Below are 56,763 nucleotides of genomic sequence, written 5' to 3'. Positions count from 1 at the left end.
CCCTGCTGAATCTGGAAGCGGTGGCGAGTTACCGCCAGGGTTTGGCGCGCGCCAACTCCAGCCAGTCCAAGTTTGAAGGTGATGCGGACAGGCTGATCGTGCGGTTGGCCGAGGTTTATTTCGAGGCACTCCTGGCGAAAGAGCGGCTGGCTTTGGCACAGGCAGAACGTGATGCTTTAGCTGAGCTGCAGCAGGTAAATGAAAACATGTTCAAGCACGGGGAAGGTACCCGTACCGATGTGCTGGAAACTCAGTCCCGTTTTGCCCTGGCACAGGCACAATTGATTGAATCCCAGGATACCTGGGATGCTGCTCGCCTGGCCCTGTCCGCATTGGTTGGAGAACCGGTCGAACGCCTGACCACCTTGAGAAAAGCTTTTCCGATTCAGCCACTCACCCCCGCCGACTTTGAGAGTTGGCATGAAATGGCACAGGCTAGAAATGCGGAGCTGGTAACGCAGCGTTATCTGGTAGAGACTAGTAAACAGGAGGTTACGCGCAGTCGCTCGGGGCATGCGCCCAGAGTGGATCTGGTTGCCAGCCTCAGCCGTAATAACTCGGCTTCATTCATCACGGCGGATCGTGATGCCCGGATAGCCAGTGTCGGTGTGGAAGTCAATGTTCCAATTTTTGCGGGAGGTCGTGTCAATGCGGTTACCGACCAAGCGCGCGCAAATCTGGCGCGCGCCGAAGCAGAACTTGATGCCATGACCGATCAGGCCATGCTGGAATTACGAAAACAGTATCAACTGCTGCAAAGCAGTATTTTGCGCATTCAATCACTGGAAATCGCCGTTGACTCAGCTCACCTGCTGGTGGAAGCTACCGAGAAAAGTATCCGCGGCGGAATCCGTATCAATCTCGATCTGCTGGATGCGCAAAGCCAGTTTTATGCTGCTCAAGTTAATCTGGCCGAAGCACGCTATAACTATCTACTTGCCTATTTGCGTCTGCGTTTTCTCGCTGGAACGCTGGAACGGGATGATTTGAGAAAAGTGGCAACCTATTTCTCTGCAGCAGAGTGAAGGCATTGCCTCTTCATTCTTTTTTACAGCATAACGCAGGGTCTTTATTCTAGGACCGGTATCGTTTTGCTAGCACTGGGCACACATCAGGAACGGCTCGCTTCCAGCGAATTATATGCCCGGTTCGCAGCGTTACAGTTTCAGAATGCTGATCAATGGTAGTACTGGTTTACATAGGGGCGCATACTTGTCTTACCGACTTTCGGTACTCGCTGGGCTACATGCCTGCTCGCGCTTTCAGCCAATCAGAGAATTCAGGGCCGAGTTCCGGATGTATCGATGCAAGATCCACACTGGCTTGCAATAAACCCAATTTGCTGCCGCAATCATAACGCTTACCACGGTATCGATAGGCTAGCACCTGTTCCGAATCAAGCAGTGCCGCAATACCATCGGTAAGCTGAATTTCGCCCCCTGCGCCACGCTGTTGTGTGCGGATTTGATCGAACACCGATGAAGTCAGAATATAGCGACCGGCAACTGCCAAATTGCTGGGGGCGATGCTGGGATGTGGCTTTTCTACCAGACCCGTCAGCCTGACAAGGTCGGAGGTCAGAATGTCTCCCTTGACGATGCCGTAACGTCTGGTCTGATTCTGTGGAACCTCCTGCACCGCCAGGAGGCTGCATTGATGTTGAAGATGAAGTTCCGTCATCTGCTGCAGGATAGGTGGTTCGCCAACCATCAGGTCATCAGCCAGCAACACAGCAAAAGGTTCACCACGAACCAGCCGTTCGGCGCACAATATGGCATGGCCCAGACCAAGCGGCATGGACTGGCGGATGTATACGCATTCCATGTCATCCGGTTTGACAGCATTGACAATTGCGATGAGGTCGTCTCTGCCATTAGCGGCCAGTTCTGCCTCCAGTTCATATGCTGTGTCAAAATGATCCTCGATGGCGCGTTTGTGACGGCCTGTCACAAAAATCATCTCACGTATGCCTGCAGCGTAAGCTTCCTCTACCGCGTATTGAATCAGGGGCTTATCAACTACGACCAGCATTTCTTTGGGAGATGCCTTGGTGGCGGGCAGAAAACGGGTTCCCAAGCCGGCAACCGGGAAAATTGCCTTGGTGACTATTTGCGGAGTGTCCGTATGCATAATGATGCGATCCTGAAATATATATAGGTATGGTCGTTGATTATATTCCGTATGGTGCCTTATGGCGACGGATAGCAGTAAGGATATACAATCAAAAACGATCGCATTCCGGCGATTGTTGACCATGACAATGATGATTTCGCGGTGTTTGAATCTGGCGCCATCCTGATCTACCTAGCAGAAAATATCGGACATTTTTTACCACTAAGCACATTGAAAAATTCAAAAAATCGCTTGCTGGTGCCCAACAAGAATACCTAGGCCTATATTAGCCTGATCCAGGCTCGCCAGTTTCTGGATTGCTACAGTTTCTCGGCAAAGGGGCTATATCGAGCAATATTTTAATTGCTGCCAGTCTGACTTTCCATGATGGGCTTGTCGCAGGGTCCGTCGATAGCCCTGCTACCAATTGTTCCACCCCGTCGATCTTTGCAGAATCGCAGCTGGCTAGAAAATGGCGCAGTTCATCACTACTTGCAATACCAGTGCGCCGGACAAAGTCCGGATAATCTTCCCGCAAGTGAGCTGCAAGCCATGCCTGATCTATCCATTGCTTCAGCTGGCCGTAGCTGAAACAGGTGCGTATCGCCAGATCCACAGCATCGGCATTGCTCAGATTTTCAATATTATCGAAACCTTCTCTTTCCAGCCTCAGTTCATGTGCATAGCTCATTCCCGCAAGCATAGAAAGTGGAAGCGTACGATAGCTATCGTCGGAAACGATACCCTTCATTATCCTGAGTGCAATACGTTCGATTGCCAAGGTCGCCCGTTTCGGATAAAAGCCAAAGAAAAAGGCGATGACTGGAAGCAGGCTCAGGCCTGCCGGAAGTGCTGCCCAGTCGGAATTGTCCTGTTGACCGCCATGCGCGCCATCTTGTACAACCTCACCAGTAGTCGAGGCGGCAGCGGGAGGCAAAGACTCGGCAGCAGTCGTGGAAACACTGTCACGTGCAACGACTGAGGTAGAGGGTAATTTAAGCTCGGTAGGGAAAGCAAAGTCGAAGGCGAAGGAAAGCACCAATGCCAGTATGCTCGCGACGATCATGCGGATGGCACCATCGACGAAAGTGAGAGAAGTTAGATCCATGGTGAAATATGCACGGACCACGGAGCCGATGAAATAAACATATGCCCCTAGAAAACCGAACTGGAACGCGATCTGGTTTCGGATAAGATGAGAATAATAGGCGTCCGGATCCCTTTCGTATAATTCTGCGAAAGGCCCCATCGTCAACATGTTTGCGCCAAGACTGAAATCTACGCCCGTTCCGCCTGCTGAGGAAATGGGCTTGAACAGCAGCAGGATCGAGGTACCTAGCAGCACGATAGTCGTGGTTAGCCAGACACTTCCCCGAAAGGTGCTAAAGGAAACGCGCTGCCCCATCCGCCTGCGGATTTCGCTGCGGTGCTCAGCTGGAACCTCGCGTTGCAAACGCTGTGCCTTCTGGTCCGACATGGTTTGTATATAGCTTAAAGCAAGCGATGGAACGACCAGCACCGTCAGCAACGTCATAATAAGATTGTACTGAAAAAATACCGGATCAAACCAGTGTGCTATAGCCCGGAAATCACGGTGTGCGAGCCCATCAGGGCCTGTGGGGGAGCCAAAGGCAGACTCGAGTCCAAGACTGAGAATAAATATCCCCGGTATAAAAAATATCGACCAGTCATACCAGGGCATGTGCCATTTCTTTCCCTCATTTTGATCCATGCTCATCTACGCCTCGTTTATCATGTTTTTTCTTCTGCCGCTGCGATAGCTTCGACAGCTGCCTGTCTCCAAAAACGAAGGTGGTCGAAAGGCCTTCTGAATCGAATGTTGGACAGGCTCAAGCTCCACCCGAGTAATTCCACGTGATCGGCGCGCATGATGCCACGAAATTTCCCCCATTGCGCGGAGCTAATCGGAACCATTCCATCGTTTTCCTCAGAAATAATGCGCCCATAGGGTTTGAGCCAGAACGGAAGCTCATCGACAGGGCGGCAGCCCGCATAGGAAGCGTAGTCCACATCCTCGCGGTCTGGGATAGACATGGCTGCGCATGCCTTTGGGGTTAACTCATCCAGCGCCGGGCGGCCAATATACCGAAACCAGGCCGGAATCGGCCCGCGCGATTCAAGCATCCATGCCGCCAATGGGCTGCCGCGGTGCGGGGTGGAAACAGTAAGCAAACTTTTTATGCGGTGATCCGGATCTAGATAGGTAATCAGATATCTAGCATCCAGCCCACCCATGCTATGCGCCACCAAAGCAAAAGTAGATGTGTTGCCGCGAAAAAGTTCTGAGGCAAGCGTTTCCGCGCGCTCGGCTATGGTACCGGCGACGGGAACTTCGGGGGTGAGTGGCGCAATATGCATATCGCGCAACGCTCCCTTTACACCGCGAAAATATTCAATGGGCCCTCTATGCGAGAAACCGAGAAAACCATGCAACAGAACCAGCGTAGTGCGTGCCATAAAAATGCTCTCTCTTATAAGAAAGCCCGGCGAGCCACATCCCAATCCTCGGCAAATGCTGTGGCATACCTACGGCCGGGCTGCGTGTTATCGTCGTCCTTTTATTCATGCTAGACAATATTCCGGATTCAGGCACCATTAGGGATTATGGCACTAATATCACTGAAGTTTCACGCTTTTGGTTTTGTGGCAATATTAATCGTATGCTATATCTAATTGAAAATTTAATGTTTTCTAATGAAGTGTATGCCTGCGCTCAGAAGTAATTTTGATGGGGTCTGTGTTATTTATAGCAAACCCTATCAAAATTAACCTCGACCTATAACCACAGCGAACCTTGATAACTGATAACCGTAAAACGGTGAAACTTCAGTGGTCGTGAGAAAATGATCTCTTTGCTGGACTCCCAATGATAGACTCATTCCTTTCCTCTTGCTTCACCGAATACAGGCATGTCTGCGACTAGGTACAGGAAAACTGGTTCTGTCGCATTAAGCGAGATCATCGATTCATTCGTGTAGCGTGTTGATCGTTAAAGAGATGGTGACGCTACATGCTTATTGTAAAAAGGATGCGATTTCCGATTGAGGTAATTCTGGTTTGTATCCGTTGGTACATGGCGTACCCGTTAAGTTGCCGACACCTGGAAGAAATGATGGAGGAGCGTGGTGTATCTGTAGATCATTCTACAGCGAGCCGTTGGGCGATCCGGTTTCTACCAAAATTGGAGAATATTTTCAGAAGAAAGTATAAACGCTCGGTTGGTAGAAGCTGGCGTATGGACGAGACTTATATCAAAGTCAAAAGTGCCTGGGAATACTTTTATCGTGCTGTCGACAAAGAAGAAAACACCATTAATTTCCTATTGACGGTCAAGCGTGATAAAGCAGCCGTCATGCTTTTTTTCAAGAAACAGTAATATATGTCTGAAAAAGTAGCGATGGACAAGCGTGGTGCCAATCAAGCAGCTATTGAGCGACAATTGAAACGCATTTTTTCACTCGTCCAGGCTACCTTTTTTATGAGGCAATGCGCTCCAAGATGGCGCGCATCAATCATGTATATACCAGTTGCAGTGCGAACAGTGTTCGATGCCGATAGAAAAGTACCCCTATAATCCATCATTTAGTGCTTCAAGGTACTAAATGATGGATTATAGGGGTACTTGCGCTAAATATAAATACTAATTTTTTATTTTACATGCACTGTAATGCTTTGCCGCATAGCGTAGCCATACGATTGATGCGCGCCATCTGCAAATTGCAGCGTCAAGATGTGTTTTCCTGGTGTTAGTGTTAGTGTGGTCTCAGTTTGACCTTTACCAAAATGCAAATGCGCAGGAGAATTTGGAATGACTTCGCCTGTTCTAATTGGATCTTCATCAATCAGAAGGTGATGATGGCCAGTGTTGGGTGTCATGTCCCCGGCAGGTTTGATCGCCATGCCTGTGATACCCATTTTAACAGTGAATTCCTGGTCAACAGTGGCATTGTTTTTGGGCTCAATAAAATGCACGGCTTGCTTGGGTTCCGCTGCATAGTTTGGGTCCATTGAATAACCACTACTCCCATATGGTAGTGCATCTGCACTAGCTATAAGAAGGACTGATGTGGATGCATAGATGAATAAATGCCTGATAGATAATCTGGCTGCATGCGAGCTCATGATATTTTCTCCATATTGATTTCGGTCAGTTGATGTCAAATTTGACCGTACTAGAGTGCGGCAAATTAATTTTATATGCCTCTGTTATTTTGAGTTGAGTGCTTTTTGGTGATAATTAAAACAATAAAGATGTGACTAGTATTATGTAAATTCCGGCGAATTCCTCTGTGCGCCGTTCCTCCCACTAAAAATAGTATAGAAGCATATAAATTTATGACTACTCAAATTGGGTTTTGTTCCATTTAACAACCTGGCGCGAGGTCAGTGGTAGCTCAGTCAAAAATTGCTTTGCGCGTAAAGCCAGGTGCCAGTGCCATTTAATATACAGGAGACGGCTTTCGGCACCGAGAGAAATGGTCGCCACAAAAGATACCTTGTTCTCGGAGTCCCAGCCTGCCTTGCCGCCAGGCCGATCCTGACATGGCTGATCAGATAAATTGCCAGGAACCAGTCGCTTAGCGACAAGTGGGTGCATTGGAACAGTGTGCCTGCGGTCAGAGATGTCTGCAACCAGCAGCACTTATATTGGAAGTTCTTGTGTTTTCCCGCCTTAAACAAATAGTAATTCGTGTTGCCGTAGCCTGGGCAGCTAATCCTTGCGGCCAATGGGACGCTCCCAATGCATCCGTGCATTGCTCATCTGTGCCAAAATTCGCCAGAAGTGCAGGTAAAGGACAAGCCTGTCTGGAATTGGATACGGATCATGGCCATGTCAGTTCCTCTTTGAGGAGTTTGTTTGGGCCAGTATGCCCTTGCTTATTTGATGTGTATTCCGCATTCGCGCTTCTCGTTAGCTTTTGCTGGATCGAAGTAATCCCATTCGTTGGGCAGATTGTGCTGCTTGAGATAGGCTTCCATGTTGGTATCCGTCCAGTAGAAAATCGGACTGATTTTAATGACATCAGATAGCTCATCCCTGGAGAGAATATCCAGTTTGGCCCGATGCGGATTTTGCACTTTTCGTAATGCAGTGAACCAGATTGCAGGCGCTAATTCCTTCATGCCGCGCTGAAAGGGCTCCAGTTTCATCATCGCGCTGAATTTTTTCAGTTCCTCTTCATCATCGATACTTGGAATGGGGCCATAAATGGCATCACGATGAGCAGCGGATAGCCTCGGTAGATAGATCTTAAGGTTAAGATGAAGCATATCGCAAAGTTTCTTGGCGTACCGGTAGGTTGCGGGTCGATTGTAACCGTGATCAACCCAAAGTACCGGAATATCCGGTTGTACCTGAACGCAAAGGTGAAGAATAACAGCTTCGTAAGGGCGGAAATTGGTTGATACGATGGCGCGGCCGTTGGCTTGTGCAATGCCCCAGCGAACTATTTCCGGTGCAGATTTATCTCGTAATGTCGCATTGTGCTCTGAAATTTGATTTATTGTCATTCAGTATTACCCTGCTGGATTGGAAAAATAATTCCATGCTTCCGATTGCAAAATACTAAAAATGTAATGAAGTGTCGCACTTGCCGGCAAGCGAGCGGGTGAAAACAGACCATTTCTAGTGGCGGCGGTAAATTTCGGCAATCCATGGATATACTTTGATTGCTATTTTTTGATTGAACGTATACCTTCTGAAGATCCGGATAATACTGCTCTTCCAGATCTTTTATGTAAAAGGTTTGTCAAACTTTTACGTGATACCTGGATCGATTCAATAATTCCTTAATCAATCAGAAAGGAGAAACAATGTCTATACTCGTTACTCATCCTGCTCCCGATTTTACTAAGCCCGCTGTTTTACCTGATGGCAGTTTCGACGAAAATTTTAATTTTCATACGCATATTCGCGACAAATATGCAGTATTGTTTTTTTATCCACTGGATTTTACTTTCGTTTGCCCGTCGGAAATCATTGCCCACTCTCACCGGGCGAAAGATTTTCAGCGCCGTAACGTCGAAGTCATCGGCGTGTCGGTGGACTCTCATTTCACGCATTATGCCTGGCGTAATACACCGATAACCCAGGGCGGTATCGGCCCGATCAATATCGCCCTGGTATCGGATCTGGGTGGGGAAGTGATGAATGCGTATGGGGTAAGCCATCCAGATCATGTTGCGCTGAGAGGTTCTTTCCTGATCGACAGGAAAGGTATCGTGCGTCATCAAGTAGTTAATGATTTACCGCTTGGGCGCGATGTCGATGAGATGTTGCGTATGGTCGATGCGCTGCAATTCTTTGAGGAGCGCGGTGAACTTTGCCCTGCGGGCTGGAAGAGCGGGGAGGCCGGTATGAAAGCCAGTCCTGAAGGGGTTGCGGAATATCTCAGTCAGCACGCGGATAAATTATAGATCTCAAACAATGGTTTCACTGCAGGGCGCTTCTGAAAATTGACAATTTTAAATTGAGTGGTGTTCGGTAGCTTATCCACATAACAGAAGGAGAAACACATGAATCTGGATAAAGATAAAGCGGTTGCCTTACTAAATCAGATCATGGAACTTGAACTCGCCGGCGTGGTGCGTTATACACACTATGCCCTGATGGTCTATGGCTATGGCCGCATTCCTATTGTCGAATGGCTGAACAAGCAAGCTGAGGAAGGATTGCTGCATGCCCGCAAGGCAGGTGAGCTGGTTACTCTGCTGGAAGGACATCCTTCGCTCGCCATCGGCCCGTTACTGGAGACGCACCAGCATGATAACAGTTTGGCTTGTTCAATCCCGGTTGGTGATATTCTGCGCGAATCGCTTGCACATGAGGATGCAGCACTGAAATCTTATTATCAGCTACTGGAATTGGCTCAAGGCAAATCGGTGGTGTTGGAGGAATATGCCCGCACTTTGATCGCGGAAGAGGAGCTGCATGCCGATGCCATTAGGAAAATGCTGCGGCAGCCTTGTGCTACTCCTACTGAGAAATAAATACGATTCCACACGGTTTTCTTGTTGAGTAGCCCATTTTAAGGGGCGGCATCCGGAATGCGTTTAATGTGCTCAAACCACACAGTGGCTTCACTGTCGCGCGGCGAAAGTGAGCCGCCAGAGCCCACTTTGGGTGAATTGGGAGTACAACTGTGTTTGAATTGACTGGCCTGAAAGAACCGGTAGGCGAAAATCTGCAGCTAATGCTTGGTTTCACCAATTGTGTACTGATGCCGCCCATGTTCCGATTTACTCGGCCAGCGATTTTGTATCCGATCATGCCAGCTGCAATAGGTAAGGAAGGCTATTTTCTCCGGCAGATAGCCGAACCGGGTTGTGTAATACAAGTTGAAATCCTGTAATTCGTAGGGACCGATAATGGCTTCTGTCCGTTGTGCAGGTTGATCGCTGGCTGTTTTTCCGGGAATCAATTCGGAATTAGATTCCCGTATTCAAGATGGCATGCAGAACATCGTTTGTCGCATCGCTGAGTTGCTGCATATCGGCCACCCAGCGAATGAGAAACTGGATCAGCGTCTTCGGTACACTGGCATTGATGGCATAGTGCGACATCTGATCGCCAACACCGTAAGTGCACCAGCCCAAAGCCAGTTCGCTCAGATCACCAGTGCTGAGTACCAAGGCGTGATGGTAGTTTACAAGACGGCAAAGATGATTGGTCCGCTCACCTGCCTGCACATTCTCGAATGTAACGTCGTAAACCGGTTCGCCTTGCATGACCGGATGGTTAAGATTCCGCAGCATTTCTTCCCGGAAATGCTCACACTTTAGCTAAAACTGTTTTGCCGCATGTGCTCCTGTGTCAAACGATCCAAATCAAGATCGGCGAGTAATAGCTGAGAGCCGTAATGAAAACGTTTGGATTCCGTTATTAACGTGCCATTCTCATAAACCATCGCATGCCCATCCCAGGCAAGATCCGTAGTTGATTTTCCTGTGCCGAAACCCTACAACTGTTACCAGATCAAGCGACTGTGAAGCTGTGAGCACACGATGGAGCGCGTCAATGGCGTGCTTCCTGCTGACAGTGTCACCCGCAATCCTGGACCGCTACGCAGTTTGGGGGAGGTGAATATCGAGGACTTCCGGTTGAGACCCTTCCTGAAAGCAAGTTCGGTAGATTCCATTCGTAGCCACTGCGCCACCATACCGCCGGTCAATGGTTGCTTGTCGCGCCACGGTGCTACTATATCGATAGGGAAAGATTTTTCTGCAACCAAGCGCGTATAGCTGAGCCAGTGCCCGCGACGTCGAGCGAATCCCGGAAGCCGTTTCAGACATGGTGCTTTCGTAGATAACGCAATGAATGTGCAGACTGCACACGTAGTGCAGTCTGCACATTCAATTATAACTGGTCTTTACCCGTCAAGGACCCCAGGAATGCTTTGATATCTCTAACCATCCCATGGCCGACATGATCTAGACCCAGTTGATGTTTTGCCATTAATTGAATTGCTTCATCTAAAGTTTCAACTGAACCATCATGAAAATATGGTCCTGTTTTAGTAATATTTCGTAGACTCGGCACTTTAAATACCTTCTTGTCGCTTTCAAGACCAGTCACTTCAAAGCGACCCATATCTGATGTTTCATATGGTTCAACAAGTCCGATTTTTTTGTATGAGTTGCCACCCAATGCAACACCATTGTGACAATTGGTACAGCCCATATGCATAAACTTTTTCAGGCCTCTTTTCTCACTCTTATTCAACGCATCTTCGTCGCCATTAAGAAAATCATCAAAGCGTGAAGGGGTTAATAGTGTGCGCTCAAAAGCGCCAATCGCTTTACCAATATTATTGTAATTAAATGGATATTTTTCTTGACTAAATGCTTCTGCAAATAGTGTCTGATATTCATCAATGGCTTGTATTTTCTTTACAACAGCACTTTTATTTGGCATGCCCATTTCAACAGGATTCAAAATTGGGCCTAAAGCTTGTTCTTCCACATCTCTGGCGCGTCCATCCCAAAATTGAGCAATATGAAGTGCCGCATTCATGGTGGTGGGAGAATTTCTACCACCACGCTTACCTTCATGGCCTGGAGATGTGGGTTCATTATCCACGCCAAAATTGTTGAGTCCGTGACAGGAATTACAGGAAATTTTGTCATTGACTGATAACCTTGGATCCATATACAGCATTTTGCCAAGCTTAATCAGGGCTGCATTCTCTTCTTCATCAATAATTGATGCAGGTAATGGTTCAAAAAATTGCTTAACGTTGTTCATGTCATGATGCCCGTGACCACCCCCATGCTTGCCTTCCTCATGCTCATCCCCATGACCACCACCATGCTTACCGCCTTTGTGACCATGCTCACCGCCTTGCATCATGCCACCTTTATGCCCGTGGTCGTCTCCATGTTTGCTTCCTTCATGCTTATTCCCATGATCGTGACCACTGCCATGCTTGCCTTCTTCCTGCTCATGGTTTTCCTGGTGTTCTTTGGAAGCACCGAGGTTTTTATTGTCATCTTGAGCGTATGCCTGGGCACTTAAAATTAGTGCGAGAAATAAAATAAGTTTCATGTCACCTCCATAATTTATATCAACAGCTTTTTATTGGTAAATTCCCTCGCTCTTTGAAACGAGGGAATTTAATTAATGATGATTATGTTCACTATCTTGATCACAATGTTGCATTTTCATTGTTTTGAGTTTGTTGATTTGATCAGTGGTTAAAACAGCATGAATCTCATGACGCTCCGTAATGTGATGTTCGACCATTGCATTGAAAGCATTCGTTTGATCCTTACCGATTTCGCGTAAACGGGCATCACTGGTACTGGGTTTCATACTTTCCTTTTTGAAGGTCTTCATGCTTTTTTTCAATTCTGCTTTGAGTTTTTTATGTTCCTGCTCGTGTTTCAAGTGCAGGCGTACGATTTTCCCCAATTGCTCATTACTGAGCTTTAATGTGTCTGAATGAGATATGACCATATGGGCATAATCAGGCCTATCCTTCTTCATGCTGCCATGTTTTTTGGCGCCGTGCTTGCTATCCCCCTCTTTACTCTTGTCGTGACTACCATGTGCACTTTCCTTATCTTGTTCATGCTGAGGGACCTGCGCTAGCATCAAACTCTTATTCAAAGATTGAGCACTTTCAGCTAATGAGATAGTTGGTACAGTAGAGATAGCAATAACGAATACAGTACTAACAACAGTAGAAATTATGGATTTTGAATCAATCATGGTCATTTCTCCTAAATAGTTAAAAACAATCTTAATTTAATAGCTTCCGCTATATTCCCAACCTAATGGTTCTGTTGCTCCCTTTCTAACTTTTATGCAAAGAATATTATGCATAGACGATTTTGGTGAGACATACTCATTTACCGGACTTTGCCCAAGTAACACATTATGCGATGGTATTTGCGGGATGGCTACAGTACGACGCTGGCTAGTACCTCCCGTGACTCCCAGGCAAACAGCATTCCATGTTGAGGCTATGGAAGGGGCTTTACTATCGAGTGCGTCAAGAATGTCATGCGCTGTAGTAGTGGTCATTGATTCAATCATGTAACCACTCTTTGGCACACCTGACTGGTTATTCATTATCAGTTTCACAGTAGATGTCATATAGGACTTCCAGCACACGGCGTACACTGTCATCTTTCAAGGAATAATAAACGTTTTGCCCCTCACGTCTATATTCCACAATACCCTCATAGCGTAAGCGTGACAAATGTTGCGATAACGCCGATTGACTCAAACCAATCAATTTTTCCAACTCGCTAACTGTGTGTTCCTGCTTAACAATGTTACATAACACCATCAAACGACTGGTATTTGCCATCGTCTTTAGTAATTTCGATGCCGCTTGAACATTTTTTTGCATATCGCGCATACTTATATTATCTTATTATCTTATACTAATATTAGTATAGCAGCTTATGCTACGTAAGCGTCAGTGCTTTTTTATTATCCAGACTGAACAAATTGCTAAGCTTTGACATAAGATAAATGGATAGAATTAAAATTTCTTAATTTTTAACAATCGGTTAACTAACTCTAAGGGGTCATGATGCAAAAACTAAGATTTATGAGTACTATTTTTTTATTAGTTGCTTTTATTTTTTCGGCTCAAGCGCAAGAGGCCAGCCAGGTAGGAAAGCTGGATAGCAAAATGCAGAAAGCCTTAAATGAGCAGATTAATGCAGAATTACATGCTGCATACTTATATCTTTCCATGGCTGCTTATTTTGAATCAAAAAGCTTGGTCGGAGCCGCCCATTGGATGCGCTTGCAAGCAAAGGAAGAAACTGAGCACGCCATAAAATTCTTTGATTATATTCATGATCGTGACGGTCGCGTTGTCCTAACAGGCATCAAGGCGCCCCCTAGTAATTGGGAGTCCCCTTTGGCTGCATTTCAAGATGCTTACCTACATGAGCAGAAGGTTACGGAAATGATTAATCGCTTGATAAAATTAACGGGCCAGGTAGAAGATGCTGCAACGCATAATTATCTACAATTTTTTGTGGCAGAGCAGGTCGAGGAGTTGATGTCGACTAAATTAGTTGTCGATCAACTGAATATGATAGGAGATTCTGCTCCTGGATTGCTGATGATTGATAGGCAACTGGGTGAACGGGAAGATTAGTAAAGAGTTTATTTATTTTTCACAGAATAGTGAGGAAGTCGACCCATTAACACTGACCTAAAAAGATGCTAGATCAAATCTAGTTTATAAAATCTGCAGGTGGGTATAGTCGCTAAATATGTGTGACAGCTTATCCTGCGTTCCTTACTGGGATAAACCCACCTGCTCCAGTTTTCAACCGCTCAAACACTAACTAGATTTAGTTATAACTCAGTTTGTGCAGTGTACCTACTTTTTCCCTGGTAATGCGTGTGTTGAGCTTACCTCGGTAAGTGACAATTTCACCGCTAGCCGAGCATTTTACATGCCGATGATTTGTAATACTCTCGGTGTTTTCACCCAGCCTGGGTTGGAAACAGATATTGCCAATATGTCAACTAACTTAATTTATTAAAAAATATGTCTGCTTAAGTCTTATTTTTATCTGGTTCCAATGACCGCCTGGCTATGTCCCGTCCTTGGCTTTGTGAATGAGCGCGGCAAGTTCCGGATCAATCGGCATTTTCTTAAATGGGTTGACATTGCTGCCACCAGTATTGCCCAATGGGATCAATCCCAGTACAGTTACCGTCGCGGCACCAATAGTACGTACAACCTGCCCGAGCGATTCTTTAATGGCATGGTTACGAACAGCCCACGCCAACATTAATACATGCACTTTGACGTGCCAATAAGTTGATTCTTGTCCGAGAACATGCGCTCGTTCCAGGTGGGAAAACTCCTCGTCATAGTAACTTGCCGATCTGGCCGAGGCCGCTTTGTTAAGCTCTGCCTCAATATAGGGCTTTATCTGTTTGGAAAAGCTAGTTCGCATGGTGATCTCCTGACGCGCCGCATGAATGTCTAGAAATGGAGCGTAGTGAAAGGCTCTTTCGCGTTAGGTGTTTTTCATTCAAATCGCTCATTAATTTCATTTAAGAAAAATTGCCTGATGAACTCAAAAATAGTCAACTACGATTTATTTTGAAAAAATTACTTGGAAATAGTAATAGGTAAACCGAGAGATTTTGCGTCAGTGATCGTCAATCTGAATAGGATGTAGAGTAATTGGAATGCATTAAGATTCCAGTGGGAATGCGACCCTGTTGTATCCACTGCGTAATATTTTCCATGTAAATAAGTGGACAGATTAACATCGGGCGGGAGTTTATCTGCGATGATAAGCCCTAAGGTATGGCTGGGATTCTCATCTCTGGCAATGGGTGGTGTGCGCGGATCTTTCTCAACGTAATATTCTGCTTCTTCACTCAGAGAATGAGAGATAAAGTTGAGAATTGTATGGAAACTTCTGAGTCGGAAAGAGCCTCTTATTGGCCATTCACCGCCAGGATAGCCTGGTCTGATATCGAAAGCGACATCATTTTCTATCCAGGGATTGATCAAGTCGTATAACTCTGCGCGCTCTTCACAACAGAGTATATCTGGATCATAGTTTGTGATGAGAATAGGGCCCAACAATTGTTTGCTAAGCGTATACGTGCCTTTTTGCTGGTCGTAATTCACACTAAAATCGTTTTCTATGGCCTGAAACAGTCCTTCCGTCGAAACCGCACCAGCAGGTATAGTCCAGTTGCGCTCAAGTGTCAACGGTTCAGCATACAGTTTTTTCTGATCTTGAATGGCTGAGAGATGGAGCGCGACACGACGAAACATCTCGTAACCATCTTGATCTGATGGGCTATTATGATAGGTGATTTGTTGCAAATGTGCGCGCTGCCGGTTGCGTTGGCGATGCTTCTGCTCTTGGGTCAATTGAATGCCGGGAAGTTGATAATAGATATCCTGGTTTTTTGTATCCAAGATATTTGGAGAAACAGGTCTCTGTTTTGAGCCATGGCGCAAGCGCCGCTGGTGACCTCGCTCCCCAGATCCTGGATTATTGCGAATAGCAGTTTTTTGTTCCGTGTGATACAAGCGCAGTTCCTGCGCCATCATCCGCAACATAAGGTCAACATCAAAGTGCTGACGAAGTAACAAGGTCAACTTATGTTGACTGAATGGGGTCAGGAGTCGTTTCGTAAATTCTTCTCCTGAAATTGGATCAATGCTGAAAGTAGGATTTTCTGAAACGCCCCCTCCAAATATTGGTGCCAACAGACTACCACTATCTCCTGTCAGCGCAGGAGTTGCCCCTGCATTCGCACTAAAACTGAAAGTGGCTGCAATATTTGAAACCCTTGTGAAATGCAACGGCTCATGATGCCGGGCGCGAACAATATTAATCAAAAGTTGCTTAGATTCTGCACGGATAGCAGCGTCGTCATAAACTTCGACTGCCCGGTTTAACACAATAGGCGACAAGCAACCCGAGAGTGTTGAAATAACAAATAAAACAAGCAATATACGTGCTAATTTTCTCATTAATAATAGGCCTGTAAATTTATTGGTTCTGTCGCATTAAGTGCAAAAGTGCCATTTAACGGTACACGATGCCAAGCAAACGTTGGAGACGGGCCGCCTGCGCTCACAGTTTTATAGTCAGCTGGCGACCCAAAGTAAGCAAACTGGGTAAATCGGCAGAGGCGTCGTCATAAACAACACGGCTATCGGTCAAACCAATGGTCCGCGGGCAGCGTGCACTCAAGCGCGGATCATGCGTCACAATCTCAATCGCACATTGATGTTCAACGTTAAAACGCTCAAATAAACTAAACACCTCATTCGCCGTGTGCGTATCCAGATTACCGGTAGGCTCATCGGTAAACACCAACGCAGGGCCGCGTCACCAAAGCCCGCGCAATCGCTACCCGTTGCTGCTGGCCGCCAGACAAACGATTCGTTTATTGACGCGCAAAACTGGCAACACATTAAAACAACCAATCCAGTCGAATCCGTCTTTGCAACTGTCCGGCCGAGAACAGCCAGAACCAAAAACTGTGGAAACCGGACGACTACTTTGACAATGGCGTTCAAACTGATGGAAGTGGCGCAGAAGAAATGGTACGACTAAGGCGCTATAAATTTGTTAGCAGATGTTGTGCAGAGTATCAAATTCGTTAACGGTATTAAACAAAATGGAGGTCAAAAACAGGTGGCCACTTGATTCTCTATACACTAGATTTGACAATAACTCCTTTCTCTGGTGTGGCGTCACTCTTTCAAGCTTTGCCGTTGATAGCTGGAATTCTTTAGTTTTCATTGCAGACTCTATCTTATTGACTCATATAAGAACAGTGTAGATTACTACTTAACGATGACTTAGCCAATAAAATTAAAGTCTTGCATAAAATGACCTATCAATTCAGTAGTATTGAGCTCATCGATCATAAAAATAATGGCGCTGCATGAGACCCAGTATGCTCTCGTCGGCTAAGGCCATAATCACGCTCTTTTCATATGAGCCCTGTCTTTCTTATCCATTGAGTGAATTCAGCAAGAAACGGGTCGATCTATGCAGCGCTGTTCAATAAAGTGTTCTCTGGTTCAGCGTAAATGCGGGCGCAGCAACTGGAATGTTAAATGACAAGATTGCTACCGTTACCGACACGAGCGCGCTAAAGTGATTGCGGTGACACGCCAAAAAATGGTATTCGAGTGAACGCCTTGTTACCCGGTGCTATGGATATAGCCATGACCAAGGAATTTGGTGATTCTACCAAAGTACGGATATTTATTAAGCATATGCATGCGCTAAAACGTATCGCGACACCTGAAAAGATCACACTACCAGCGGTATATCGATCTGTAAAATCTGATTTTTAGAATTAGGGTGAGTCTATTATGACAACTCAAGATGAAGTTATTCAGGATAGTAAGACATACTATCGAATGGCGAATGCAATTGACTATCTTCAGCGGCACTTCAAAGAGCAGCCGTCGTTGGATCAGGTGGCTGCCGAAGTAAATATGAGTCCCTTTCATTTCCAACGGCTGTTCTCGGATTGGGCAGGAATCAGTCCCAAGAAATTTGTCCAATACCTAAGTCTTGGCTATGCCAAGCAGCTAATAAGTAATGAGCAGTCGACATTGCTTGATACTGCGTACGCAACCGGGTTATCCGGCACTGGTCGCCTGCACGATCTGTTTGTCTCGATTGAGGGAATGACGCCGGGAGAATTTAAAAATGGCGGAGAGCAGCTGAATATTAACTACTCTTTTGCCAACAGTCCTTTCGGCAAGTTGATTGTGGCATCAACCACAAAGGGCATCTGTCATCTGTTTTTTGAGGAGAATGAAGAACAAGCGTTATCTGATTTAAAATCACGCTTCCCGAACGCAATATACCGTCAAGTCATGGACCGGTTGCAGCAGGACGCGTTGCTTATTTTTCAAAAGGACTGGCGCCAGATGAACCAAATTAAACTGCATCTTAGTGGCACATCTTTTCAGCTGAAGGTTTGGGAAAGTTTGCTAACTATTCCCGAAGGTGGATTAACTACGTACGGCAATCTGGCTGGAAAAATCAATAAGCCGAAAGCGTTTAGAGCCGTTGGCAGCGCTATTGGCAGTAATCCGGTCGCTTTTCTTATTCCCTGTCACCGAGTTATACAATCCAGTGGGCGTCTGGGCGGATACCGCTGGGGTACCACGCGGAAATCGGTTTTGATTGGTTGGGAAGCCGCCAGGTTGGAAGCAGTAAGGGCGAGTGAATAACACATGCTCGATGTGCAAAATAAACTGGAATCCATTGACTGGGTAAGGGTTAGCGAGGCGATGCATAACAAGGGTTATGCCATTGTGCCCGGCGTTTTTTCCAAAGGCCATTGTCAACATTTTATCGATCAATATGACAATTCAACGGCATACCGTAAAACGGTTGTAATGGAGCGATATCGTTTTGGGCGAGGTGAATATAAATACTTTGCTTATCTACTGCCAGACATTATTCAGCGAATACGAGAAACGGTGTACCCAAAGTTGGTTCCGATTGCCAATCTATGGATGAACCAACTGGAAATCGACAAACAATTTCCATTGACATATCAGGGCTTGCTTGCCGAGTGCAAAGCTAACCAGCAACTGAAACCAACGCCATTAATTCTTAAATACGGACGGGGTGATTTTAATACCTTGCATCAGGATTTGTACGGCGAAGTTTACTTTCCCATGCAAGCGGTATTTTTACTGAATGACCCGACGACAGATTTCAGCGGCGGCGAGCTTGTTTTAACGCAGCAAACACCACGGGCTCAGTCGAAAGCCATAGTGGTAAATTTAAAGCTGGGAGACATGGTGATTTTTACCACGTACTTCAGGCCAGTGAAGGGAACCAGGGGATATTATCGGGCACCCATGAAGCATGGCGTGAGTGAAGTACACAGCGGTCAACGGCATACATTAGGTGTCATTTTTCATGATGCAACCAGTTAACGGTGTATTGAATCATCGTGATATTAGCGACCAGAAGCTAAGGTCATTTATCAGCAGAGCGAGATTTGTTCGACGAACTTCTAAAAAATCCCATTAGCGTATTGACACAGGATGGCGATGTTTCCTACTACGGCACGTTGATGTCCTGGCGGGAGGCAGACTTTTATCTGGCACAGCTGTTGGACACTGTTGCGTGGCAGCACGATGAGGCCGTTATTTTTGGCAAGCACATTATTACTAAACGGAAAGTGGCCTGGTATGGCGATAAACCTTATAGCTACACCTATTCCAACACCACTAAATCTGCCTTGCCATGGACACCTCAGCTAGTGGATTTGAAGACGCAAGTGGAACTAACAACTGGTGAAAAATTTAATTCTTGCCTGCTTAACCTGTATCACGATGGCTCGGAAGGAATGGCCTGGCACAGCGATGGCGAAACCGATTTAAAGAAAAACGGCGCAATTGCCTCCCTGAGTTTTGGTGCTGCACGAAAGTTCAGCTTTAAGCATAAACGCACTAAAGACATTGTATCCATAACGTTACAACATGGCAGCCTGTTGGTCATGAAAGGAACTACTCAGGCTAACTGGTTGCACCGTTTACCGCTAACGAAAAGGGTACAGGAACCAAGAGTAAACTTAACGTTTAGAACGATCGTTAATCGTTGATTACCAAAAACATGAGAACTCACAAACATAGTTACGGGGTCTAAAGTCCTGCAGTACGGAAGCATACGCTAAGGAAAATCAAACCGTTATCCGAGTATAAATAATTGATTATTAGATATTAATAAAAATTAAACAATACTAGACTCAAAACATTACCTGATTACCAAGAAGTTTCAACCAGTCTTAGCAGCCGACCCGGCGGGGGTGGCGTCCGGACTGACGCATGAACCAATCTGGTTACAATTGCATCGAGCGTAAACCGCTGATTAAATAGATATTCAAATTCCGCCAGATAGCGTGGCAGATGTTTTGATTGAATCGTATGATAAGTTCCTTGCATCCCAGATTTAACATTGCCCAACAGGGTATTGATCCAGTGAAACGCCAGTAGCCCGAACTCCCGTTACAATGGCTTCATGCTTGATACCGTGACCCTGCAATACCGGTGTAAGCAGATGCAGATGGGCAGCCAACAGGTAACGCAGCGAAATCAGCAATGAAATCACCCATTGACACACCAAGGACGGAGACCCTGCGACATTTCGGTAAGCTCTGCTGGTGACGCCGTATGTATATAAGAAAGGGTGGCGCCCCCTTTCCCTTTTCTATTGAATACTCTGCTTACGCCAGTTATCAACGGCAGTTGACAAGCGATTATCCTTGATAGGCTTCTGCCATTCATCCCAAAAATCGACCGTACCGCTATTTGGTTTGTTTTTGGGCTCGTCGATTCTGATCCGGCTTGGTAGCAGACTGGCATCACCGACAACAAGCGCTTCGCCTGTATCGAGAGTCGGCAAGATGTCACTGAACCCGCCAAGACTATCCGGAAGTAGACGCTTGATAACGCCCTGATCTTCAGCGTTGGTCAATCTCATGGATACGAAGTTGCTACACTGGCTGAGCATCGTCTTATTTACTTCGGACGGACGTTGACTTATTACCACAAGGCTGACGCCGTATTTACGACCTTCCTTAGCAATGCGCTCGAAAATATCGAGCGAGATGTCGTCGGCAGAGTCGGCCATGTTGCGCTGAGGCATGTAGAGATGCGCCTCATCACACAAGAGCGCAATAGGATGACGTAGCTCCGATGGTGTCCACTGTTGGACGGAGAACGAGACCCTCGCAACTAGAGATACGATCAATGGCAGTACGTCAGAAGGCACTTCCGAGAAGTTAATGATCTTAATCCCGGCCTTGCTATTCTCACTGGTGCTCCCGAGCACCGCAGTGGTGAATTTCTCAAGCCAGGTGAAATCCAATAGCTCTCTACCGCCGTTGAACATAAAGCCAAGGCGTCTATCAGAGATTTTGTTCTCAAGGCGTGAAATCATTCGGGCGAGTTTTCCGAAGAAATCGCCTTGCTTCTCTTTGCCACCCGCCCCAGGAACCATCTGGACGTTGATGTCATTCAACCGCCTCATAAGGCCATCGAGAGCAAACGGAACTGGACTATCGACGGTGAAATGCTTCAACACATCTTGCTGACCGTTTTCCTCCAGATACTTTTGCTTCGCCTGGTTGATTTCGCGCGCCATAATCATGGCCTGGTTGGGGGCATTCTGGTCGCTGCGGTCGACGAACATGGACACGAGCGCTTCATACGAAAGCAGCCAGTACGGCAGGTAGATCACACCGTCGCCAATAGTTTTCTTGGCCTCAACGTCTGCTGGTCCGGCGACCTTAAAGTGTTGAATGCCCCGTCCTACAAGTGGTGAGTATTCACCATGGAGGTCGAAGACGATGGCGTTGGCTGTAGAAAGCTCCGACATTTGCTCGATGATCTTGGCTGTCGTCCAGGACTTACCTGAACCGGTGCTGCCGCCAATGAATGCGTGGCGCTGGAAAAATTTGTTACCGTTGAGGTAGGCAACAGCGTGCTCGTCCAGCGTGTATTTGCCGAGAGTGAGGGAATTTCCGTCGGCTGAGACGCTGGAAAGGGTGCGCATGAACGCTGTGAGGTTTTCGCCTTCGAGCGAGAAGCAGTTCGCGTCAATTTCGGGAACGCTTTCGAGAGTGCGGCGGAACACGTTTTCCTTTTCGCCATCACGATCCAGCATGGTGCCGATCAGGGCGATACGGCACAGATTTAACTCTGAAGCGTGGTCGTTGATGCCGTTATTGATAATCTCTTCGATGCCACGCTTTCGAGTCACCTGCGTAATGAGACCGATGAGGTGTTGTCCCGGCCTGCTGCTTTGTAGTACAGCGAGATGGTTAACCTGCAATCTTTTGAGTTGGTCGACGTTCTCCACCTCTACGATCACATTTGTAGTGTCGACGGAGGCAACCTTCCCCAGTGCTTCTTTGTCCTTAAAGTTAAAAATCGGCATCTTTTCTTCCTACATGATGAGTGACAGGTAACCTTCAAGACTCCAGATATTTTTTTCCACTTTCAGCGGATTCTTATCCAGAGAGGAATAAACGATCGATTGGTCGTCGTTTTCGCCCCGTTCTATTGCCAGGTAGTTCTGTGCGCCTCGCTCAAGAATAAGCTTTCTGGCTAAGCCAGAAAGCGCGTAGGTGATAACCGTCATTGGTGTTTTCTGCCGAAGGCACTTCTCCATCAGTTTCGGCTGTATATGTTCGTCGTTAAAACCATAACCAATGCAAAGGTACGAACCGGCATCATTGAGAGCCTGATCAGCGCGACTGATAATGGAACGGAACGGCTCAAGATGAGTTGTTTGGTATTTTTGCGTTCCAGGTGTCACGACCTGCGGCTGGTAGTTATCCGGTATGTCTTGGATATTTGGGAGGGCGACAGTATCTTCCAGAGGGGACTGGAACCAATCCAGAGACCCATGGACCTTCCAAATATTAGCCTTGCGCTCAGAGGTAATTTCTGAAGGGTCTGCGAGCTGGCGGAAGAAGCCGTGGGTGAACCCAGTATAATGGTGGATTCGCCCCTGATCGCATGCATACTCCGCTAGGCGATCATAGTTTGTAGTGACAATGTTGATTGTTTTGAGACTGCTTTTGAACATATGCTCAAGAAGGCGGCTCAATGGAAACAACGCATTATCTTGGAGGCTCATCTGAAAGATCTTGCTATCTTCAGAGCTAATCAGCCCCCAAGTGGATTTGACAATTCTGGATGTCAAATCTTCGGAAGCTGTTACTTGGTGCAGAGCGTCTTCTAGGTTAACTTTATCCTTCAACAGCTGGCAGAATTTCTCCCATGCTTCGATTTCGGCAGCATTTAGCCCAGAAACGTCAGCATTTTCAACCAGATGGTCCGCTAGCGCCTGGATTCCAGGCATGCCGTGCGCAGCCGAGGCACCGCTGCCTAAAATGATGACAGGTGCCTTCCCGTAAAAGTTCTGTGCTTGCTTGTGGTAGTTCACATCGGGCATACTATTCCCGCCATTATTTTCTCTGCATCGTTCTTGTTGGATGTATGGCGCGTCCATAGTATCAGTCCACTCTAACGTAATATATATGACATTTCCTGTCTGATAAAGTCGGTAAAAAGTTTTATAATCATATAGGGGCTATCTATATAGTTGTTAAATCAAGGCTATGTCACCGTTAATTGTTGAATCTGCCTGTGCTTGACTTGGAAATGTATTTGATATTCGGCAAGTCTTCGAAGTCGTTATCTTGAGTCCAGATTACAGCAGAATACTTTTGAGCAGTGGCGAAAATAATGCTATCGGCCAGCGGCAATTTATGGAGAACACCAAATTTTGCAGCATCCTTGGCAAGCTCCGAATTTAGCGGAATTACCTTACCCTGTTCCATATGGGCAGTGACGATCAGGGCTGCTTCTTCTCCTCGTTGACGTAATACATTTTTGAAAACCTCCGTGATTGTGATGCTGGGGACCAGTAACTTTGATAGTTTTTCAATGGGCTCGGCAAATACCGCAGAGCTGCCATCGCTGGCGAAATAGGACAACCAGGCTGATGAATCTACGACATTCATATCCGATCTTTTTCCCTGAGAACGGTGGTATCGATTCCTTTCAGAAAGCCTCTCATCTCCCTCATGGGTTTGAGAGGAACCACCTCAATTCGCCCCTGGTATGATGTGATCTGGACTTTCTGGCCAGACACAATCCCCATCGATTCACGAATTTCTTTAGGAATGACAATCTGATACTTAGGAGAAACGGTTACTGTAGTCATGGCAACACCTATCGATAGAAGAATGGTATTACGATACCTTTATCGATCAGGGTGGTCAAGATAGGTTAGGCACAGGGGGGGGTGCGAATTGCGGATACAGCCGGTGAATCAGGTATAGCTTTATTTAGCGGCCTGGTTGTGATGTGTACGTAATCTGCATCAGATTCGTTATTTGGTTCATGGCGCGCTAGCTGCGGGAGCGTATCCCATAAGCACCATAGACGAACTGGTTGCCTGAACAGAACCAGTTTTACCATCCATGCATTATTAACATTTAATGTTAATAATGCATGGTTATAATTTAATTGCTGATTTCAAACACCCGCTTGAGCAAACGTGGCCAGCCTTTGCATGGATTCCCGTGGCGATAGAACGATATGGGCCATGCTATCCCGATAAGGTGAATTTAACTTCAACTTTGCAGGATACCGCGCATATTTTTGGCACAATTCACCATTTTTTCCAGGGCCGCGCTGGTTTCAGGCCAGTTGCGGGTTTTCAGGCCGCAGTCAGGATTGACCCACAAATGCCGCGGATCGATGGTTGCAGCGGCTTTCTGCAGTAAAGCAAGCATTTCCGCTGCGTCCGGGATCCTCGGCGAGTGAATATCATAGACACCGGGGCCGATTTCATTCGGGTAGGAAAACTTCGCAAATGCATCCAGTAATTCCATGCGCGAGCGCGATGTTTCGATGGTAATCACATCGGCATCGAGTGCAGCGATGGCGGGCAGGATGTCGTGAAACTCGGAATAACACATGTGCGTGTGTATTTGCGTTTCATCTTGAACGTTTGCGCTGGCTACACGAAATGCTTTCACAGCCCAATCCAGATAGTCCTGCCATTCTGCTTTCCGCAACGGCAAGCCTTCTCGGAAGGCCGGTTCATCAATCTGGATCATGCCAATACCGGCTTTTTCCAGATCGCGAACCTCGTCACGGATTGCCAATGCCAGCTGCAACGCGGTTTGTGCATGTGGTTGATCATCACGCACGAATGACCACATCAGCATCGTGACCGGGCCGGTCAGCATGCCTTTGACCGGCTTTTTGGTTAGGCTTTGCGCATAAGCGAGCCATTCCACGGTCATCGCTTCCGGGCGGTGAACGTCACCATAGAGAATTGGCGGTTTAACACAACGTGAACCGTAGCTTTGTACCCAGCCGTGCTCGGTAAATGCATATCCCCACAGCTGTTCGCCAAAATATTCCACCATATCGCCGCGCTCGGGTTCGCCGTGTACCAGCACATCGAGCTCAAGCGCTTCCTGTTTACGAATGACATCTCCGATTTCGGCACGCATAGCCGCGAGATAGTCGAGATGACTGATATCACCTTTCTTGAAGGCGGCGCGAGTCTGGCGAATGGCAGATGTTTGCGGAAAGGAGCCGATAGTGGTCGTTGGTAGCAGCGGCAGGCTGAAACGTTGGCGTTGCGCTTTTTGCCGTTCGGTAAAAGAATGGCTGCGCGCATAATCAGATGCGCCGAGCGCCGCCACTCTTTGACGGACGACCGGGTTATGGATGCGGGTTGATTCGCGCCGTGATTGAATTGCTTGATCTGCACTGGCCAATTCAGCACTGATCGAGGCTTGTCCCTGGTTCAGGCCTCGTGCAAGTGTCGAGATTTCCTGGAGTTTCTGCACGGAAAATGCCAGCCAGTTTCTGATTTCTGCATCAAGCTGGCTTTCCTGCGTCAGATCGACCGGGCAATGTAACAATGAGCAGCTGGGTGCAATCCACACAGGACTTTTCCTTGCGGACAAGGTGTGGAGCAGAGTTTTTAGTTTGGCAGACAGATCGGCACGCCAGATATTGCGACCATCGATGATACCGAGCGACAGCACCTTATCCGTAAAATCACTGCCTGAAAAGTGATCGAGCTGTTCAGGCGCGCGGCACAGATCGAGGTGTAATCCAGCGACTGGCAATGTTGCAAGTGTGGCGGCATGGTGTGTGACTGAGCCGAAGTAAGTTGCCAGCATCAATTTGCAGCCAGTTGTGGCAAGTGTCTGGTAAGCAGGCAGGAAGCTTTCTGCCCAGCCATGGTCGAGATCCAGGGTTAGTATTGGTTCATCGATCTGTACCCAGGTCACACCAAGAGATGCCATTTCCTGCAAAATTTGCTGATAGACCGGCAGCAAACGTGGCAAGAGCTGCAAGCGATCGAACCCGGCAATGGTTTCCTTGCCCAGATAGAGATAGGATAAGGGGCCGACCAGAACCGGTTTAGGGGTGATGCCACAGGCCTGCGCGGCTTTTATTTCTTCGAAAAGCTTCGTGGATGCGAGCTTGAACTCGGTATCTGCATCAAACTCCGGTACGATGTAATGGTAATTGGTGTTGAACCATTTAGTCATTTCCATTGCAGGCTGTTTAGCATTGCCGCGCGCCATGGCAAAATACAGATCGAGCGGCTTAGGGTAATCCGCATCAAAGCGGCGCGGGATTGCGCCGAGCAGCATCGTCATGTCGAGCACGTGGTCGTACAGCGAAAAATCTCCGACTGGAATCAGATCGATCCCGGCTTGCTGCTGTATTTTCCAGTTGGCAGCCTGAATACTATTGGCTGCTGCCAATAGTTGCTCTGCAGTAGATTTTTCGTTCCAGTATGCTTCCAGCGCCTTTTTCAGCTCCCGCTGCGCGCCGATTCGGGGAAACCCGAGATTATGGGTAAGTATCATGATTGCACCTTGTTGCGCTGATTGAGAAACAGACATTGTCAAGGATGCACTATAATGAATCAAATGATAGTTTTTGTGATTAACAATGAATAATATTCATATATGTTGGAATTGCGCCATCTTCGTACTCTGAATGCATTACACGAAACCGGCAGTGTTTCGCTGGCGGCAGAGCGCCTGCATTTAACTCAGTCCGCCTTGTCTCATCAAATCAGGGTGTTGCAGGATTATTACCAGTTGTCCATCATTCAGCGCAGCGGGCACTCGGTGCAGTTGACCGATGCGGGCAAGCGCCTCGTGCTGCTGGCAGAAAAAATACTGGAGGATATCCGGGTAGCGGAGCGTGATCTGGCAAGGATTACCCAGCAGGCGGCAGGAAGCCTGCGCATTGTGCTGGAATGTCACACCTGTTTCGATTGGTTGATGCCGATCATGGATACTTTTCGTTCGGACTGGCCTGCGGTCGAGCTGGATTTGGTTTCTGGATTCCACAGCGACCCTGTTTCCCTACTTAAAAAAGGGGTTGCCGATGTCGTCATTGGTTCCGAAAGCCAGCCTCAGTCGGGTATTGTGCATTTTCCGCTATTTTGTTTCGAGATTCTGGCGGTGCTGGCGCCGGGACATGTACTCGGCAAGAAACGCGTACTCGATGCCATGGATTTTTCCCAGGATATGCTGATTACCTATCCTGTGCCAGAAACACGCATTGATCTGATTCGGCAAGTGTTGATGCCTGCGGGGGTGACCTGGCAAAGACGAACTGCCGAGCTTACGGTGGCCATTTTGCAACTGGTGGCAAGCAGGCGAGGCATCGCCGCGCTGCCAGGCTGGGGAATCAGGAACTATCTGGATTACAACTACGTCATTGCCCGGCGCATTGGTGCAAATGGTCTGTGGAGTGATCTGTATTTATCGGTGCGGGAAGATACCGCCTCGCTTCGTTACCTGCAGGATTTTCTGCAAACGATCAATCGGGTTTGCTTCGCCACGCTGGATGGCATTAAACCATTGAAAGAGATGCGCTGAAATTGAAGATATTTAAAATTTGTACAGAAAATACCAGGCAACTACTTTAGCTAATCAACAGACCTAATTTTTATCCGAACCGGAGTGCTTCGTATGATTGATCCATCAATAAGATTTAATCCTCATGCTGCTCGCCCAACTTCCCTGCTGGCATTGGGCAAGAGCCTGTGGCATAACCGTCAGCTTATCGCGCAGATGATCAGACGCGAAGTGGTGGGACGTTATAAAGGTTCCTTCATGGGGCTTACCTGGTCGTTTTTCAATCCCGTGCTCATGCTTACCGTATATACCTTTGTCTTTTCCGTGGTGTTCAAGGCGCGCTGGGGGATGGGTGAAGAAGAAAGCAAAACCCAGTTTGCCGTGGTGTTGTTTGTCGGCTTGATCGTGCATAGCCTGTTTGCTGAAGTGCTCAACCGCGCGCCAGGGTTAATTCTTTCCAACGTCAACTATGTCAAAAAAGTAGTATTTCCGCTGGAGATTCTGCCGGCTATCAGTATGGGGGCCGCGCTGTTTCATAGCTTGGTCAGTTTAGGCGTGCTGCTGATTGCTTTCGTGCTGTTCAATGGCTACCTGCACTGGACAGCTGTTTTTACGCCGCTGGTATTGCTGCCGTTGATCATTCTCACTCTGGGCATTGCCTGGATGCTGGCCTCACTCGGTGTTTTCCTGAGGGATGTCGGGCAAACTATTGGCATTGTCACTACCGTTATGCTGTTTCTTGCTCCTGTTTTTTATCCCGTAACCGCATTGCCGGAGGAAATTCAGCCGTGGCTTATGGCCAACCCGCTTACCTTCATCATCGAGCAAGCGAGGGCCGTGCTTATCTGGGGGAGATTGCCTGACTGGATAGGGCTTAGTATTTATACCGCTATCGCCACTGTAGTCGCGTGGGCAGGTTACGCCTGGTTCCAGAAAACCCGTAAGGGGTTTGCCGATGTGCTTTGAATGCCGGTAAGGCTGACGGTTGATCATGTTTCACAGATGTGGCCTGAATTTGTTTGTTCTCTACAGTCTCTACACAAGCGGTATTGACCAAATCAGCTTAACAGGCTAATATCGCACCTCGTTCAAATTGCTTTCCTCCTATTCCCCGATAGCTCAGTTGGTAGAGCGACGGACTGTTAATCCGCAGGTCCCAGGTTCGAGCCCTGGTCGGGGAGCCATGCTTTTCTTGGATTGACCACCGATCCTGCTGATCACCGGTCTTACAGGCTTTGGGTCGGCCTAAGGCACGCAAAATAGATTTTTCACTGTAGTTGCTATCAGTACATGATGATTATTGATAGATCATACTATTATGAAAAAGCCAGTCATTTACATGAATCTTCTCAGGATCATGATGCGTCCAGTGAATAACGCCGTCTTTATCATTCCATTCATATTCACCAAAAAATTTGATCTGGTCATTCACTGCCAAGGTATCTATTCTTTGCGCGCTCGCAAATGGCTGGATTAATAATTCATCGCTATCGACTTCTAATTCAATGAAATCGGTAATTTCCCCCACTTTTAACAAGCCACCGTCCTCCGATGAGCTGAAGAAGGCAAGCTTACTGCGTTACCCCCTCGGGTGCCAAGCTCGGTGGTCAGGCTGGACGCGAAGGAACGACTCTCAAGCATGTGCGGGAACCGGACGAGGTGCTGCGCTTTGTGACGGACCTTCGTGTTCTTTTCATAAATAATCTGGGTGAACGTGTGATTCGAATGCCTAAAGTAAAATAAAAAATCTCCGGTTGCTTCCGCACTCTCAATGGGGCGGAGAACTTCTGCATCATCCGTTCTTACCTCGATACATGCATAAGCAGAGCCACAACAAATTTTAATTGCTGCACCGCACCTTCATGGGTAATCCACTTCAGCCTGCTTCATGCTGAGCTGTCACGTGGTATTAATCAATAAGATTCGATTTTTCACTTATTTGGTATAGAAAGAGACTTGATCTTGTACTGAAACCACAAGCTAGGGTATAGTGGCAGCCTGCTAAAACATCATCCTGGCAGGAGAGTGCGCTATAGTAGAATATAGCGCCGCCGAAGGCGTAACCCCCCGGAATCGCTCAGGCCTGGCCGGTAAACCGGTTTGAACAACTGCTAGTGACAGGCAATCTGGAGAGCGCTGAGTGAATGTATCAGCCACCGAAGGGGCACTCGGGAAGTGATTTCCGATAAAACTCTCAGGTAAATGGACAGAGGGGAATGGTCAAACCTGAAAATTGCTAATCCCTTTTATTTCATGGGGTAGGACCATTAATTCAGGTGTATTTCTGGCGAATTTTTGAGAAACCGACTTCCTTTTTACTATTTTTTGAGAGAATCATGCTGAAAACAACTCCTCTTAACGAAACTCATCGTGTCATGCAGGCCAAGATGGTGGATTTCGGTGGCTGGGATATGCCCCTGCATTATGGTTCCCAGCTGGATGAGCATCATCAGGTACGGCGTGATGCCGGCATGTTTGATGTTTCCCACATGCTGGTGGTGGATATCCGTGGTGAAAACGTCCGCGACTTCCTGCGCGGCTTGCTGGCTAATAACGTTGATAAGCTGACGCTGACTGGCAAAGCGCTCTATTCTTGCATGCTGACACCTGAAGGTGGTGTTATCGACGATCTAATTGTCTATTTTATGACCGAATCCTGGTTCCGTCTGGTGGTTAATGCCGGCACAGCGGACAAGGATATCGCCTGGATTACCCGACAGGCAGGGCAAAGCGCGCCTCAGCTGGAAATTACCCCTCGTCGCGATCTTGCCATGATCGCCGTGCAAGGTCCCAATGCACGCAGCAAGGTGTGGGCTACCATTCCTGGAACGCAAGCGGTTACCGAATTTTTGAAGCCTTTTCAGTCGGTGGTGTTTGAATCTTATTTTATTGCCCGTACCGGCTATACCGGTGAAGATGGTTTTGAAATCATCCTGCCGGCAGATGATGCCCCCGCTTTCTGGCAGAAGCTACACGCAGCGGGTGTTGCGCCAATCGGCCTGGGAGCGCGCGATACATTACGCCTGGAAGCAGGCATGAATCTTTACGGTCAGGACATGGATGAAACGACCAATCCGCTTGAATCAGGGCTTGCCTGGACGGTAGATTTAAAAAGTGATCGTGATTTCATTGGTAAATTCTCGCTGCAGCAAAAACCGGTCAGACAGAAACTGACGGGGTTGCTGCTCCTCGATAAAGGAATATTGCGTAGTCACCAGAAAGTCATCATTAAGGGCGGAGAATTATCTGGACAGGGAGAAATCACCAGCGGTGGGTTTTCACCGACACTCAATCAGTCAATCGCATTGGCGCGTGTACCGGTCGAGCTGGCTGTCGGGGATGAAGTCAGTGTATTAATACGTGACAGGCAGCTTGCAGCCAGGGTCGTTAACTACCCATTTGTACGCAATGGCAAGGCACTTGTTTGAAATATATAAATCAGTTATTAATTATCTTTTGGAGAATAAATGATGAGCATTCCGGCAGCGCTGAAATATGCAAAATCACATGAATGGGTTAAGGCCGAAGAGGATGGAACAGTTACTGTGGGTATATCGCACCATGCACAAGAACTACTGGGGGACATGGTGTTCGTCGAACTGCCAAAAGTCGGGCGAAGTCTTGCAAAGAGTGAAGAATGTGCGGTAGTGGAATCCGTCAAATCTGCGTCCGATGTTTATTCGCCTATCAGTGGTGAAGTCGTTGCGGTTAACACGGAGCTGGAATCCGCTCCGGAAAAAATAAATCAGGATGCTTATACAGCATGGCTTTTCAGGCTGAAACCGACCAACCTCGGCGAAATGGATGCCCTTCTCGATGCTGCCGGTTATGAGAAGCTGATTGCGGAAGAAGCTCACTAATCCAGCCATATTGCCAGGGATTGTAGGATATTTCTCCCGTTTCGAGCACAAAGCAATGAAAACAAACCGAATGAAATTATAACTATGCCATTTATTCCACACACTGAAGAAGATGTTAGCGCAATGCTTGCCAGCATTGGAGCTAATTCGATAGAAGAACTGTTTGACGAAATCCCCGCTGAATTGCGAACGGGCACATTGAAAAATGTGCCCCCGAGAATGAGCGAGATGGAAATCGCGCGGCTGATGCTGGAACGTGCGCAGCAGGATGGGTTTTATCTTAACTTCATTGGTGCAGGCGCTTATGAGCACCATATTCCGGCAGCCGTCTGGCAAATTACAACGCGTGGAGAGTTTTATTCATCGTATACGCCATATCAAGCAGAAGCCAGTCAGGGAACACTGCAACTGCTGTATGAGTACCAAACGATGATGGCCTCATTGACTGGCATGGATGTCTCCAATGCTAGTCTGTACGATGGTGCATCTGCGCTTGCCGAAGCGGTACTGATGGCGGTACGCCAGCACCGTACTTCAAGCAGAATTTTGATTCCGCAAACAGTACATCCGATATACCGTAAGGTCGTGCGTACCATTGTCAGAAACCAGTCGATCGAAATGGTTGAAATTCCATACGATCCAGTATCGGGGCAAACTATGCTGGCTCAACTTGAGGAGGCTGGCCAGACCGAGTTTGCTGCACTTGTCATTCCGCAACCCAATTTCTTTGGTGTATTTGAATCAGTCGATGCTCTGACGGACTGGGCACATAGCAAGAACGCACTGGCCATTGCCGTCGTCAACCCCATCTCACTTGCCATGCTGACACCGCCAGGAGAATGGGGTGAAAAAGGTGCAGATATTGCCGTGGGAGAGGGCCAGCCACTGGGCATACCCTTATCCAGCGGTGGGCCTTACTTTGGTTTCATGACCTGCAAACAGCCTCTGGTCAGACAGATGCCGGGCAGAATCATTGGCCGTACCACTGATATAGAAGGTAAGGAAGGATTTGTCCTGACATTGCAGGCGAGGGAGCAGCATATCCGCCGTTCCAAGGCAACGTCCAACATCTGTACCAATCAGGGGCTGATGGTGACGGCAGCAACCATTCATATGTCACTGCTCGGGCCGGAAGGACTTTATCGCGTGGCCGCTCAGTCACATGCCAATACGTTGACACTAATTGAAGCATTGACCCGTATACCCGGCGTGAAAAAAGCTTTTGACAGTCCATTTTTTCATGAAGCTGTGCTCTCCCTGCCGAAGCCCGCATCAGTCGTGCTGGACAACCTCAAATCCCACGGAGTGCTGGCAGGTTATACGTTTGATGATAATTATCGCGAGCTGGATAATTGCCTGATGGTTTGCGCAACGGAGACTAAGGTACCGGCAGATCTGGATAAATATGTAGAACTGTTTCGGCAGGCACTTGCCTGTTAGCTCGCCGATGATGTATTAGTAATTTCACAGTCAATCAAACTATCAAGGAGATTCAACATGGTCACAATCGGTGGTACACCAATCAAAATTGAAGGCACTTTCCCTCAAGTAGGCACCAAGGCGCCTGCTTTTTCGCTGGTCAATCGGGATTTGAAGGATGTCACACTGGCTGATTTTGCCGGCAAGAAAAAGGTGCTCAATATCGTTCCGAGCCTCGACACGCCGGTCTGCGCATTATCAACCCGTAAATTTAACCAGCGTGCCAGTGAAATGAATAATACGGTCGTGTTGATCATTGCCGCCGATCTGCCGTTTGCCATGAGCCGTTTTTGCGATCTTGAGGGATTGGACAAGGTGGTGCCATTATCTACCATGCGCGGTGCACAGTTCATGCGTGATTATGGCGTTGCCATCGCTGATGGGCCTTTTGCCGGCATTACCGCGCGCGCGGTCATCGTGCTCGATGAGAATGACAAGATCATCCATGCCGAGCTGGTACCTGAAATCAAGGATGAACCCAATTACGATGCTGCCTTGGCTGCATTGAACTAAAATTTATTTCAAATTCATATCATGCTGATATTCGAACATTCGCGTCCCGGGCGATATAACTATTCTCAATCGCCAGCAACCCGTGCTACCAAGCACAACATACCCGATAAGCTGTTACGTCAATCGAAGCCTTTGTTACCGGAAGTTTCGGAAATGGACACAGTGCGGCATTACACAAGGCTTTCGCAGAAAAATTTCTCGATCGATACCCAATTTTATCCATTGGGCTCGTGCACGATGAAATACAACCCGCGCGCCTGTAACTCATTGGCAATGTTGCCGCAGTTTTTGTCCCGTCATCCACTGGCGCCGGAAGATACCGGGCAGGGGTTTCTGGCCTGCATGTACGAGTTGCAGGAAATCCTGAAAGGTGTGACCGGTATGGCAGCGGTCAGCCTGACATCGATGGCGGGTGCGCAGGGCGAGCTGATTGGCGTTACCATGATCCGTGCCTATCATGAGGCACGGGGGGATACCGCGCGCACCGAAATTATCATTCCTGATGCGGCGCATGGTACCAATCCGGCAACAGCCGTGATGAGTGGCTACAAGGTAGTTGAAATTCCAACCGATGAAGAAGGCGATGTCGATATGGCAGCGCTGAAAGCAGCCGTTGGACCAAAGACTGCCGGGTTAATGCTGACCAATCCTTCAACACTGGGTGTTTTTGAGAAAAAAGTAGCTGAAATGAGCCGGATTGTACACGCTGCCGGTGGACTGCTGTATTACGATGGCGCCAATCTGAATGCGGTGCTGGGAAAAGTCAAACCCGGCGATATGGGATTTGATGTTATCCACATGAATCTGCACAAAACCTTCTCCACGCCACATGGTGGCGGCGGGCCTGGTTCTGCGCCGGTTGGTGTTGCCGAGCGTTTGCTGCCTTATTTGCCAGTGCCGATCGTGGCTTACGAGAATGGAGCTTATCGCTGGCTGACTGAAAAGGATCGGCCACAATCCATCGGCCGTTTGTCTGCCCACATGGGAAATGCCGGTGTGCTGCTACGTGCTTATATTTATGTACGCTTACTGGGTGCGGAAGGCATGCATCGTATTTCTGAGTACGCCACGCTCAATGCCAATTATTTGCTGGCCGAGTTGCGCAAGGCAGGTTTTGAAATTGCTTATCCTACTCGACGTGCCAGCCACGAGTTTATCGTCACGACAAAAGGTATCAAGGATAAAACTGGAGTGACCGCGATGAATCTGGCAAAAAGATTATTGGATAAAAATTTTCATGCACCCACCACATATTTTCCGATGTTGGTACCCGAGTGCTTGCTGATTGAACCCGCAGAGACAGAATCCAAAGAAACCCTGGATAGTTTTGTCAATGCGATGAAGGAAATTCTGGTCGAAATCGAGACTCAGCCAGATATGGTCAAGGGTGCGCCACATCTCATGCCATTGCGTAAACTCGACGAGGTCAAGGCTGCACGTGAACCGGACCTTACCTGGACACCTACCTGAGCGCCTTGGTCAACACTTCCTCAGTTTTTCATGAGCAGCCAATACTGCTATCATCAGTATTGGCTGTGTTTATTGTACTTTTAATATATTTGTAAATAATCAATCGATGCAAACACTAATTTGCGGCTCTGTTGCCTATGACACTATCATGGTGTTTGAGGATCGTTTCAAAAATCACATTCTCCCGGACAAGATTCATGTGCTAAATGTTGCGTTCCTCGTCCCGGAAATACGCCGCGAATTTGGCGGCTGTGCGGCCAATATTGCCTATAATCTGCGGTTGCTTGATGATGATCCATTGGTCATGGCCACGGTCGGTAATGATTTTCAACCGTACCGCTATCGCTTGGAAAAGCTGCGACTGGCGCAAACCTATATTCGTCAGATTGAGGATGCCTTTACTGCGCAGGCTTTTATTACTACCGATCTGGATGATAATCAGATTACTGCTTTTCATCCGGGAGCGATGAATTTTTCTCATAAAAACAGCGTTCAAGCAGCTACGAATGTCGGGCTCGGCGTCATTGCTCCCGATGGTCGGGATGGCATGATTACCCATGCACGCGAATTCCATGAGGCCGGTATTCCCTTTTTATTTGATCCTGGGCAGGGACTGCCGATGTTCAATGGCGAAGAATTGTTGAACTTCATCGACAGGGCGGATTATGTCGCCGTAAACGATTATGAGTCACAGCTGCTGCAATCACGGACCGGTCTTGATCTTGAAGCTCTGGCGGCCAAAGTCAATGCATTCATCGAAACCAAAGGAGCGGAGGGGTCGGTCATTTATGCGGATGGAAAAAAATATGCTATCCCAGCTGTCAAGCCCCGGAAAATCGTCGATCCGACCGGCTGCGGTGATGCCTACCGCGCAGGTCTGTTATACGGTATAGCACGTGGACTGGGTTGGCAAACCACAGGGCAGCTCGCTTCCCTGATGGGATCACTTAAGATTGCGTATCGCGGTGGCCAGAATCACGAATACTCGCGTACCGAAATCGAGACGCTTTATCAGTCGGCTTTCGGCAGCCCCCTTCCCTGAAGTAAAAAGCAATATAACTGCTTCAGGATTGTTAATGCCGGATAAAAATCACCATTAAATTGATTGGTTACGTTCGGTTAGGCAGATTATTTCTGCATTTGGCAACCGGATTGCTGAAATCATTTGTTTATCCGAATCTCGGCAAAATCCAGCAGAAACGGATGGCTGCAAAGTGGGCGCAACAGTTCTTGTGTATTCTGCATGTCAATCTGTGTGTGCGCGGTGCGGTGCCATCAGATAATCAGGCGGTTGGCTTGCTGGCGGCCAATCATACGTCGTGGTTGGATATTCTAGTGATGCTGGCAGTTCTGCCGGTACGTTTTGTCGCCAAGGATGAGATTCGTGGCTGGCCACTGGTTGGCGGGCTTTGTGAGCGAGCCGGCACATTGTTTATTCACCGGGAAAAGCGCAGCGATGCGTTGCGTGTCAACCGGCAAATCTTTGATTTGCTGCAATCCAGGAGATATGTTGCTGTTTTCCCAGAAGGGATGACCGGTGATGGTTCGGTTCTCCACCATTTTCATGCGTCCTTGCTGCAACCGGTAATCAGCACCCAAACCCGTTTGTACCCTGTGGCAATCCGGTATTCACTGGCAGATGACGGGGTAAGCCGTCATACGGCTTATGTGAATATTTCAATCTTTCAGTCGCTGCTGCAAATTCTTCGGCAACCACGAACCCAGGCGGAGCTGATTTTTTGTGAACCGATTACCTGTCACAACTTGAACCGGCGGGAACTCGCGCGCCTGGCAGAGCAGGCAATTGCGCGCGTTCTGGCAGTCGAGATCAGGCACATGGAACCTGAAAAACCGTGCGGTCTTCCAGGCGCACTGCGGTAAGTCTGCCGCCCCACAAACAGCCGGTATCAAGCGCAATCAGATTACGTTCCATACGCAATCCCAGAGCTGACCAGTGACCGAACAGGATGGTGTGTGTTTTGCTGGCACGATTTGGTACATTAAACCATGGCACATATCCCGCAGGAATGTCGGTCGGATTAGCCTTGAAAGCAAAATTCATTTTCCCCTCGCGGGTACAGACTCTCAGACGTGTCATGGCGTTAATGATGACACGCCAGCGATGTTCTCCCTGCAGGCTGTCTTGCCAGTGGTCAGGATCGTTACCATACATGCTGGGAGCAAATTCCTGGAAGGATTGATCATTACATAGTATGACTTCGACTTCCTGTGCCAAATACTCTGCTTGATCAACACTCCAGCCAGGGAGCAGGCCGGCGTGAACCAGCGCGTACTCGTCCTCGTGGTAAAACAGGCGCTGGTGCCGTAGCCAGCTCAACAGTTTTTCCCGGTCTGGTGCCTGCAAAATCGATTTCAGGGTGTCATGTGGTTGTTCGGTGGTGACCCCCGCAGCAACCATCAAAAGATGCAGGTCATGATTGCCAAGCACCATAATCACAGCATCACCCAGCTGCATCAATGTGTGCAATACTGCCAACGAATTCGGTCCACGGTTGACGACATCCCCTACCAGCCAAAGTTTGTCACGGCTGGGATTAAAACCGATTATCTCCAGCAGTTGCTGAAAATGTTGATGGCAGCCCTGTATATCGCCTATTGCATAGGTTGACACTTTAAAGGATGTTTTCTGAAGTTAACGTAACCCTAAGACGTCCTGCATATCAAACAGACCATATTTGTGAGCGCTTAGGAAGCGGGCCGCGCGCAGCGCACCGGTAGCAAATGTTTTGCGGCTGTTGGCCTTGTGTGTAATTTCGATACGCTCGCCGATACCGGCAAATAGCGCGGTATGGTCGCCGACAATATCGCCGCCACGAATAGTGGAAAAGCCGATCGTATCAGATGCTCGTTCACCAGTTTGACCATGCCTGCCGTAAATTGCCACCTGATCGAGCTGCCGGTTTGCCACCTGCGCGATGACCTCCCCCATGCGTAACGCCGTTCCGGATGGTGCGTCAACCTTATGGCGGTGGTGCGCCTCGATGATCTCAATGTCATAGTCATCCTGCAAGGCGACTGTCGCGACTTCAAGGAGTTTGAACAGCACATTGACGCCAATACTCATGTTTGGAGCGAATACAATGGCAATCTCGTTCGCGGCATCCTGAATGATCATTTTTTCGGCAGCAGTAAAACCAGTGGTGCCGATAACCATCTTTATGTTCAGCTCGCGACAGGCGGCCAGGTAGGCTAGCGTGCCGGCCGGGCGAGTGAAATCAATCAGGACGTCACTGGTTTTCAGGGAATCGATATGGTTGGAGCTGATCGGAATTCCGCAAGGCGTACCCAGCAATGCGCCAGCATCCTGGGATAACGCCTGGCTGCCTGGCTGTTCTAGCGCGGCTGACAGTCTCAAATCTTCTGCTTCTGTGATAGCTTCTATCAATGTTCTACCCATACGACCGGTACTGCCGGCTACTGCGATATTCAATAACGTCATTCCCTGCCTTTATAAAAATCATCCTGATTTTGCTTCAAAAAATCAATCTCTGGATTATCGTTTATTTCTTTTTGAAGTAGGTTGTCACGATTCTCGATTGAATCAAATGGCTGATCAGATGCAGGTATAATTTCATCAGGCTCACTGAAGGTGCTAGGCACAGGAAAATCCCCGCTAATCTTCATCAGACGGTCATTTTCGAAGAAAACGGTCAGCTTCTTTTCTTCTGCAACGCGCCCGCTAGGGGCGAAGTAATAAATATAATCCCAGCGGTTATGGTGAAAGGCATCGGTTATCAGTGGCGAACCCAGTACAAAACGGACTTGTGAGTGGGTCATGCCAGTTTTTAACTTAGCGATCATCTCCTCCGTTACCACATTGCCCTGCTGGATATCAATTCGGTACGGAAAGCCTGGGAGGTTAGAGCAGCCGGTTAAGATGGCAGGACTGAGCAACAGTAGAAGTAACCGCAGTGAAGATAGGGGCATACCGAGTAACTTTTTTCTGAATCTTGCCGGAGTAGAGCCAGGTAAATGACGCAATAAAATTGATTGTCCAAACTAACTGGCCCGGGCAACAACCATGAAATATTGTGTTTCTGAGTATCTATATGATACAGCAAATCTCTTTTTTTGAAGGATGAAACCTATGAATAAGCCGCAAAATTTGAAGAGCATTGAGCTTAAGAATATTGGCCTTAAAACTACACTACCTCGATTGAAGATATTAAATTTATTTGAAAATAGCCAAATTCGTCATCTGTCAGCGGAAGATATTTACAAGGAGTTGCTTGCCGAAGGTGACGATATTGGCTTGGCAACCGTTTATCGCGTACTCACACAATTTGAACAAGCTGGATTGCTGGAGCGCCACCACTTTGAAAGCGGCAAAGCGGTATTTGAACTTGCCAGCGCTAATCATCATGATCATCTCGTCTGCCTGCAATGCGGTCGAGTGGAGGAATTCTTCGACGCTGAGATCGAAAGACGCCAAACCAAAATTGCGAAAGATCGAGGGTTCACTCTTCAGGAACATTCCTTATCCTTGTATGCTGATTGCACCAAAGTGAATTGTCCTCACCGAAAATAACCCGGGCTTATAAGCGGTTCTGCCATGAAAATTCTGCATGCGAGCCGTGAATCCCGCTCGGATTGCCGCTATGGAATGGGGCGTGCAAATATCATGCTGCTCGATGGTTTAAAACAGAATGGGATGCTGGTAGATTTCATTTGCAGCAGTGATCTGGAGCCGGATTCTATTCGGCGGGCTACAAACTGGACACGGAAGTTGGCAAAAATTTTCCCCAAAACATTTTTTTCAACTCTGCATCTGATGGTTACCGCCTGGGAAACCGGGCGGACAGCGGGTCGAAGCGCTATCGCGCAGGGCTATACTCATTTACATTGTCACGATGCGGTGGTTGCTGCCGGTGCCCGCGCAGAGCTACATGGGCACTCAATCGCCTGGGGGGTTAGTCAGCACGGATATAACTGTGTTTCACATGCCTTGCATCAGTATATCCATCCGTTACCACTCTGGTTTAGGTTTCTTTTGTGGCATTGGGAGCGGCGAGTGCTTTCCAGTGCAGACTGGATAATCTGCCCGACATCCAGTGGGCGGGCTAACCTCGCGTTGGAATTACAACTATCAATGGACGCCCGCTGGCATGCCATTCCACACCCTCTGCCGGCACTAAGTTTTCCCAAAAAAGATGATGCGCGCTACGCTTTGGGATGGGATAGTGGATTGCGATATATTCTGGCGGTTGGCCAATTAATTTCACTAAAGCGTTTTGAGCTTATCATCGATGCGATGGCTTATCTGCCAGATAATTGCCGTCTGGTAATCCTGGGTGATGGTGACAAAGATCCCTATCTGTTACGCGCGGAGAGCCTTGGTCTTGCCCCTCCTGTAATGACGTCTACAGATACGGTTGGCCTCTATCTGGCAGCAGCAGACATATTTGTCAGCGCATCGGCTACTGAATCATTCGGCATGGCGATTCTGGAAGCAATGATGGCTGGTTTGCCGGTCGTTTGTACAAAAGTAGGAGGTGTGGCTGATGTGGTGGGAGATGCTGCTGAACTGGTCAATCCAGACGGTAGCAATTTGGTCGCTCGGTTAAAATACCTGATCAAAAATCCTATGTATTGCACAGAATTAGCCTTAAAATCCAGCCATAGAGTCAGGCAATGGCCAGATCGTAAGTCGGTTGCCCGGCAATATCTGCAGGTTTATGAAAATTGCCAAAAAACTGTCTATCAGGCTTGACTCAACACTAAACCCAGAACCTTCTATGATTGAAATTTCATCATGATATCCTCCAAATCAAGAGTCGTTCAAATTCAAACAAGTCGACAGAATCGTCTTACGCCTGCGCAGAGAAAATTCAATGCATTGATTAAGAAAATCGATGCCCAAAAAAGATTGCTGACACAATGGCAGGAAATCATTCCCCTATATCAGCAGGCAGTTTCTGAAAAGCTGATACCGTTACGTGCCGCGTTCGCTGATAATCAGGCAGAAATGGTGGCTTTGCTGGATACACTGTTCTTGAGTCATAAATTTACCAAGCAGCAGCAATCCAAAATCGTGCATCTGATTACCGAGATATGTGGCGAATTGATGCGTCAGTATGGTCGTGACGATTTGAAAGCTCTATATGCTCGTTACAGCGGATCAAGCTATGATGATGTCATTCAGAGTGAGCGTGAAATGGCCAATGATTTTCTGAAATCAATGTTTGAGGAAGAATATGGCGTTGAGCTGGGTGATGAAGAATTTGATATTTCTGATCTGGAAGAGACCGCAAGGCGATTGCAGCAAAAAATGGAGGAACAGCGACCTGCTGATGCCCCCTCTTCCGAGCGCAAAAAAACCGGCAAACAACTGGCCAAGGAAGCCCGCGAGCGCGCAGAGGCGGCCAATGTAAGTAAATCGATTCAGGCGGTATATCGACAACTGGTTGCGGCACTTCATCCTGATCGCGAGTCAGACCCGGGTGAACGTGAGCGTAAAACCAATCTGATGAAGCAGATTACCGTGGCTTATGGAAAACGGGATCTGCTGCGATTGCTGGAATTACAACTGAATGTCGAGCAGATTGATCAGATGCAGATCAACAGTATCGCCGAAGATCGTCTGAAATACTACAATAAGATTCTACAGAACCAGTTGGAGGAGCTAGGAGAAGAAGTCATGTTGATGGAGATGAAGATGAAGGCAACGGCCGGATGTGAGCTGTATGAACATCTGTCACCACAAAAATTACTCATGCTTCTGAAGGAGGATGTCCATATTCTGGAAGATTCGATCAGCGGTATTCAGCGGGATCTGCAGTCGTTCAAGGATATAGGTTATTTTAAGTCATGGCTTAAGGGATACCGGATGCCATCGCATCATTGACTTGATCAATTTTATTGAGGACCGGGGCAAAAAATAGTTTTATTCGGCTTTGCATCGGTACAGCCTGATCCACGCCCTGGCCGCGAGTATTGTTACTTTTCTGACAGATTCCTGTTGATATCGAGTATGCGGTCGCATGCCTCGCGCACGGCGCCATGCCCGCCTGATCGTAGGCACACATGGTGAGCGTGACGCAAGACCTCCAAAACGGCGTCGGCTGGACATATTGCCAGCCCCACACGTTGCAGGCATCTCAGATCGCAGAGATCATCTCCAATATAAGCAATTTCGTGCAAAGCTACTCCCCAGGATGGGAGTTTCTGCTCGATCATAGCAAACTTGTCTTTCACACCCGGGTAATATTCGTCGATCTTCAGCTTTTTCATCCTCGCCGCCACAGCAGGGCTGTTCTCCGAGCTGAGCACACAGACCCGAATTCCGCTCTCACGTAGCAGTTGTAGACCATGGGCATCACGCGTATCGAATTTTTTGAGTGCTTCACCATCAGAGCCGTAGTACATGCCGCCATCGGTTAAAGTCCCATCCACGTCGAGTGCGAACAGCCTGATCCGTGTTGTCGGCATACGGTCGAATTTCTGCTGGCGCTGCAGTAGTAGCTGTTCCACGATTGCCAGGTCACTAATTTCATCGATTTCGAGAGCGGTCTCAGGCGACATTTCATGAATGCCAATGCGTCCACCGAGTCTGTTTCCCGTTTCCGCAAGCAATGTCTTCCGGGTAAAGTAGAAAGCCCCGTTTTCCATGAGCCAGCCTTCGAAATCCTGCCGTCTTGGGCGATTGGCAGGGTCATAGTTGATCGCAGCACCTGTTTTCGTCCAGAAAAAACGTTTCGAAGGGACAGCTGTCAGCAGAGAATCCAGATTATTCGCGAGAAATTTTTGTTTGGCTATACGAAAATTTTCTGCTCGAGTTAGTGGAGAGGTCGCCTGGATCAGGCATATCACGTCAAAGGCAATTTTTTGCTGAAATTCGAGCATGACGCTTTCCGTGCTTGCCATATCAGTACAGGTTTCCGCCGAACGCTCTAGTACCGAAACGCCTGTAGGGAATTGGATCAGTACGTTGCTGCGAATTCTGGGTGAATCGGTGGCAACATAGATTTCATCGAAACAGCATGAGGCAATTGCTTGTTCGAGACTCCAGGCAAACAATGGTCTACCGGCGATCAATCGAATATTTTTATCGGGAATGGATTTCGAATTGGCCCGCAAGGGCATGAAGGCAACCCAGCGCATCAGTTGAAGTGCACTCCTTTGAGACGTTTGAGCTTGCTGCGCTGAGGGGCCTCGATTTCCAGTATGGCTTGGCCCTTGTATGACAATGCACTGGCAACGGCGCGTACATTCCTGACCAGCTTGCGCAAACCATCCGGTTCTAGTGATGCGGCATGATCAGTGCCTCTCCAGGTGCGGTCGAGCGTGAAGTGCCGTTCTATCCAGGAAGCACCTAACGCAACTGCGGCTGCATCGACGGCAATACCGAGATGGTGACCCGAAAATCCGATTTCTTTGACGCGTTTGCCAAACCGGCCTTTCAGTATTTGTATCTCCCGCAGGCACACCTGATCGAACGGCACTGGGTAACCAGAGGTGCAGGCATACAGTACGACCCGATGTGCGGCATCATGTGCTTCCATCAGAGCGACGATGGTTTCCAGTTCTTCCGGCGTGGTCATGCCTGCAGAGATATGGATATCGCCCTGATAATGGTCGGCAAGAAATTCGAGCATCGGAAAATTCAGGTTGGATGCCGACGGAATCTTGATGAATTCGGGGTTGATTCCTGCAATTTCTTTGGCTGAAGTCATATCCCAAACCGAGGTTGAATAGCCGATACCGTTGGTTTCACATGTCTTTTTAAGCTTACGATGCTGCTCGACATCGAATTCGAGAAATTCACGATGCGCGCCATAAGTGTCGCCATAACTGTTTTGAGGGTTGGGGTGATGTGCGTTATATTCTTCGGGCGTGAGCAGCTCTTTGTTTGTCCGTTTCTGAAATTTAACATAATCACATTTAGCGAAATTTGCTGCGACCTTGATCATTTCAAAGGCAATTTCGATATCGCCCTTATGGTTACAACCGATTTCTGCAACGATTTTTGGTGGATTCATAAGTAAGTAAAAATAATTTATCGAAAATCCAGAGTGGCTGCTACGCAGTAATCCTGAATACATGCTTTGCATAAGGCGCTACTTTGATTGAACGGAAGCGGTTCAGTAATCCGCCAAAGCGCTCCACTCTGCATTCGATATCCGCCACCGAAATCGGGGGAAAACGGTGATCGTGGTAGGCGAGCCGATTGGGGCCGGGGCGACGCATGTAAAGTTGCGTCAAAGTCGCTTTCAGTTCAGCAAGCAGCCATCCCTGCAGATATGTGCCAAGCGGTCTTGCTGGCGGCTGTCTTTTACCGTATCCATTTTCCTTCAGGATACTGGTGATACGTTCACAGGCAAGTGGCCCATCACGTGCCGTCAGGTAGTAATCAATCAGCGTTTGGCGCTCTTCACTCTCTGCAGCCCCCAATGCACCTGACAGAATTTGAGATAGTGTGTCCGCCAGCTCCTGGAAATTGAAACATTGATGACTCAGGCGGGTAGGTAGTCCCTGAAAATCATAATCATAATATTCATTGAGTGTTGCCAGATATGAAATGGCTGGAACGCCAAGTACGTAGGCTTCCAATCCAGTTGTGCAGCCATTATGGACCATCACTTTTGTCGCCAGCAACCAAGGAATGACATTTCCTTCATTAGAAACAATTATTTGTGGGTATTCAGCTGCAATTGCATGATAAATCTGCTGGTTTTCACTTGGATGGGGGCGCACGATGATTTTTCTTTCCGGGAATGCACGGGCAAGTGCCGGGATGAGTTGCCGGAAATCTGCCAGAATGGCCTGTTTGTGCTCGTATAATCCTTCGGCAAATTCCCGACTCATGCCAAGCCCGGCCTGCCCCATGCGCGCTGGTCGCGAACGACTTCTCGGTATCAACAGACCGATACTGGGGATATAGGGATTGACGTCGCTGAAGTTGGTATTGACCAGGACGAAATCACCGAAACGATCACGCAGCCGTTCCACCTCGGCAGCGAAGTAGGGACGAATTTCCGGTCGCAACATGTCTCCACGGGGATTTCCCGTAATGTGGATAGGCAAATTATCGGGTAATGCCGGATACTGACGCATCAGATCGGCGTTTTCTTCTCCCCAGGAAAATATGTGTGAGACCTGCCTGACGGTTTTGGGAGATAACCGCAGCGAAAAATACGTATCAGCTGGCGGATGCACCAGTGCTTCTTCCTCCCACGCAACGATTTCATGCCCAAGCTGGCGGAGGATTGTGAACATCGAGCTGCTGATGCCGCGCATACTTTTGGCCAGATATACGCCACGCGGAATCGAAGCTATTTCAAAATGTGTGAATGCGCGTGAGCCGATGATGACTGGGAAACCCTGTTCGGCTGCTATACACGCCAGCAGAAGTTTGGCATCCAGTTCACGGACCTGGCTTTCAACTGGAATGATGAGCGTTGATATCATATGGAAGAATATGAAAAGTAATGATACTACTGCTGCTCCGATCTTGCTGCTTCCAGTAATTCCCATTGCTCGGAGAAAGCCTGGAAAATTTTTAGATCGGTCGAAATGGCAATGATTTCATGGTTCAGCCAGAAAGAAGGCTTAGTCCAGTTGAAACTGCCAAAAATTGACCAAAATCGGCCTTGATCCTCTACCAGCAAAAATTTGAGATGCATGGGCAAGTTATTGGCGGCTCCTATTCTGTCGATCTGAATTCCTGCAGCTGTCAAGCGCCGTTCTATGGCAGGAGGTACTCGGCGATGCGTGTGATTGGCAATGATTTCCACCTTTACCCCCCGTCTGGCAAGCTCAATCATGACATCAGCCGCTTGCTGCATACGGATATGGGAAGCGGCAACACGCACTCGGGCATTTTTTTCGACCAAACGTAAAAATCGTACAACCGGATGCGAACAGATACTGGGCAAAAAATGAATCGCGATGTCATTATCGCAAATTGCCCGATTTGCCCGGTCAGAAAAGCGGTACAACAGGCCTGGTGGTTGTTGCTGAAATTGCCGCACGTGCTGCATCAGTACCTCGACTATTTGCGGCGCCATTATACCAATCAGCACATTGTGGCCGCGGTCCTGATCCCCGATTTCCTGAAGTATTTCCGACTGCTCGGCTAACCGGTTGCCAGACGGATTGAATGAACCGATGAAAGCAACCGGTTCGGGATGTGAGAAGCAATACAGTTTTTCGTGTACTTGAGGTCTCCATGTCCGGTTATGAGGGGTGGAAATTCCCGGCAGAATAATTTTACGCAATCCATTGTCCAATCCCCGTTCACCGGACAACAGACTGATGACCTCGTCGTTAGCATCGGTAACGCGCGGTTTGCCAGTCAGGCAGATCGTCACATTTACCCCTCGTCGTTTCGCATGGATGAGTGCTTCGGCCAATTCGCAGTCCCGGAAATAATAGGTTACCCAGTCGATCGCGCCGCCTGCCGGAACGGCGGCAATACGGGCAGCCAGCATATCGCGCAGATATCCCGGCGACTGCTTGGGTCCGCCAAAATGAATTTCGTAGGACGACATTACCTTTTCTGTTTCGTCAGTTCTTCAAGTAGCTGCACATATCGCGCCAATACGTCGGTATCCGGGCCATCAATCATTTCCCGGAGAAACCGCCGCCGATGCGTTTCATTATAAAAATGGCCGCAACCATGCGTGAGAAAATGATCGATTTTCTGGTAGATATCGTCGCGGCACCATAATGCCGTCTCCGGCAGATAATCCGCGACAGCCGAGCGGCCTGCATGCAGATAATCGGCCGCGAGCACCGGTTTTCCGGCCTTGATTGCCTCAAATGCCACCGATGTGGCCAAATCGATGATGACATCTGCCCATGCAAGTAAATGCGCGGAGTGAACGTCGTCATCCGCGATGTGCACATTCGCCAGTTTCCGCAGCGCACTATTGCTGGTGAACGACTGTTTCCATCCACCGCGGGTATGCGGTTTGATCATCAAGGTGACACCCGGAAAGGCTGAGATCATGTGCACGACTTCACCGACTTCTTCCCAGAAGATTGTGAATTCGTTTTTGCGCAAAAAAAGCACGATTTTGAGATGGATTGCATCATGCCCGAGGGGTGAAGGAGGCAGTAGCGTTTTCAGTTTTGCAAGCCATTCATCGCAGTAACGTGGTGAACCGAGCACCGCAAGCGCCCGTTCATTCATGAACGGGCGAAAGCGCTGGGCACAAAGTTCATTCGGCACCACCAGCCGATCGAATATCCGGCCAGCAGCATAGAGATCATTTGGCTGAAGGCGCCATTCGCCGTGCCGGATCAGCTGGCTGGAATGGGGACTGTCACCGTGCGGCAGTGATACGGCTCCAAACCCCATGGAATGTGCCATAGCTACGACGGTTTCGACCCATTCGAGCGCGACCGGCGAGTCCTTCGTGATCCAGTCGAATACTACGACACCTGCTTCCTCATTGGCAAAGCTGAATGTCAGCAATTTCCAAGTCACTGCTTGCCAGATTTGCTGTCGTCGGTCGATACTCAGCACCGAGATCAACAGATCGGCAATTGGTCGCAAAATTGTACGACGTAAACCGCGACCTAATATCAATGTCTGTGCGCGCCATTTGATAAACAAGAGTGCTGGTAGCTGCTTGCGAATAAGCGTCACTACTACGCCATTGAGTTTACTCAAAAATTGAATGCGGTAGTCTTGCAGAAACTGCGGATTGCCGATCAGAACAACATCACAGCTGTGATTAGATTCGACCCACCTGACGATAACAGGGGTGATGTGGTCGATATCATTGTAATGACGCAACAAGAAAAGCGCTTTCATTGGATAAGTCTTAAATCCCAGGCTTTTGTATTCCTGTTTATATCAGGTATGCCAAGTGATGTACAGAGTATTTTACAGATGTAAATTGCCGGCGAGTGACGGCAATCAACTCTCTTGCTATGTCTATGTTATTGGTATTTTTCTGGTGCGGGTGATGCTGCACTATTCCTGAGATTGACTATTGTCAGCATATTGGGAGAGCTTCTGGAAAACCTCGGATTTCTCGCGTATAATTGTGTCAAGCGGCACGAAATTAATTTTTGTATATTTCAACCCGCATTTTTTATGTCCGCGTAATAGCATCTTGTAAATACTGGAGAGCGCCGTGTCCGACCATCCGCATGCTGTACTTGTTCTGGCTGATGGTGCCGTTTTTCACGGATACGCTATTGGCGCGACGGGCATTACCACGGGTGAAGTGGCTTTCAATACTGCCATGACCGGTTATCAGGAAATACTGACTGATCCATCATATTGTCGTCAGATCATCACGCTGACCTATCCTCATATTGGCAACACAGGTACCAATAGCGAAGATAACGAATCTATTTCTGCCTGTGCGGTGCATGCCGCAGGGCTGGTAATTCGTGATTTGCCGCTTATGCATAGCAACTGGCGCAGCAAGCAGTCTCTGCCAGATTTTTTGAAGCGGCATCACGTTGTCGCCATTGCAGGCATTGATACTCGCAAGCTCACCCGAATTCTTAGAGAAAAAGGTGCGCTGGCTGGGTGCATCATGGCCGGGCAGGTCGATGTCGATGATGCCTTGTGTCAGGCACGCGCCTTTCCTGGGCTGGAAGGGCTGGATCTGGCTCGTGTCGTTAGTTGCGACGATGTTCGCGAATTTGATGAGGGCGAATGGACGGTTGAAGAAGGTTATCGCGCATCGAATAATGGTCGGTGGCGGGTGGCAGTGTTGGATTTTGGGGTCAAACGGGCGATTTTGCGTAAACTGGTGGAACGGGGATGTCGGGTCAAGGTTTATCCGGCACAAACAGACATTCATGAAATTCTGGCAGACCAACCCGATGGCGTTCTGTTGTCCAACGGCCCTGGAGACCCTGGGGCGTGTGATTACGCAATTGCGGCAACCCGCATATTGTTGGCAAAAAAAATTCCACTGTTCGGCATCTGTCTCGGGCACCAGCTTGTAGCGCTTGCCATTGGTGCGCAAACGGTCAAGATGAAATTCGGACATAATGGTGCGAACCATCCGGTGCAGGACATCGATAACGGTCGTGTCATGATTACCAGTCAGAATCATGGGTTTGCAGTTGCCGCCGAAACTCTGCCCGATAATGCGCGTATTACTCATAAATCCCTGTTTGATGGCACCTTGCAGGGTTTTGAGTTATCTGATCATCCTGTTTTCTGCTTTCAAGGGCACCCCGAAGCGAGCCCCGGCCCGCATGATGCGGACTATTTGTTCGATCGTTTTATTAACAACATCACCCAGCATGCACAAAAAGATTCATTTGCCTGAATATCGCTAACTACTCGACACGAAATGCCCAAACGAACCGATCTGCATTCCATACTTATTATAGGCGCTGGACCCATTGTTATCGGGCAAGCTTGTGAGTTTGATTATTCAGGTGTGCAGGCCTGCCGTGCGCTGCGCGAGGAAGGCTACCGGGTTATTCTGATTAACTCCAATCCAGCCACCATCATGACCGATCCGGAAATGGCCGATGCCACCTACATCGAGCCAATTATTTGGCAAGCGGTCGAGAAGGTCATCGAAATCGAGCGCCCGGATGCGTTGCTTCCAACTATGGGCGGACAAACCGCACTCAACTGCGCCTTAGACCTGGTGAAAAATGGTGTGCTGCAACGTTATGGTGTCGAACTGATTGGCGCATCCCGCCAGGCAATCGATATGGCGGAAGACCGGGACAAGTTCAAGCAGGCCATGACCCGTATCGGTCTCAAATCTGCGCGCTCTGCGATGGCACACAGTATGGAGGAAGCCCTGCAGGTACAGGCAGCGATTGGTTACCCTGCTATCATCCGACCGTCTTTCACATTGGGCGGCAGCGGCGGTGGCATTGCTTACAACTGTGAGGAATTTGTCCAGATATGCGAAGGCGGTCTGGAAGCTTCTCCTACCCGTGAGTTGCTGATCGAAGAGTCCGTCATTGGCTGGAAAGAGTTTGAAATGGAGGTTATTCGTGACAGGCAGGATAATTGCATCATTGTCTGCTCAATCGAGAACCTTGATCCAATGGGTGTACATACAGGGGATTCTATTACGGTTGCGCCTGTGCAAACACTGACGGACAAGGAATATCAGTGTATGAGGGATGCATCCATTGCCGTACTCCGGGAAATCGGAGTGGAAACGGGCGGTGCTAATGTACAGTTTGCACTCAATCCGGAAAATGGCGAAATGCTGGTTATCGAAATGAATCCCCGCGTTTCACGTTCTTCCGCGCTTGCTTCCAAGGCTACTGGTTTCCCGATTGCTAAAATTGCCGCCAAGCTCGCGGTAGGTTACACACTCAACGAACTTGGTAACGATATCACTGGCGGGGTAACGCCCGCCTCATTTGAACCGGCAATCGATTATGTGGTAACCAAAATTCCACGTTTTGCTTTCGAAAAATTTCCGCAAGCTAATGACCGCTTGACGACGCAGATGAAATCGGTTGGCGAAGTGATGGCAATTGGCCGCACGTTTCAGGAGTCGTTACAAAAAGCGTTGCGTGGGCTGGAGACTGGCGTAGATGGACTCGATGAAAAAACGACCGATCTGGAAGCTATCAAAGTCGAGCTGAGTTATCCTGGTCCGGATCGCCTGTGGTATGTCGCCGATGCTTTTCGCTGTGGTCTGACGTTTGCTGAAATTCAGGAATTTACCAGAATCGATCCCTGGTTTCTGGCGCAAATCGAGGATCTGGTCAGACAGGAACAGCTCCTTTCCGGAAAGAAGCTGGATTCGCTCGATTATGCAGCATTTCGCCGATTGAAACGCAACGGCTTTTCTGACCGTCGCCTGGCGATCTTGCTTGGCTGCGGCCAAGATGCGGTCAGGGCCAGACGGCACTTGCTCAATCTCCGTCCGGTTTATAAACGGGTGGATACCTGTGCCGCAGAATTTGCTACCCAGACCGCCTATATGTATTCAACCTATGAAGAGGAATGTGAGTCCAGGCCAAGTGATCATAAAAAAATCATGGTGTTGGGCGGTGGCCCGAACCGTATCGGGCAAGGAATAGAATTCGACTATTGTTGCGTTCATGCGGCGCTTGCAATGCGCGAAGACCAGTATGAAACAATTATGGTTAATTGCAATCCAGAGACGGTTTCGACTGACTACGACATTTCAGATCGCCTCTATTTCGAACCGTTGACACTGGAAGATGTGCTGGAAATAGTCGCGCTGGAAAAACCGGTGGGAGTGATCGTGCAATATGGGGGGCAGACGCCGTTGAAACTGGCACGTGAACTGGCTGTTAATGGCGTACCCATAATCGGTACCAGTCCGGATATGATCGATTGCGCCGAGGATCGCGAGCGTTTTCAGATCATGCTGCAGCGCTTGGGACTCAGGCAACCACCTAATCTGACGGCACGCAGCCCGGAAGAAGCGCTGGCCGCAGCAGATAAAATTGGTTATCCGCTGGTGGTCAGACCCAGTTACGTGCTGGGCGGCCGCGCCATGGAAATTGTGCATGAGGCCCGCGACTTGCAACGCTATATGACGGAGGCGGTAAAGGTTTCCAATGATTCTCCGGTATTGCTCGATCATTTTCTCAATAATGCTGTCGAGGTTGATGTCGATGCAATTTGTGATGGTGAAACGGTACTGATCGGCGGCATCATGGAACATATCGAGGAGGCGGGCGTTCATTCGGGAGATTCGGCGTGTTCGTTACCGCCGTTCAGCCTCTCTGCAGAAATGCAGGACGAGTTACGCCGGCAGACAGCCGCCATGGCCCATGAACTCGGTGTCAAGGGATTGATGAATGTTCAATTTGCCATCCAGGACGATCTGGTTTATGTGCTGGAGGTCAATCCGCGGGCATCACGAACAGTTCCTTTTGTGTCTAAGGCAACCGGTCTGCAATTGGCTAAGATCGCTGCACGCTGCATGACTGGCAAAAAACTGATTGATCAGGGATTTGCCAAAGAAATCATTCCCGCACATTTCTCGGTTAAAGAAGCGGTATTTCCATTTGTTAAGTTTTCCGGGGTGGACACTATTCTGGGACCAGAGATGAAATCAACCGGTGAAGTTATGGGAATAGGTAAAACCTTTGCGGAAGCCTTTGTTAAATCTCAGCTGGCAGCAGGCATACAGTTGCCTGTTTCTGGTAAGGTGCTGTTAAGCGTGCGTGACAACGACAAGGCTGAAGCAGTTCTTCTTGCCAGGCAGTTTCATACCTTGAATCTTTCACTGTTCGCCACACGTGGCACGGCGCAGGCCATCATGGAAGCTGGCCTGCCTGTAACCATCGTCAACAAGGTGACGGAAAGTAGACCGCATATCGTGGATAGAATTAAGAATGGGGAATTCAGTCTGGTCGTCAACACCGTGATGAACAAACGTAGCGCAATACGGGACTCCTATTCGATCCGGCGGGCAGCATTACAAGCTAAAACCACCTACTATACGACACTTGCTGGTGCGCGCGCCGCCTGCATGGGTATGGTCGGCCGTCAGGAATTACAGGTTTATTGTTTGCAAAAACTTCTATTCTAGGCAAGAATAGAAGTTGTCAAATTCTGGCTGGTTTCTGTTGGTTTGTTTATTGCTTTACTAAACTTCCGGTTTAATAAAAAACAAAGCTCTCTATTGCCATTTGCAGTTATACAGCTATGTGGTGACCACATACAAACAATGACTATGGTTGTAGATTGCCCCCGGCAACTTGTGGATAGCCATATCAGCAGGTTTTGTTAAACATTTGCTATAAAAAAGAGTATCTAAAAGATGAATGCCATACCAATTACCTACACTGGTGCCGAGAAGCTGCGCGAAGAATTGCATGAACTGAAAACAGTTCAGCGCCCGGCTGTTATTGCCGCCATAGCGGAAGCACGAGCTCAGGGAGACCTTTCCGAAAATGCTGAATATGATGCCGCCAAGGAAAAACAGAGTTTTGTCGAAGGACGAATCGTCGAACTGGAAAGCAAGCTTTCCAACGCTCAGATTATCGATCCGGCGACGCTGAATGCTGATGGGGCATGTGTCTTCGGTGCCACGATTGATCTTGATGACCTGGAAAATAATACCAAGGTAACTTACCAAATCGTCGGTGATGACGAGGCGGATATCAAAGCAGGAAAAATTTCAATCAGTTCACCGCTTGCGCGTGCCCTGATCGGGAAATATCCGGGCGATATTGCTGAAGTCAACGCGCCCGGCGGTGTGCATGAATATGAAATTATCGATGTCAGATATGTGTAAAATAACAATCGGTTTATTTGTTTTTTCGTTTGCTAGCTGAGGTGAGAGGTGATTGCCTTAGAGAAATTCGTTTCTTGCGGTTAACGGATTTACGTTTGACAGCAACAAGTGGATTGTCACTCTGGACTTCAGGTTTGCGACGGTAGACCACCAGAATTTTACCAATGCTGGTGATTGATGTGCAGCTCAGCGATTGGCATATCTGTTCCAATAATATCAATCTTTTTGCACGATCGTCTCCGGCCGCTTTGATTTTGATGAGTTCGTGCTTGGTGAGAGCATGGTTGATCTCGCTCATAACCGCTTCCGTCAGACCTCCTTTACCAATTATCACAACCGGATTAAGGTGATGTGCACTGGCAGCAAGCAGCCGGCGTTGCGCAGTATCCAATTCTTCAAGCATAAGGCCGTTTCCTGATAAATAGTGAATTTTACCTGATGAAACCGGCTAAAACCAGCAAGACATGGATGGCTGCGCATGTGAATGACAGCTTTGTCCAACAGGCGCGTCAGGCAGGTTATCGTTCGCGTGCAGCCTATAAGTTACTGGAAATAGACGCACGAGACAGGTTGTTCGTACCCGGTATGACCGTCGTTGATTTGGGGTCAACTCCTGGCAGTTGGTCACAGGTGGCATTAAGCGCAGTTGGACAGAAAGGACGCGTGATTGCACTCGATATCTTGCCAATGCAGCCAATCCCTGGGGTCGTTTTTATTCAAGGGGATTTTCGAGAGAATAAAGTACTCACTGAGCTTGAGCAAACATTGGCGGAGAAGAAAGTGGATCTGGTCATCTCGGATATGTCACCGAACCTTACTGGTATCCATGTCAGCGACCAGGCGCGCAGCGCCTATTTGGCAGAACTGGCATTAGAGTTTTGTGATGCACATTTGAACCCTGGCAAAAGCTTTCTTGTCAAAGTTTTTCAAGGGAGCGGCTTTGAATCGTTTCGTCAATTGATGCAAGCCAGTTTTGATAAGGTTGTTACTGTAAAACCAAAGGCTTCACGGGATCGCAGTAAGGAGGTTTATTTGCTGGGACGAGGAAAAGTAATCTGTTAGACTGCAAAAAGTGCGGCAAATGGTTATAGTTGTCAACTTGACTTGGCTGCTTTTGCATATTTGAAAGTAGCAAGCTGTATAAATGTAAAGGTAGAAAACAGTATCGCTTTGTTTGTTTAAATTTGAGACAGCAATGTTTACGAATAAATTACAAGTACTTCTGATACAACCGGAACTGGTTTTGTCGGGGAATACATTGAGGAGCTAATATGAATAACTTAATTAAAAATATGGCCATCTGGCTGGTAATTGCGCTGGTGTTGATGACGGTATTCAACCAGTTCACTACGCGTCAGCCATCGCAAGCCCCCTTGGAATATTCACAATTTATAAATGAAATGAAACAGGGAAGGATTGCCAAAGTCGTTATTGATGGTCGTACACTCAAGGGGGCTAAAACTGATGGACGTCAGTTCATCACATTTTCTCCATCGGATCCATGGTTGGTAAGTGATCTTCTACAAGCGGGTGTAATCGTGGAAGCCAAGCCAGAAGAAGAAACTTCCATGCTTATGAGTGTGCTGGTTTCATGGTTTCCAATGTTATTGTTGATTGCCGTATGGATTTTTTTCATGCGGCAAATGCAAGGCGGTGGCAAAGGCGGTGGGGCATTCTCATTTGGTAAAAGTAAGGCCAGGATGCTTGATCATAAAAGCAATAATACTACTTTTGCTGACGTCGCCGGTTGTGAAGAGGCAAAGGAGGAAGTTGCCGAACTGGTTGACTTTCTTCGCGACCCTACGAGATTTCAGAAACTTGGGGGGCATATCCCTCGCGGTGTTCTGATGTGCGGGAATCCCGGGACCGGTAAAACCTTGCTTGCTCGTGCAATTGCGGGGGAAGCCAAAGTACCGTTCTTCAGCATATCTGGTTCTGATTTTGTGGAAATGTTTGTAGGTGTTGGTGCATCAAGGGTACGTGACATGTTCGAGCAGGCCAAGAAACATGCACCCTGCATCATTTTTATTGACGAGATTGATGCTGTTGGTCGTCAGCGCGGCGCTGGACTCGGTGGTGGCAATGACGAGCGTGAGCAAACCCTGAATCAGTTGCTGGTTGAAATGGATGGCTTCGAAGGTGCAATGGGAGTTATTGTCATTGCTGCGACCAACCGCCCTGACGTGCTTGATCCGGCGTTACTCCGTCCAGGCCGATTTGACCGGCAAGTTACGGTTCCTTTGCCAGATATTCGTGGGCGTGAGCAAATTCTGCTGGTTCACATGCGCAAGGTACCCATCTCGCCGGATGTCAAAGCAAATATCCTGGCTAGAGGAACACCTGGCATGTCTGGCGCGGATCTCGCAAACTTGGTTAATGAAGCTGCTTTGTTTGCAGCCCGCTCTAATAAACGCCTGGTAGACATGGAAGATTTTGAGCGCGCTAAAGATAAAATTTTCATGGGTGCCGAGCGTCGTTCAATGGTTATGCCGGAAAGTGAACGCCGTAACACTGCTTATCATGAATCTGGCCATGCAGTAGTCGCTTACCTGTTACCCAAAACTGATCCGGTACACAAGGTTTCCATCATTCCGCGCGGTCGTGCATTGGGTGTCACTATGCAATTACCCACTGAGGATCGTTTCAGTATGGATCGTGAGCAGTTGTTACAAACCCTGGCAGTGATGTTTGGAGGCAGAATCGCAGAAGAAGTATTCATGAACCAGATGACTACGGGTGCTTCCAACGATTTTGAGCGCGCAACCGATACCGCCCGAAAAATGGTAACCCAGTGGGGGATGTCTGACAATATGGGACCAATGGTTTACGGAGAAAACGAAGGCGAGGTATTCCTGGGGCGTTCGGTTACATCACACAAAAATGTCAGTGAGGCAACCATGCAGAAGGTTGATGCCGAGATTCGCCGAATTATCGATGAACAATATGCGCTCGCGCGTAAATTGATTGAGGATAATAAGGATAAAATCGAAGCGATGACGCAGGCACTGCTTGAATGGGAGACTATTAACAGCGACCAGATCAAGGATATCATGGAAGGTCGCACGCCTCGTCCGCCACAAGCGCCACAACCTCCGACGGAGGATAAAAGTAAATCTGCCAAGACGGAAGAAGAGAAACAGCCTGATGCTGAACCCGCTGTTGCTGAAAAATCCTCCCAAGAAGCAGAAGCTTAATTTATAGTCACTAAACTTGAACGGCCTGAGCGTAATTGTTACGCTCAGGCCGTTCAAGTTTGTTCTAATGAATAATCAACTACAAACGCTTCTTGCCAAGAAATGCCATCTGATAATGGGTGTTGTCAATGTCACGCCAGATTCTTTTTCTGATGGTGGACGCTATGCCACGGTCTCGCAAGCAAAAGAGCATATCAATCAGCTGATAGTAGAAGGTGCCGACATACTGGATATAGGTGGAGAATCCACTCGCCCTGGAAGCAGACCAGTTGATGCGCATGAAGAGTTGCATCGTGTCATGCCAGTTATAGAATATGCGGTCAAACAGAATATTCCTGTTTCGATTGACACCACAAAGCCGGAAATCATGCAGGTGGCCATTCAGGTTGGAATTAGCCTGATTAATGATGTCAACGCCTTGCAAACACCGAAGACACTGGAAACCGTTGCTGCCAGCCAAGCCATGGTGTGTTTGATGCACAAGCAGGGGCAACCGG

Annotated in this window: 60 protein-coding genes, 1 tRNA gene, 2 pseudogenes and 1 riboswitch (2 of these 64 running past the window's edge); of the genes and pseudogenes, 31 read left to right on the top strand and 32 right to left on the bottom strand. The window is 48.2% G+C overall.

Annotated features, from left to right (window positions below; genetic code table 11):
• Positions 1-1,025: the 3' portion of a TolC family outer membrane protein gene (locus NSMM_RS05820; RefSeq protein ID WP_090285517.1), read on the top strand. It extends 265 nt beyond the left edge of the window; 1,025 of the gene's 1,290 nt are visible here — the last part of the coding sequence; its start codon lies off the left edge, out of view; it ends in the stop codon at positions 1,023-1,025.
• 217 nt (positions 1,026-1,242) lie between these two features.
• On the opposite strand, the gene galU is transcribed toward NSMM_RS05820, so the two are convergent.
• Complete coding sequence (galU, locus tag NSMM_RS05815) at positions 1,243-2,130, bottom strand: UTP--glucose-1-phosphate uridylyltransferase GalU (protein WP_090285584.1); 888 nt, start codon at positions 2,128-2,130, stop codon at positions 1,243-1,245.
• A 90-nt stretch (positions 2,131-2,220) separates the two neighbouring features.
• Here galU and NSMM_RS16020 point away from each other — a divergent pair, with 90 nt between their 5' ends.
• Positions 2,221-2,391 carry a thioredoxin domain-containing protein gene (locus NSMM_RS16020; protein WP_218121027.1) on the top strand — a complete coding sequence of 57 codons (171 nt, stop codon included), beginning with the start codon at positions 2,221-2,223 and terminating at the stop codon, positions 2,389-2,391.
• 7 nt (positions 2,392-2,398) lie between these two features.
• Here the strand turns inward: NSMM_RS16020 and NSMM_RS05810 are convergent, their stop codons facing one another.
• Both NSMM_RS05810 and NSMM_RS05805 read right to left on the bottom strand, forming a co-directional pair.
• Positions 2,399-3,844: a hypothetical protein gene (locus NSMM_RS05810; protein ID WP_090285515.1), complete on the bottom strand. Its 1,446-nt coding sequence runs from the start codon at positions 3,842-3,844 to the stop codon at positions 2,399-2,401.
• Positions 3,845-3,864: 20 nt separating this feature from the next.
• Positions 3,865-4,590, bottom strand: a complete 726-nt coding sequence (locus NSMM_RS05805; RefSeq protein WP_090285513.1) for an esterase/lipase family protein — start codon at positions 4,588-4,590, stop codon at positions 3,865-3,867.
• A gap of 553 nt (positions 4,591-5,143) precedes the next feature.
• On the opposite strand from NSMM_RS05805, the pseudogene NSMM_RS05800 reads away from it, so the two are divergent.
• Positions 5,144-5,506 (top strand): annotated as a pseudogene (locus NSMM_RS05800) (IS6 family transposase); the annotation flags it as partial.
• 275 nt (positions 5,507-5,781) lie between these two features.
• Here the strand turns inward: NSMM_RS05800 and NSMM_RS05790 are convergent.
• From NSMM_RS05790 to NSMM_RS05780, 3 genes are all read right to left on the bottom strand, one after another.
• On the bottom strand, positions 5,782-6,255 hold the full coding sequence (locus NSMM_RS05790; protein ID WP_090285509.1) for a DUF4399 domain-containing protein: 474 nt from the start codon (positions 6,253-6,255) through the stop codon (positions 5,782-5,784).
• Between the two features lie 217 nt (positions 6,256-6,472).
• Positions 6,473-6,730 (bottom strand): hypothetical protein, encoded by a 258-nt coding sequence (locus tag NSMM_RS05785; protein WP_143001872.1) that lies wholly within the window; start codon positions 6,728-6,730, stop codon positions 6,473-6,475.
• A gap of 281 nt (positions 6,731-7,011) precedes the next feature.
• On the bottom strand, positions 7,012-7,644 hold the full coding sequence (locus NSMM_RS05780) for a phosphoadenosine phosphosulfate reductase domain-containing protein (RefSeq protein ID WP_090285505.1): 633 nt from the start codon (positions 7,642-7,644) through the stop codon (positions 7,012-7,014).
• A gap of 303 nt (positions 7,645-7,947) precedes the next feature.
• Here NSMM_RS05780 and NSMM_RS05775 point away from each other — a divergent pair, with 303 nt between their 5' ends.
• The 3 genes from NSMM_RS05775 to NSMM_RS16015 all read left to right on the top strand — a co-directional run bounded on the left by NSMM_RS05775 (position 7,948) and on the right by NSMM_RS16015 (position 9,485).
• Entirely contained in the window at positions 7,948-8,550 is a 603-nt protein-coding gene (locus NSMM_RS05775; RefSeq protein ID WP_090285503.1) for a peroxiredoxin, read from the top strand.
• A 99-nt stretch (positions 8,551-8,649) separates the two neighbouring features.
• Positions 8,650-9,123: a ferritin-like domain-containing protein gene (locus NSMM_RS05770; protein WP_090285501.1), complete on the top strand. Its 474-nt coding sequence runs from the start codon at positions 8,650-8,652 to the stop codon at positions 9,121-9,123.
• 152 nt (positions 9,124-9,275) lie between these two features.
• On the top strand, positions 9,276-9,485 hold the full coding sequence (locus NSMM_RS16015) for a hypothetical protein (protein WP_090285499.1): 210 nt from the start codon (positions 9,276-9,278) through the stop codon (positions 9,483-9,485).
• 76 nt (positions 9,486-9,561) lie between these two features.
• Here the strand turns inward: NSMM_RS16015 and NSMM_RS16010 are convergent, their stop codons facing one another.
• The 5 genes from NSMM_RS16010 to NSMM_RS05745 all read right to left on the bottom strand — a co-directional run bounded on the left by NSMM_RS16010 (position 9,562) and on the right by NSMM_RS05745 (position 12,998).
• Entirely contained in the window at positions 9,562-9,888 is a 327-nt protein-coding gene (locus NSMM_RS16010) for a hypothetical protein (protein ID WP_090285497.1), read from the bottom strand.
• Positions 9,889-10,100: 212 nt separating this feature from the next.
• Positions 10,101-10,364 carry a hypothetical protein gene (locus NSMM_RS15110; RefSeq protein ID WP_143001871.1) on the bottom strand — a complete coding sequence of 88 codons (264 nt, stop codon included), beginning with the start codon at positions 10,362-10,364 and terminating at the stop codon, positions 10,101-10,103.
• A 125-nt stretch (positions 10,365-10,489) separates the two neighbouring features.
• Positions 10,490-11,677 carry a cytochrome-c peroxidase gene (locus NSMM_RS05755; RefSeq protein WP_090285495.1) on the bottom strand — a complete coding sequence of 396 codons (1,188 nt, stop codon included), beginning with the start codon at positions 11,675-11,677 and terminating at the stop codon, positions 10,490-10,492.
• Positions 11,678-11,749: 72 nt separating this feature from the next.
• Positions 11,750-12,343: a Spy/CpxP family protein refolding chaperone gene (locus NSMM_RS05750; RefSeq protein ID WP_176753866.1), complete on the bottom strand. Its 594-nt coding sequence runs from the start codon at positions 12,341-12,343 to the stop codon at positions 11,750-11,752.
• Positions 12,344-12,698: 355 nt separating this feature from the next.
• The gene (locus NSMM_RS05745) at positions 12,699-12,998 is read right to left on the bottom strand and encodes an ArsR/SmtB family transcription factor (RefSeq protein WP_090285492.1); all 300 of its coding nucleotides are present in this window, start codon (positions 12,996-12,998) and stop codon (positions 12,699-12,701) included.
• A 177-nt stretch (positions 12,999-13,175) separates the two neighbouring features.
• On the opposite strand from NSMM_RS05745, the gene NSMM_RS05740 reads away from it, so the two are divergent.
• Positions 13,176-13,754 (top strand): ferritin, encoded by a 579-nt coding sequence (locus NSMM_RS05740; RefSeq protein WP_090285490.1) that lies wholly within the window; start codon positions 13,176-13,178, stop codon positions 13,752-13,754.
• A 445-nt stretch (positions 13,755-14,199) separates the two neighbouring features.
• Here NSMM_RS05740 and NSMM_RS05735 read toward each other — a convergent pair whose 3' ends face one another.
• The 4 genes from NSMM_RS05735 to NSMM_RS17010 all read right to left on the bottom strand — a co-directional run bounded on the left by NSMM_RS05735 (position 14,200) and on the right by NSMM_RS17010 (position 16,525).
• The gene (locus NSMM_RS05735; protein WP_090285488.1) at positions 14,200-14,568 is read right to left on the bottom strand and encodes a DUF3703 domain-containing protein; all 369 of its coding nucleotides are present in this window, start codon (positions 14,566-14,568) and stop codon (positions 14,200-14,202) included.
• A 158-nt stretch (positions 14,569-14,726) separates the two neighbouring features.
• Positions 14,727-16,115, bottom strand: coding sequence for a hypothetical protein (locus NSMM_RS05730; RefSeq protein WP_090285487.1), 1,389 nt, complete (start codon positions 16,113-16,115; stop codon positions 14,727-14,729).
• Between the two features lie 103 nt (positions 16,116-16,218).
• Entirely contained in the window at positions 16,219-16,461 is a 243-nt protein-coding gene (locus tag NSMM_RS16005) for a hypothetical protein (protein ID WP_425412353.1), read from the bottom strand.
• The gene (locus tag NSMM_RS17010; RefSeq protein ID WP_425412352.1) at positions 16,448-16,525 is read right to left on the bottom strand and encodes an ATP-binding cassette domain-containing protein; all 78 of its coding nucleotides are present in this window, start codon (positions 16,523-16,525) and stop codon (positions 16,448-16,450) included. The genes NSMM_RS16005 and NSMM_RS17010 overlap by 14 nt, the downstream gene beginning before the upstream one ends.
• A 17-nt stretch (positions 16,526-16,542) precedes the next feature.
• On the opposite strand from NSMM_RS17010, the pseudogene NSMM_RS17005 reads away from it, so the two are divergent.
• The 5 genes and pseudogenes from NSMM_RS17005 to NSMM_RS05705 all read left to right on the top strand — a co-directional run.
• A pseudogene (locus tag NSMM_RS17005) lies at positions 16,543-16,797 on the top strand (IS256 family transposase); the annotation flags it as partial.
• A 485-nt stretch (positions 16,798-17,282) separates the two neighbouring features.
• Positions 17,283-17,456: a hypothetical protein gene (locus NSMM_RS17000; RefSeq protein ID WP_425412351.1), complete on the top strand. Its 174-nt coding sequence runs from the start codon at positions 17,283-17,285 to the stop codon at positions 17,454-17,456.
• 18 nt (positions 17,457-17,474) lie between these two features.
• Positions 17,475-18,347, top strand: a complete 873-nt coding sequence (locus NSMM_RS05715; protein WP_090285483.1) for a methylated-DNA--[protein]-cysteine S-methyltransferase — start codon at positions 17,475-17,477, stop codon at positions 18,345-18,347.
• Between the two features lie 3 nt (positions 18,348-18,350).
• Positions 18,351-19,064: a 2OG-Fe(II) oxygenase gene (locus tag NSMM_RS05710; RefSeq protein WP_090285481.1), complete on the top strand. Its 714-nt coding sequence runs from the start codon at positions 18,351-18,353 to the stop codon at positions 19,062-19,064.
• A 65-nt stretch (positions 19,065-19,129) separates the two neighbouring features.
• Positions 19,130-19,735, top strand: a complete 606-nt coding sequence (locus NSMM_RS05705) for an alpha-ketoglutarate-dependent dioxygenase AlkB family protein (RefSeq protein ID WP_245654695.1) — start codon at positions 19,130-19,132, stop codon at positions 19,733-19,735.
• Between the two features lie 160 nt (positions 19,736-19,895).
• Here the strand turns inward: NSMM_RS05705 and NSMM_RS16995 are convergent, their stop codons facing one another.
• The 7 genes from NSMM_RS16995 to metE all read right to left on the bottom strand — a co-directional run bounded on the left by NSMM_RS16995 (position 19,896) and on the right by metE (position 26,551).
• Positions 19,896-20,075: a hypothetical protein gene (locus tag NSMM_RS16995; protein ID WP_090285479.1), complete on the bottom strand. Its 180-nt coding sequence runs from the start codon at positions 20,073-20,075 to the stop codon at positions 19,896-19,898.
• 7 nt (positions 20,076-20,082) lie between these two features.
• Positions 20,083-20,232, bottom strand: a complete 150-nt coding sequence (locus NSMM_RS15560; RefSeq protein ID WP_176753864.1) for a hypothetical protein — start codon at positions 20,230-20,232, stop codon at positions 20,083-20,085.
• Between the two features lie 108 nt (positions 20,233-20,340).
• On the bottom strand, positions 20,341-22,071 hold the full coding sequence (locus tag NSMM_RS05695; RefSeq protein WP_090285477.1) for an ATP-binding protein: 1,731 nt from the start codon (positions 22,069-22,071) through the stop codon (positions 20,341-20,343).
• 9 nt (positions 22,072-22,080) lie between these two features.
• A complete protein-coding gene (locus tag NSMM_RS05690) occupies positions 22,081-23,094 on the bottom strand; it encodes an SIR2 family protein (RefSeq protein ID WP_090285476.1) in 1,014 nt (337 codons plus the stop codon).
• A gap of 175 nt (positions 23,095-23,269) precedes the next feature.
• Positions 23,270-23,665 (bottom strand): type II toxin-antitoxin system VapC family toxin, encoded by a 396-nt coding sequence (locus tag NSMM_RS05685; RefSeq protein WP_090285474.1) that lies wholly within the window; start codon positions 23,663-23,665, stop codon positions 23,270-23,272.
• Positions 23,662-23,868, bottom strand: a complete 207-nt coding sequence (locus NSMM_RS05680; RefSeq protein ID WP_090285472.1) for an AbrB/MazE/SpoVT family DNA-binding domain-containing protein — start codon at positions 23,866-23,868, stop codon at positions 23,662-23,664. The genes NSMM_RS05685 and NSMM_RS05680 overlap by 4 nt, the downstream gene beginning before the upstream one ends.
• Before the next feature lie 412 nt (positions 23,869-24,280).
• Positions 24,281-26,551: a 5-methyltetrahydropteroyltriglutamate--homocysteine S-methyltransferase gene (gene metE / locus NSMM_RS05675; protein WP_090285579.1), complete on the bottom strand. Its 2,271-nt coding sequence runs from the start codon at positions 26,549-26,551 to the stop codon at positions 24,281-24,283.
• A gap of 102 nt (positions 26,552-26,653) precedes the next feature.
• Between metE and NSMM_RS05670 the strand changes: the two genes are divergently transcribed.
• The 3 genes from NSMM_RS05670 (at position 26,654) to NSMM_RS05660 (ending at position 28,740) form a co-directional block, all read left to right on the top strand.
• Positions 26,654-27,577: a LysR family transcriptional regulator gene (locus tag NSMM_RS05670; RefSeq protein WP_090285470.1), complete on the top strand. Its 924-nt coding sequence runs from the start codon at positions 26,654-26,656 to the stop codon at positions 27,575-27,577.
• 93 nt (positions 27,578-27,670) lie between these two features.
• Positions 27,671-28,522 (top strand): ABC transporter permease, encoded by an 852-nt coding sequence (locus tag NSMM_RS05665; protein WP_090285468.1) that lies wholly within the window; start codon positions 27,671-27,673, stop codon positions 28,520-28,522.
• A 142-nt stretch (positions 28,523-28,664) separates the two neighbouring features.
• A tRNA-Asn gene (locus tag NSMM_RS05660) sits at positions 28,665-28,740 on the top strand.
• A 113-nt stretch (positions 28,741-28,853) separates the two neighbouring features.
• Here NSMM_RS05660 and NSMM_RS05655 read toward each other — a convergent pair.
• Complete coding sequence (locus NSMM_RS05655; RefSeq protein ID WP_245654698.1) at positions 28,854-29,084, bottom strand: DUF3465 domain-containing protein; 231 nt, start codon at positions 29,082-29,084, stop codon at positions 28,854-28,856.
• 588 nt (positions 29,085-29,672) lie between these two features.
• A riboswitch (glycine riboswitch) is annotated at positions 29,673-29,776 on the top strand.
• A gap of 116 nt (positions 29,777-29,892) precedes the next feature.
• Between NSMM_RS05655 and gcvT the strand changes: the two genes are divergently transcribed.
• From gcvT to NSMM_RS05620, 7 genes are all read left to right on the top strand, one after another.
• Positions 29,893-30,984, top strand: coding sequence for a glycine cleavage system aminomethyltransferase GcvT (gene gcvT, locus NSMM_RS05650; RefSeq protein ID WP_090285466.1), 1,092 nt, complete (start codon positions 29,893-29,895; stop codon positions 30,982-30,984).
• Positions 30,985-31,026: 42 nt separating this feature from the next.
• The gene (gene gcvH / locus NSMM_RS05645; RefSeq protein ID WP_090285464.1) at positions 31,027-31,416 is read left to right on the top strand and encodes a glycine cleavage system protein GcvH; all 390 of its coding nucleotides are present in this window, start codon (positions 31,027-31,029) and stop codon (positions 31,414-31,416) included.
• 84 nt (positions 31,417-31,500) lie between these two features.
• Entirely contained in the window at positions 31,501-32,856 is a 1,356-nt protein-coding gene (gcvPA, locus tag NSMM_RS05640; RefSeq protein WP_090285462.1) for an aminomethyl-transferring glycine dehydrogenase subunit GcvPA, read from the top strand.
• Between the two features lie 57 nt (positions 32,857-32,913).
• On the top strand, positions 32,914-33,408 hold the full coding sequence (gene tpx, locus NSMM_RS05635; RefSeq protein ID WP_090285460.1) for a thiol peroxidase: 495 nt from the start codon (positions 32,914-32,916) through the stop codon (positions 33,406-33,408).
• 21 nt (positions 33,409-33,429) lie between these two features.
• Positions 33,430-34,878, top strand: a complete 1,449-nt coding sequence (gcvPB, locus tag NSMM_RS05630; protein WP_090285458.1) for an aminomethyl-transferring glycine dehydrogenase subunit GcvPB — start codon at positions 33,430-33,432, stop codon at positions 34,876-34,878.
• A gap of 106 nt (positions 34,879-34,984) precedes the next feature.
• Positions 34,985-35,920, top strand: a complete 936-nt coding sequence (locus tag NSMM_RS05625) for a carbohydrate kinase family protein (RefSeq protein ID WP_090285456.1) — start codon at positions 34,985-34,987, stop codon at positions 35,918-35,920.
• A gap of 59 nt (positions 35,921-35,979) precedes the next feature.
• Positions 35,980-36,759 (top strand): lysophospholipid acyltransferase family protein, encoded by a 780-nt coding sequence (locus NSMM_RS05620; RefSeq protein ID WP_245654694.1) that lies wholly within the window; start codon positions 35,980-35,982, stop codon positions 36,757-36,759.
• Here the strand turns inward: NSMM_RS05620 and NSMM_RS05615 are convergent.
• From NSMM_RS05615 to NSMM_RS05605, 3 genes are read right to left on the bottom strand one after another with little or no spacing between them, the layout of a single operon-like run.
• Positions 36,707-37,510: a symmetrical bis(5'-nucleosyl)-tetraphosphatase gene (locus tag NSMM_RS05615; RefSeq protein WP_090285454.1), complete on the bottom strand. Its 804-nt coding sequence runs from the start codon at positions 37,508-37,510 to the stop codon at positions 36,707-36,709. The two genes, NSMM_RS05620 and NSMM_RS05615, sit on opposite strands and share 53 nt — an antisense overlap.
• 21 nt (positions 37,511-37,531) lie before the next feature.
• A complete protein-coding gene (gene dapB / locus NSMM_RS05610) occupies positions 37,532-38,338 on the bottom strand; it encodes a 4-hydroxy-tetrahydrodipicolinate reductase (protein WP_090285452.1) in 807 nt (268 codons plus the stop codon).
• On the bottom strand, positions 38,335-38,880 hold the full coding sequence (locus tag NSMM_RS05605; RefSeq protein WP_245654693.1) for an outer membrane protein assembly factor BamE: 546 nt from the start codon (positions 38,878-38,880) through the stop codon (positions 38,335-38,337). Before NSMM_RS05605 ends, dapB begins: the two co-directional genes overlap by 4 nt.
• Positions 38,881-38,986: 106 nt before the next feature.
• On the opposite strand from NSMM_RS05605, the gene fur reads away from it, so the two are divergent.
• Genes fur through NSMM_RS05590 form a run of 3 tightly spaced genes read left to right on the top strand, consistent with a single transcriptional unit; the run spans position 38,987 to position 41,743 of the window.
• Positions 38,987-39,427: a ferric iron uptake transcriptional regulator gene (gene fur / locus NSMM_RS05600; RefSeq protein WP_090285448.1), complete on the top strand. Its 441-nt coding sequence runs from the start codon at positions 38,987-38,989 to the stop codon at positions 39,425-39,427.
• 24 nt (positions 39,428-39,451) lie between these two features.
• Positions 39,452-40,609, top strand: a complete 1,158-nt coding sequence (locus NSMM_RS05595; protein ID WP_090285446.1) for a glycosyltransferase family 4 protein — start codon at positions 39,452-39,454, stop codon at positions 40,607-40,609.
• 42 nt (positions 40,610-40,651) lie between these two features.
• Positions 40,652-41,743 (top strand): molecular chaperone DnaJ, encoded by a 1,092-nt coding sequence (locus NSMM_RS05590; RefSeq protein ID WP_090285444.1) that lies wholly within the window; start codon positions 40,652-40,654, stop codon positions 41,741-41,743.
• A gap of 92 nt (positions 41,744-41,835) precedes the next feature.
• Here the strand turns inward: NSMM_RS05590 and NSMM_RS05585 are convergent, their stop codons facing one another.
• The 5 genes from NSMM_RS05585 to NSMM_RS05565 are packed head-to-tail and all read right to left on the bottom strand — an operon-like array spanning position 41,836 to position 47,659.
• Positions 41,836-42,999 (bottom strand): N-acylneuraminate cytidylyltransferase, encoded by a 1,164-nt coding sequence (locus tag NSMM_RS05585; RefSeq protein WP_090285442.1) that lies wholly within the window; start codon positions 42,997-42,999, stop codon positions 41,836-41,838.
• Positions 42,999-43,877, bottom strand: coding sequence for an N-acetylneuraminate synthase family protein (locus NSMM_RS05580; protein ID WP_090285440.1), 879 nt, complete (start codon positions 43,875-43,877; stop codon positions 42,999-43,001). The genes NSMM_RS05585 and NSMM_RS05580 overlap by 1 nt, the downstream gene beginning before the upstream one ends.
• A gap of 40 nt (positions 43,878-43,917) precedes the next feature.
• Positions 43,918-45,306 (bottom strand): surface carbohydrate biosynthesis protein, encoded by a 1,389-nt coding sequence (locus NSMM_RS05575; protein WP_090285438.1) that lies wholly within the window; start codon positions 45,304-45,306, stop codon positions 43,918-43,920.
• A gap of 26 nt (positions 45,307-45,332) precedes the next feature.
• Positions 45,333-46,388, bottom strand: coding sequence for a phospholipase D-like domain-containing protein (locus tag NSMM_RS05570; protein WP_090285436.1), 1,056 nt, complete (start codon positions 46,386-46,388; stop codon positions 45,333-45,335).
• Entirely contained in the window at positions 46,388-47,659 is a 1,272-nt protein-coding gene (locus NSMM_RS05565; protein ID WP_090285434.1) for a hypothetical protein, read from the bottom strand. Before NSMM_RS05565 ends, NSMM_RS05570 begins: the two co-directional genes overlap by 1 nt.
• A 325-nt stretch (positions 47,660-47,984) precedes the next feature.
• Between NSMM_RS05565 and carA the strand changes: the two genes are divergently transcribed.
• From carA to greA, 3 genes are all read left to right on the top strand, one after another.
• A complete protein-coding gene (carA, locus tag NSMM_RS05560; protein WP_090285432.1) occupies positions 47,985-49,142 on the top strand; it encodes a glutamine-hydrolyzing carbamoyl-phosphate synthase small subunit in 1,158 nt (385 codons plus the stop codon).
• 24 nt (positions 49,143-49,166) lie between these two features.
• Positions 49,167-52,364 (top strand): carbamoyl-phosphate synthase large subunit, encoded by a 3,198-nt coding sequence (gene carB / locus NSMM_RS05555; protein ID WP_090285430.1) that lies wholly within the window; start codon positions 49,167-49,169, stop codon positions 52,362-52,364.
• A 231-nt stretch (positions 52,365-52,595) separates the two neighbouring features.
• A complete protein-coding gene (greA, locus tag NSMM_RS05550) occupies positions 52,596-53,072 on the top strand; it encodes a transcription elongation factor GreA (RefSeq protein WP_090285428.1) in 477 nt (158 codons plus the stop codon).
• Positions 53,073-53,085: 13 nt separating this feature from the next.
• On the opposite strand, the gene NSMM_RS05545 is transcribed toward greA, so the two are convergent.
• The gene (locus NSMM_RS05545; protein WP_090285426.1) at positions 53,086-53,475 is read right to left on the bottom strand and encodes a YhbY family RNA-binding protein; all 390 of its coding nucleotides are present in this window, start codon (positions 53,473-53,475) and stop codon (positions 53,086-53,088) included.
• Positions 53,476-53,510: 35 nt separating this feature from the next.
• Between NSMM_RS05545 and NSMM_RS05540 the strand changes: the two genes are divergently transcribed.
• From NSMM_RS05540 to folP, 3 genes are all read left to right on the top strand, one after another.
• Positions 53,511-54,134 (top strand): RlmE family RNA methyltransferase, encoded by a 624-nt coding sequence (locus tag NSMM_RS05540; RefSeq protein ID WP_090285424.1) that lies wholly within the window; start codon positions 53,511-53,513, stop codon positions 54,132-54,134.
• A 209-nt stretch (positions 54,135-54,343) separates the two neighbouring features.
• Complete coding sequence (ftsH, locus tag NSMM_RS05535) at positions 54,344-56,266, top strand: ATP-dependent zinc metalloprotease FtsH (protein ID WP_090285422.1); 1,923 nt, start codon at positions 54,344-54,346, stop codon at positions 56,264-56,266.
• Positions 56,267-56,333: 67 nt separating this feature from the next.
• Positions 56,334-56,763, top strand: partial view of a dihydropteroate synthase gene (gene folP, locus NSMM_RS05530; RefSeq protein ID WP_090285575.1) — the 5' portion only. 401 nt of this gene lie beyond the right edge of the window; only the first 430 of its 831 coding nucleotides appear in the window; its start codon is at positions 56,334-56,336; the stop codon falls past the right edge of the window.

The sequence above is a fragment of the Nitrosomonas mobilis genome (assembly GCF_900103035.1).
Lineage (GTDB): Bacteria > Pseudomonadota > Gammaproteobacteria > Burkholderiales > Nitrosomonadaceae > Nitrosomonas > Nitrosomonas mobilis.
This window is presented reverse-complemented; position numbering and strand designations above follow the sequence as displayed.

Coding starts and splice junctions, on each gene's coding strand:
- NSMM_RS05810 (WP_090285515.1), bottom strand. CDS start 3,844: ATGGATCAAAATGAGGGAAAGAAATGGCACATGCCCTGGTATGACTGG.
- NSMM_RS05730 (WP_090285487.1), bottom strand. CDS start 16,115: ATGAGAAAATTAGCACGTATATTGCTTGTTTTATTTGTTATTTCAACA.
- NSMM_RS16995 (WP_090285479.1), bottom strand. CDS start 20,075: ATGCAAGGAACTTATCATACGATTCAATCAAAACATCTGCCACGCTAT.
- NSMM_RS05680 (WP_090285472.1), bottom strand. CDS start 23,868: ATGACTACAGTAACCGTTTCTCCTAAGTATCAGATTGTCATTCCTAAA.
- NSMM_RS05665 (WP_090285468.1), top strand. CDS start 27,671: ATGATTGATCCATCAATAAGATTTAATCCTCATGCTGCTCGCCCAACT.
- NSMM_RS05585 (WP_090285442.1), bottom strand. CDS start 42,999: ATGCGCTGGGTTGCCTTCATGCCCTTGCGGGCCAATTCGAAATCCATT.
- NSMM_RS05710 (WP_090285481.1), top strand. CDS start 18,351: ATGCTCGATGTGCAAAATAAACTGGAATCCATTGACTGGGTAAGGGTT.
- NSMM_RS05545 (WP_090285426.1), bottom strand. CDS start 53,475: ATGCTTGAAGAATTGGATACTGCGCAACGCCGGCTGCTTGCTGCCAGT.
- NSMM_RS05755 (WP_090285495.1), bottom strand. CDS start 11,677: ATGAAACTTATTTTATTTCTCGCACTAATTTTAAGTGCCCAGGCATAC.
- carB (WP_090285430.1), top strand. CDS start 49,167: ATGCCCAAACGAACCGATCTGCATTCCATACTTATTATAGGCGCTGGA.
- greA (WP_090285428.1), top strand. CDS start 52,596: ATGAATGCCATACCAATTACCTACACTGGTGCCGAGAAGCTGCGCGAA.
- NSMM_RS05780 (WP_090285505.1), bottom strand. CDS start 7,644: ATGACAATAAATCAAATTTCAGAGCACAATGCGACATTACGAGATAAA.
- NSMM_RS05685 (WP_090285474.1), bottom strand. CDS start 23,665: ATGAATGTCGTAGATTCATCAGCCTGGTTGTCCTATTTCGCCAGCGAT.
- fur (WP_090285448.1), top strand. CDS start 38,987: ATGAATAAGCCGCAAAATTTGAAGAGCATTGAGCTTAAGAATATTGGC.
- NSMM_RS05690 (WP_090285476.1), bottom strand. CDS start 23,094: ATGCCCGATGTGAACTACCACAAGCAAGCACAGAACTTTTACGGGAAG.
- NSMM_RS05565 (WP_090285434.1), bottom strand. CDS start 47,659: ATGAAAGCGCTTTTCTTGTTGCGTCATTACAATGATATCGACCACATC.
- NSMM_RS05735 (WP_090285488.1), bottom strand. CDS start 14,568: ATGCGAACTAGCTTTTCCAAACAGATAAAGCCCTATATTGAGGCAGAG.
- gcvT (WP_090285466.1), top strand. CDS start 29,893: ATGCTGAAAACAACTCCTCTTAACGAAACTCATCGTGTCATGCAGGCC.
- metE (WP_090285579.1), bottom strand. CDS start 26,551: ATGATACTTACCCATAATCTCGGGTTTCCCCGAATCGGCGCGCAGCGG.
- NSMM_RS05770 (WP_090285501.1), top strand. CDS start 8,650: ATGAATCTGGATAAAGATAAAGCGGTTGCCTTACTAAATCAGATCATG.
- NSMM_RS05715 (WP_090285483.1), top strand. CDS start 17,475: ATGACAACTCAAGATGAAGTTATTCAGGATAGTAAGACATACTATCGA.
- NSMM_RS05750 (WP_176753866.1), bottom strand. CDS start 12,343: ATGATTGATTCAAAATCCATAATTTCTACTGTTGTTAGTACTGTATTC.
- NSMM_RS05575 (WP_090285438.1), bottom strand. CDS start 45,306: ATGATATCAACGCTCATCATTCCAGTTGAAAGCCAGGTCCGTGAACTG.
- dapB (WP_090285452.1), bottom strand. CDS start 38,338: ATGACGTTATTGAATATCGCAGTAGCCGGCAGTACCGGTCGTATGGGT.
- NSMM_RS05625 (WP_090285456.1), top strand. CDS start 34,985: ATGCAAACACTAATTTGCGGCTCTGTTGCCTATGACACTATCATGGTG.
- gcvPB (WP_090285458.1), top strand. CDS start 33,430: ATGCTGATATTCGAACATTCGCGTCCCGGGCGATATAACTATTCTCAA.
- NSMM_RS05670 (WP_090285470.1), top strand. CDS start 26,654: ATGTTGGAATTGCGCCATCTTCGTACTCTGAATGCATTACACGAAACC.
- NSMM_RS05580 (WP_090285440.1), bottom strand. CDS start 43,877: ATGAATCCACCAAAAATCGTTGCAGAAATCGGTTGTAACCATAAGGGC.
- NSMM_RS05695 (WP_090285477.1), bottom strand. CDS start 22,071: ATGCCGATTTTTAACTTTAAGGACAAAGAAGCACTGGGGAAGGTTGCC.
- NSMM_RS05790 (WP_090285509.1), bottom strand. CDS start 6,255: ATGAGCTCGCATGCAGCCAGATTATCTATCAGGCATTTATTCATCTAT.
- NSMM_RS05590 (WP_090285444.1), top strand. CDS start 40,652: ATGATATCCTCCAAATCAAGAGTCGTTCAAATTCAAACAAGTCGACAG.
- ftsH (WP_090285422.1), top strand. CDS start 54,344: ATGAATAACTTAATTAAAAATATGGCCATCTGGCTGGTAATTGCGCTG.
- gcvH (WP_090285464.1), top strand. CDS start 31,027: ATGAGCATTCCGGCAGCGCTGAAATATGCAAAATCACATGAATGGGTT.
- NSMM_RS05805 (WP_090285513.1), bottom strand. CDS start 4,590: ATGGCACGCACTACGCTGGTTCTGTTGCATGGTTTTCTCGGTTTCTCG.
- NSMM_RS05775 (WP_090285503.1), top strand. CDS start 7,948: ATGTCTATACTCGTTACTCATCCTGCTCCCGATTTTACTAAGCCCGCT.
- NSMM_RS05745 (WP_090285492.1), bottom strand. CDS start 12,998: ATGCGCGATATGCAAAAAAATGTTCAAGCGGCATCGAAATTACTAAAG.
- NSMM_RS05595 (WP_090285446.1), top strand. CDS start 39,452: ATGAAAATTCTGCATGCGAGCCGTGAATCCCGCTCGGATTGCCGCTAT.
- NSMM_RS05785 (WP_143001872.1), bottom strand. CDS start 6,730: ATGCACCCACTTGTCGCTAAGCGACTGGTTCCTGGCAATTTATCTGAT.
- NSMM_RS05740 (WP_090285490.1), top strand. CDS start 13,176: ATGCAAAAACTAAGATTTATGAGTACTATTTTTTTATTAGTTGCTTTT.
- NSMM_RS05570 (WP_090285436.1), bottom strand. CDS start 46,388: ATGTCGTCCTACGAAATTCATTTTGGCGGACCCAAGCAGTCGCCGGGA.
- NSMM_RS16010 (WP_090285497.1), bottom strand. CDS start 9,888: ATGCTGCGGAATCTTAACCATCCGGTCATGCAAGGCGAACCGGTTTAC.
- galU (WP_090285584.1), bottom strand. CDS start 2,130: ATGCATACGGACACTCCGCAAATAGTCACCAAGGCAATTTTCCCGGTT.
- gcvPA (WP_090285462.1), top strand. CDS start 31,501: ATGCCATTTATTCCACACACTGAAGAAGATGTTAGCGCAATGCTTGCC.
- NSMM_RS05540 (WP_090285424.1), top strand. CDS start 53,511: ATGAAACCGGCTAAAACCAGCAAGACATGGATGGCTGCGCATGTGAAT.
- tpx (WP_090285460.1), top strand. CDS start 32,914: ATGGTCACAATCGGTGGTACACCAATCAAAATTGAAGGCACTTTCCCT.